Annotated in this window: 59 protein-coding genes and 2 pseudogenes (2 of these 61 cut by a window edge); 26 read left to right on the forward strand and 35 right to left on the reverse strand. The window is 55.5% G+C overall.

Features of this window, described 5'->3' with window-relative positions; translation table 11 throughout:
• The 4 genes in view from K3169_RS24625 to K3169_RS24640 are tightly spaced (at most 49 nt apart) and all read right to left on the reverse strand, a layout consistent with a single transcriptional unit that may run on beyond the window.
• Nucleotides 1-723, reverse strand: partial view of an ABC transporter ATP-binding protein gene (locus tag K3169_RS24625; RefSeq protein WP_263268442.1) — the beginning only. The gene continues 1044 nt to the left of window position 1, outside the view; the window shows 723 of its 1767 coding nt (coding positions 1-723); it begins with the start codon at nt 721-723; the stop codon falls past the left edge of the window.
• Nucleotides 713-1828 (reverse strand): beta-glucosidase, encoded by a 1116-nt coding sequence (locus tag K3169_RS24630; protein ID WP_263268444.1) that lies wholly within the window; start codon nt 1826-1828, stop codon nt 713-715. Before K3169_RS24630 ends, K3169_RS24625 begins: the two co-directional genes overlap by 11 nt.
• Nucleotides 1829-1877: 49 nt before the next feature.
• The gene (gene glf / locus K3169_RS24635) at nt 1878-3068 is read right to left on the reverse strand and encodes a UDP-galactopyranose mutase (RefSeq protein ID WP_263268446.1); all 1191 of its coding nucleotides are present in this window, start codon (nt 3066-3068) and stop codon (nt 1878-1880) included.
• Nucleotides 3056-4246, reverse strand: a complete 1191-nt coding sequence (locus K3169_RS24640) for a glycosyltransferase family 1 protein (protein WP_263268448.1) — start codon at nt 4244-4246, stop codon at nt 3056-3058. Before K3169_RS24640 ends, glf begins: the two co-directional genes overlap by 13 nt.
• A 333-nt stretch (nt 4247-4579) precedes the next feature.
• Between K3169_RS24640 and galE the strand changes: the two genes are divergently transcribed.
• Both galE and yghU read left to right on the forward strand, forming a co-directional pair.
• The gene (gene galE / locus K3169_RS24645) at nt 4580-5605 is read left to right on the forward strand and encodes a UDP-glucose 4-epimerase GalE (RefSeq protein WP_263268450.1); all 1026 of its coding nucleotides are present in this window, start codon (nt 4580-4582) and stop codon (nt 5603-5605) included.
• A 149-nt stretch (nt 5606-5754) separates the two neighbouring features.
• Nucleotides 5755-6591 (forward strand): glutathione-dependent disulfide-bond oxidoreductase, encoded by an 837-nt coding sequence (gene yghU, locus K3169_RS24650; protein WP_263268452.1) that lies wholly within the window; start codon nt 5755-5757, stop codon nt 6589-6591.
• A 1455-nt stretch (nt 6592-8046) separates the two neighbouring features.
• Here the strand turns inward: yghU and K3169_RS24655 are convergent.
• Both K3169_RS24655 and K3169_RS24660 read right to left on the reverse strand, forming a co-directional pair.
• Nucleotides 8047-8427, reverse strand: a complete 381-nt coding sequence (locus K3169_RS24655; RefSeq protein ID WP_087274197.1) for a RidA family protein — start codon at nt 8425-8427, stop codon at nt 8047-8049.
• Between the two features lie 315 nt (nt 8428-8742).
• The gene (locus K3169_RS24660; RefSeq protein ID WP_263268454.1) at nt 8743-9669 is read right to left on the reverse strand and encodes a LysR family transcriptional regulator; all 927 of its coding nucleotides are present in this window, start codon (nt 9667-9669) and stop codon (nt 8743-8745) included.
• Between the two features lie 430 nt (nt 9670-10099).
• On the opposite strand from K3169_RS24660, the gene K3169_RS24665 reads away from it, so the two are divergent.
• The gene (locus tag K3169_RS24665; RefSeq protein ID WP_263268455.1) at nt 10100-11227 is read left to right on the forward strand and encodes an alkene reductase; all 1128 of its coding nucleotides are present in this window, start codon (nt 10100-10102) and stop codon (nt 11225-11227) included.
• Nucleotides 11228-11457: 230 nt separating this feature from the next.
• Here the strand turns inward: K3169_RS24665 and K3169_RS24670 are convergent, their stop codons facing one another.
• Complete coding sequence (locus tag K3169_RS24670; protein WP_263268456.1) at nt 11458-11871, reverse strand: winged helix-turn-helix transcriptional regulator; 414 nt, start codon at nt 11869-11871, stop codon at nt 11458-11460.
• A 98-nt stretch (nt 11872-11969) separates the two neighbouring features.
• On the opposite strand from K3169_RS24670, the gene K3169_RS24675 reads away from it, so the two are divergent.
• Complete coding sequence (locus K3169_RS24675) at nt 11970-12926, forward strand: aromatic alcohol reductase (protein WP_263268458.1); 957 nt, start codon at nt 11970-11972, stop codon at nt 12924-12926.
• Here the strand turns inward: K3169_RS24675 and K3169_RS24680 are convergent.
• The gene (locus K3169_RS24680) at nt 12897-13826 is read right to left on the reverse strand and encodes a DMT family transporter (RefSeq protein ID WP_231675284.1); all 930 of its coding nucleotides are present in this window, start codon (nt 13824-13826) and stop codon (nt 12897-12899) included. The genes K3169_RS24675 and K3169_RS24680 overlap by 30 nt on opposite strands.
• A gap of 207 nt (nt 13827-14033) precedes the next feature.
• Nucleotides 14034-14501: a DUF1203 domain-containing protein gene (locus tag K3169_RS24685; RefSeq protein WP_027899666.1), complete on the reverse strand. Its 468-nt coding sequence runs from the start codon at nt 14499-14501 to the stop codon at nt 14034-14036.
• A 178-nt stretch (nt 14502-14679) separates the two neighbouring features.
• Between K3169_RS24685 and K3169_RS24690 the strand changes: the two genes are divergently transcribed.
• From K3169_RS24690 to K3169_RS24710, 5 genes are all read left to right on the forward strand, one after another.
• Nucleotides 14680-16401 carry a PAS domain-containing hybrid sensor histidine kinase/response regulator gene (locus tag K3169_RS24690; RefSeq protein WP_263268460.1) on the forward strand — a complete coding sequence of 574 codons (1722 nt, stop codon included), beginning with the start codon at nt 14680-14682 and terminating at the stop codon, nt 16399-16401.
• A gap of 113 nt (nt 16402-16514) precedes the next feature.
• Nucleotides 16515-16865 (forward strand): hypothetical protein, encoded by a 351-nt coding sequence (locus tag K3169_RS24695; protein ID WP_231670424.1) that lies wholly within the window; start codon nt 16515-16517, stop codon nt 16863-16865.
• Nucleotides 16866-17104: 239 nt separating this feature from the next.
• The gene (locus tag K3169_RS24700) at nt 17105-17635 is read left to right on the forward strand and encodes a VOC family protein (RefSeq protein WP_263268461.1); all 531 of its coding nucleotides are present in this window, start codon (nt 17105-17107) and stop codon (nt 17633-17635) included.
• A gap of 275 nt (nt 17636-17910) precedes the next feature.
• Nucleotides 17911-19269, forward strand: coding sequence for an iron-containing redox enzyme family protein (locus K3169_RS24705; protein WP_263268462.1), 1359 nt, complete (start codon nt 17911-17913; stop codon nt 19267-19269).
• Entirely contained in the window at nt 19269-20255 is a 987-nt protein-coding gene (locus K3169_RS24710) for a class I SAM-dependent methyltransferase (RefSeq protein ID WP_263268463.1), read from the forward strand. Before K3169_RS24705 ends, K3169_RS24710 begins: the two co-directional genes overlap by 1 nt.
• A gap of 298 nt (nt 20256-20553) precedes the next feature.
• Here K3169_RS24710 and K3169_RS24715 read toward each other — a convergent pair whose 3' ends face one another.
• Nucleotides 20554-21423 carry an NmrA/HSCARG family protein gene (locus tag K3169_RS24715; RefSeq protein WP_263268465.1) on the reverse strand — a complete coding sequence of 290 codons (870 nt, stop codon included), beginning with the start codon at nt 21421-21423 and terminating at the stop codon, nt 20554-20556.
• Nucleotides 21424-21557: 134 nt separating this feature from the next.
• Here K3169_RS24715 and K3169_RS24720 point away from each other — a divergent pair, with 134 nt between their 5' ends.
• Nucleotides 21558-22433 carry a LysR family transcriptional regulator gene (locus tag K3169_RS24720; protein ID WP_099270547.1) on the forward strand — a complete coding sequence of 292 codons (876 nt, stop codon included), beginning with the start codon at nt 21558-21560 and terminating at the stop codon, nt 22431-22433.
• A 349-nt stretch (nt 22434-22782) separates the two neighbouring features.
• On the opposite strand, the gene K3169_RS24725 is transcribed toward K3169_RS24720, so the two are convergent.
• Nucleotides 22783-23850, reverse strand: coding sequence for a LacI family DNA-binding transcriptional regulator (locus K3169_RS24725; protein WP_231675278.1), 1068 nt, complete (start codon nt 23848-23850; stop codon nt 22783-22785).
• Between the two features lie 210 nt (nt 23851-24060).
• Between K3169_RS24725 and K3169_RS24730 the strand changes: the two genes are divergently transcribed.
• Together K3169_RS24730 and K3169_RS24735 are read left to right on the forward strand one after the other, a co-directional pair.
• Complete coding sequence (locus K3169_RS24730; RefSeq protein ID WP_099270549.1) at nt 24061-25392, forward strand: MFS transporter; 1332 nt, start codon at nt 24061-24063, stop codon at nt 25390-25392.
• The gene (locus K3169_RS24735) at nt 25389-27773 is read left to right on the forward strand and encodes a glycoside hydrolase family 31 protein (RefSeq protein ID WP_263268470.1); all 2385 of its coding nucleotides are present in this window, start codon (nt 25389-25391) and stop codon (nt 27771-27773) included. The genes K3169_RS24730 and K3169_RS24735 overlap by 4 nt, the downstream gene beginning before the upstream one ends.
• A gap of 315 nt (nt 27774-28088) precedes the next feature.
• Here the strand turns inward: K3169_RS24735 and K3169_RS24740 are convergent, their stop codons facing one another.
• The 7 genes and pseudogenes from K3169_RS24740 to K3169_RS24770 all read right to left on the reverse strand — a co-directional run bounded on the left by K3169_RS24740 (nt 28089) and on the right by K3169_RS24770 (nt 35146).
• The gene (locus tag K3169_RS24740; RefSeq protein ID WP_263272357.1) at nt 28089-31508 is read right to left on the reverse strand and encodes a GAF domain-containing protein; all 3420 of its coding nucleotides are present in this window, start codon (nt 31506-31508) and stop codon (nt 28089-28091) included.
• A 218-nt stretch (nt 31509-31726) separates the two neighbouring features.
• A complete protein-coding gene (locus K3169_RS24745) occupies nt 31727-32290 on the reverse strand; it encodes a type 1 glutamine amidotransferase domain-containing protein (RefSeq protein WP_263268472.1) in 564 nt (187 codons plus the stop codon).
• A 450-nt stretch (nt 32291-32740) separates the two neighbouring features.
• Entirely contained in the window at nt 32741-32896 is a 156-nt protein-coding gene (locus K3169_RS24750; RefSeq protein WP_080238097.1) for a hypothetical protein, read from the reverse strand.
• A 209-nt stretch (nt 32897-33105) separates the two neighbouring features.
• Nucleotides 33106-33465: a hypothetical protein gene (locus tag K3169_RS24755; protein WP_263268474.1), complete on the reverse strand. Its 360-nt coding sequence runs from the start codon at nt 33463-33465 to the stop codon at nt 33106-33108.
• 148 nt (nt 33466-33613) lie between these two features.
• Nucleotides 33614-33913, reverse strand: coding sequence for a hypothetical protein (locus tag K3169_RS24760; RefSeq protein WP_263268475.1), 300 nt, complete (start codon nt 33911-33913; stop codon nt 33614-33616).
• Nucleotides 33914-34091: 178 nt separating this feature from the next.
• Nucleotides 34092-34178: pseudogene (locus K3169_RS24765) on the reverse strand (transposase); the annotation flags it as partial.
• 173 nt (nt 34179-34351) lie between these two features.
• On the reverse strand, nt 34352-35146 hold the full coding sequence (locus K3169_RS24770; protein WP_231675274.1) for a tetratricopeptide repeat protein: 795 nt from the start codon (nt 35144-35146) through the stop codon (nt 34352-34354).
• 457 nt (nt 35147-35603) lie between these two features.
• Here K3169_RS24770 and K3169_RS24775 point away from each other — a divergent pair, with 457 nt between their 5' ends.
• A complete protein-coding gene (locus tag K3169_RS24775) occupies nt 35604-36053 on the forward strand; it encodes a hypothetical protein (RefSeq protein WP_263268477.1) in 450 nt (149 codons plus the stop codon).
• Nucleotides 36054-36171: 118 nt separating this feature from the next.
• On the opposite strand, the gene K3169_RS24780 is transcribed toward K3169_RS24775, so the two are convergent.
• The 4 genes from K3169_RS24780 to K3169_RS24795 form a co-directional block, all read right to left on the reverse strand.
• Nucleotides 36172-36585, reverse strand: coding sequence for a hypothetical protein (locus tag K3169_RS24780; protein ID WP_263268479.1), 414 nt, complete (start codon nt 36583-36585; stop codon nt 36172-36174).
• Nucleotides 36586-36694: 109 nt separating this feature from the next.
• A complete protein-coding gene (locus K3169_RS24785) occupies nt 36695-37120 on the reverse strand; it encodes a hypothetical protein (protein WP_263268481.1) in 426 nt (141 codons plus the stop codon).
• A gap of 244 nt (nt 37121-37364) precedes the next feature.
• A complete protein-coding gene (locus K3169_RS24790; protein WP_263268483.1) occupies nt 37365-37724 on the reverse strand; it encodes an ASCH domain-containing protein in 360 nt (119 codons plus the stop codon).
• 50 nt (nt 37725-37774) lie between these two features.
• The gene (locus tag K3169_RS24795; protein WP_263268484.1) at nt 37775-38068 is read right to left on the reverse strand and encodes a hypothetical protein; all 294 of its coding nucleotides are present in this window, start codon (nt 38066-38068) and stop codon (nt 37775-37777) included.
• 394 nt (nt 38069-38462) lie between these two features.
• Between K3169_RS24795 and K3169_RS24800 the strand changes: the two genes are divergently transcribed.
• Both K3169_RS24800 and K3169_RS24805 read left to right on the forward strand, forming a co-directional pair.
• On the forward strand, nt 38463-39047 hold the full coding sequence (locus tag K3169_RS24800) for an imm11 family protein (RefSeq protein ID WP_263268485.1): 585 nt from the start codon (nt 38463-38465) through the stop codon (nt 39045-39047).
• Nucleotides 39048-39457: 410 nt separating this feature from the next.
• On the forward strand, nt 39458-39802 hold the full coding sequence (locus K3169_RS24805; protein WP_231675269.1) for a hypothetical protein: 345 nt from the start codon (nt 39458-39460) through the stop codon (nt 39800-39802).
• A 186-nt stretch (nt 39803-39988) separates the two neighbouring features.
• Here K3169_RS24805 and K3169_RS29890 read toward each other — a convergent pair whose 3' ends face one another.
• The gene (locus K3169_RS29890; RefSeq protein WP_263268486.1) at nt 39989-40258 is read right to left on the reverse strand and encodes an alpha/beta hydrolase fold domain-containing protein; all 270 of its coding nucleotides are present in this window, start codon (nt 40256-40258) and stop codon (nt 39989-39991) included.
• 54 nt (nt 40259-40312) lie between these two features.
• Nucleotides 40313-40906, reverse strand: coding sequence for a TetR/AcrR family transcriptional regulator (locus K3169_RS24815; protein ID WP_263268487.1), 594 nt, complete (start codon nt 40904-40906; stop codon nt 40313-40315).
• A 99-nt stretch (nt 40907-41005) separates the two neighbouring features.
• Between K3169_RS24815 and K3169_RS24820 the strand changes: the two genes are divergently transcribed.
• The 4 genes from K3169_RS24820 to K3169_RS24835 all read left to right on the forward strand — a co-directional run bounded on the left by K3169_RS24820 (nt 41006) and on the right by K3169_RS24835 (nt 44003).
• Nucleotides 41006-41764 (forward strand): SDR family oxidoreductase, encoded by a 759-nt coding sequence (locus tag K3169_RS24820; protein ID WP_263268488.1) that lies wholly within the window; start codon nt 41006-41008, stop codon nt 41762-41764.
• Nucleotides 41765-41956: 192 nt separating this feature from the next.
• Nucleotides 41957-42388 carry a MarR family winged helix-turn-helix transcriptional regulator gene (locus tag K3169_RS24825; protein ID WP_263268490.1) on the forward strand — a complete coding sequence of 144 codons (432 nt, stop codon included), beginning with the start codon at nt 41957-41959 and terminating at the stop codon, nt 42386-42388.
• Nucleotides 42389-42416: 28 nt separating this feature from the next.
• On the forward strand, nt 42417-43133 hold the full coding sequence (locus tag K3169_RS24830; protein ID WP_263268492.1) for a nitroreductase: 717 nt from the start codon (nt 42417-42419) through the stop codon (nt 43131-43133).
• A gap of 135 nt (nt 43134-43268) precedes the next feature.
• The gene (locus K3169_RS24835; RefSeq protein ID WP_411567013.1) at nt 43269-44003 is read left to right on the forward strand and encodes an NADPH-dependent F420 reductase; all 735 of its coding nucleotides are present in this window, start codon (nt 43269-43271) and stop codon (nt 44001-44003) included.
• 436 nt (nt 44004-44439) lie between these two features.
• Here K3169_RS24835 and K3169_RS24840 read toward each other — a convergent pair whose 3' ends face one another.
• On the reverse strand, nt 44440-44880 hold the full coding sequence (locus K3169_RS24840; protein ID WP_263268493.1) for a hypothetical protein: 441 nt from the start codon (nt 44878-44880) through the stop codon (nt 44440-44442).
• 144 nt (nt 44881-45024) lie between these two features.
• Here K3169_RS24840 and K3169_RS24845 point away from each other — a divergent pair, with 144 nt between their 5' ends.
• Nucleotides 45025-45795 (forward strand): SDR family NAD(P)-dependent oxidoreductase, encoded by a 771-nt coding sequence (locus K3169_RS24845; protein ID WP_231675266.1) that lies wholly within the window; start codon nt 45025-45027, stop codon nt 45793-45795.
• 43 nt (nt 45796-45838) lie between these two features.
• Nucleotides 45839-46567 (forward strand): SMI1/KNR4 family protein, encoded by a 729-nt coding sequence (locus K3169_RS24850; protein WP_231675265.1) that lies wholly within the window; start codon nt 45839-45841, stop codon nt 46565-46567.
• Nucleotides 46568-46937: 370 nt separating this feature from the next.
• On the opposite strand, the gene K3169_RS24855 is transcribed toward K3169_RS24850, so the two are convergent.
• From K3169_RS24855 to K3169_RS24875, 5 genes are all read right to left on the reverse strand, one after another.
• Nucleotides 46938-47759 (reverse strand): hypothetical protein, encoded by an 822-nt coding sequence (locus tag K3169_RS24855; RefSeq protein ID WP_263268494.1) that lies wholly within the window; start codon nt 47757-47759, stop codon nt 46938-46940.
• A 213-nt stretch (nt 47760-47972) separates the two neighbouring features.
• Complete coding sequence (locus K3169_RS24860; RefSeq protein ID WP_263268495.1) at nt 47973-48293, reverse strand: hypothetical protein; 321 nt, start codon at nt 48291-48293, stop codon at nt 47973-47975.
• Nucleotides 48294-48299: 6 nt separating this feature from the next.
• Nucleotides 48300-48875 carry a DUF1444 family protein gene (locus tag K3169_RS24865; RefSeq protein ID WP_317633746.1) on the reverse strand — a complete coding sequence of 192 codons (576 nt, stop codon included), beginning with the start codon at nt 48873-48875 and terminating at the stop codon, nt 48300-48302.
• Nucleotides 48829-49191, reverse strand: coding sequence for a hypothetical protein (locus K3169_RS24870; RefSeq protein WP_263268498.1), 363 nt, complete (start codon nt 49189-49191; stop codon nt 48829-48831). The genes K3169_RS24865 and K3169_RS24870 overlap by 47 nt, the downstream gene beginning before the upstream one ends.
• A gap of 246 nt (nt 49192-49437) precedes the next feature.
• Complete coding sequence (locus tag K3169_RS24875) at nt 49438-49749, reverse strand: hypothetical protein (protein WP_099270565.1); 312 nt, start codon at nt 49747-49749, stop codon at nt 49438-49440.
• Between the two features lie 281 nt (nt 49750-50030).
• Between K3169_RS24875 and K3169_RS24880 the strand changes: the two genes are divergently transcribed.
• The 3 genes from K3169_RS24880 (at nt 50031) to K3169_RS24890 (ending at nt 51163) form a co-directional block, all read left to right on the forward strand.
• Nucleotides 50031-50435, forward strand: coding sequence for a hypothetical protein (locus K3169_RS24880; RefSeq protein WP_263268500.1), 405 nt, complete (start codon nt 50031-50033; stop codon nt 50433-50435).
• A gap of 96 nt (nt 50436-50531) precedes the next feature.
• Nucleotides 50532-50774: a hypothetical protein gene (locus K3169_RS24885; protein ID WP_263268502.1), complete on the forward strand. Its 243-nt coding sequence runs from the start codon at nt 50532-50534 to the stop codon at nt 50772-50774.
• Nucleotides 50775-50848: 74 nt separating this feature from the next.
• Complete coding sequence (locus K3169_RS24890; RefSeq protein ID WP_263268503.1) at nt 50849-51163, forward strand: hypothetical protein; 315 nt, start codon at nt 50849-50851, stop codon at nt 51161-51163.
• 44 nt (nt 51164-51207) lie between these two features.
• On the opposite strand, the gene K3169_RS24895 is transcribed toward K3169_RS24890, so the two are convergent.
• From K3169_RS24895 to K3169_RS24905, 3 genes are all read right to left on the reverse strand, one after another.
• Nucleotides 51208-51573 carry an SMI1/KNR4 family protein gene (locus K3169_RS24895; protein WP_263268505.1) on the reverse strand — a complete coding sequence of 122 codons (366 nt, stop codon included), beginning with the start codon at nt 51571-51573 and terminating at the stop codon, nt 51208-51210.
• A 435-nt stretch (nt 51574-52008) separates the two neighbouring features.
• Complete coding sequence (locus K3169_RS24900) at nt 52009-53037, reverse strand: hypothetical protein (protein WP_263268507.1); 1029 nt, start codon at nt 53035-53037, stop codon at nt 52009-52011.
• 51 nt (nt 53038-53088) lie between these two features.
• Nucleotides 53089-53310: a VOC family protein gene (locus tag K3169_RS24905; RefSeq protein ID WP_406643759.1), complete on the reverse strand. Its 222-nt coding sequence runs from the start codon at nt 53308-53310 to the stop codon at nt 53089-53091.
• 328 nt (nt 53311-53638) lie between these two features.
• Here K3169_RS24905 and K3169_RS24910 point away from each other — a divergent pair.
• Nucleotides 53639-54811 (forward strand): annotated as a pseudogene (locus K3169_RS24910) (FAD-dependent monooxygenase); the annotation flags it as partial.
• Nucleotides 54812-54813: 2 nt separating this feature from the next.
• Nucleotides 54814-55305, forward strand: coding sequence for a hypothetical protein (locus K3169_RS24915; RefSeq protein ID WP_263268510.1), 492 nt, complete (start codon nt 54814-54816; stop codon nt 55303-55305).
• A 133-nt stretch (nt 55306-55438) separates the two neighbouring features.
• Here K3169_RS24915 and K3169_RS24920 read toward each other — a convergent pair whose 3' ends face one another.
• Nucleotides 55439-56191, reverse strand: coding sequence for a substrate-binding periplasmic protein (locus K3169_RS24920; protein ID WP_263268512.1), 753 nt, complete (start codon nt 56189-56191; stop codon nt 55439-55441).
• Between the two features lie 177 nt (nt 56192-56368).
• On the reverse strand, nt 56369-57061 hold the end of the coding sequence (locus K3169_RS24925; RefSeq protein WP_263268514.1) for an ATP-binding protein. It continues 852 nt past the right edge of the window; the window shows 693 of its 1545 coding nt (coding positions 853-1545); the start codon falls outside the window, past its right edge; its stop codon occupies nt 56369-56371.

The following is a 57061-nucleotide window of genomic DNA, read 5'->3' on the forward strand; positions in this document are numbered from 1 at the left end:
TTCGACACCTATGGCTTTTTCCAGCCTTAAACGCTCCCGCTCACGGGCAGAAAAAGCTTTGATGCTCCACACGTTGGACACGAGGTCGACGATCTCGCCACCCACCCGCGCTGACTGCGAAGCAAAGGCAATGTGCTTGGCCCGGCCGTTTATACCAATCAACGTGATCAAGGCGGCGACCGCGATTACGCAAGCGATCAAAACCAGCGCCATGGACAGTCGCACCGTACACAGCACGATGACCGCGCCGAGAAAATCGACACACGGAGGGATGATTTTCCACGCCAGCCCGCCGTAGATGGAACCGGCTGCCGCGCCCGCCGATGAAATCCGGTTAGCCAGCGCCCCCGCAAAGTGCTGGGAAAAGTAGCGCATCGGATGCCCCGTCAAATGGCTGAACAAGTCGATGCGCAAATCCGCGCAACTGCCAACCACGGTTCGACATCCGAGCCAGCCACCTGCCCGCCAGAACAGGTTCTCCAGCACGATGAGCGCAATAAACAACACAAACGGGAACCACACATGACCTGCCGCGCGATCCTCTATGGCCATGGCGTCCACCAGCAGTTTCATGCCGTATTGCACGGCAACCGCACAACTCGCTGCCCCCACAACCAGAACCAGCATGGTGCCGAAGTGCCAGGGCCGTACCCGGACGTAACGCCAGAGAAAAGGCACTGGAGTATCAGGCAGCGGGCGTTCCCGTATTCGGCTATTGATCATGGCGAGTCGAAAGCGCCTGGATCTGCACGCACAAAGGATGATGCGGTGCCCGATTGCCCTCGCCGTCCGCATAACCAAACAGGCCTGCCGGGCAGTATCGACCGTCGTCCCAGCCGGGATAGTCCAGAAACGGATACCAGCACAGCGCCTCCACTTCCACGCCTCGCTGCCGGGCCAAAGCGATTTGCGTGCTGATGTAGTCGAGCCAAGGCACACGCTCCTCGTCTTCGGCACCGGTCTCCGAAATTAATAACGGTCGCTGGTAACGCTGCTGCACCTCCTTGAGCATGCCCGCGAATGGACGATAGGCAGGCTCACCGCGCAGGATTTTCCCGCCGTTGAGTACCCACTGGTTTTGCGGGTAGAAATTGACCCCGACGATGTCCAGGTATTCTTCTCGCCCACCCAGGCCTGGCCACTGACGACCCGTCAACAAATCCCAGCCTTCAAACTGCGCCAATCGATACTGTTCGGCCTGATTGATCTCGTCGCTTCGACTTGATCCCGCCACCACATTGATCAATGGATCACACTGCACAAAACGCGCGTCCGGCGTGCGCTGACGAATCGACTCAATCGCCGCGATACTGGCGCGTACCAATTGATGTTTGAGCTCCTGCCCTCGCCCGTGGGTGCAAGGGTTGAAATAACCCACGTCACCGCCCGCCCAGCTCCAGAAAGAGAGTTCGTTGATGGGCGAGAAAAACGGTACGTCCATGCCTTCGTCTTTCATCAGTTGGGCAACCGCTCCTGAAAACCGGGCGAAGCGCTCCACGAATTCAGGCCTCCAGATATCAAGCCCGTCGGGATAGCCGTAATGACACAGATCCCACACCACTTGCACGTTGTAATCGCGCGCAGCGCGCAGCATCGGCAGAAAACTGCTCCAGTCGTAGTAGCCCGGTCGGGGCTCGATCAGATGCCAGCGCAGTCCGTCGCGGGCGCAGGCAATTCCCAGTGCCGCCAGTTGCGCGTAATCCTTTTCAACACTTCGGGCGTGGCCGGTTTCGGCGAGCATGTCCAGCCGCCGCCCATCCCGGCGACGGTGTGAGGAACACTCATAACCGGCCATGACAAACGAGTTGAACAGCCGGGCGGAGGTCATCACAGCCACCCGCGAAAACAACTCAATGGCAGCGCTTGCCGGCCGCACATCAGAGTGACCCGACTGCGTGGCTAAGCGCCGCGTTAGACTCCTTTTCGATACGTTGATAGAGCGCCAGCGCCTGCCCCACCACCTGATCCATGTTGTAGTACTTGTAAGTACCCAGCCGCCCCAGAAAAGTGACGCCCTCGGTTTCATCCGCCAGCGCGCTGTAGCGCTTGTACAACTCTGCGTTTTCCGGGCGCGGGATCGGGTAGTACGGGTCGCCTTCAGCACACGGAAACTCGTAGCTGATGCTGCTCAACGGATGCGTCTGGCCGGTCAACTGTTTGTACTCGGTGATTCGTGTGTAGGGCACGCTCTGATCGGGATAGTTGACGACGGCCACCGGCTGGAACTGTTCGACAGACAGCGTCTCGTGTTTGAACTCAAGGCAGCGATACGGCAACCGGCCAAAGCAGAAGTCGAAATACTCATCGACCGGCCCGCAGTAAATGATCTCCCGATAGCTGACCTGATCCCGGGCTGCGGTGAAGTCAGTATTGAGCAACACGTCAATGCGCGGATCATCGAGCATGTTTTCGAACATGCGGGTATAGCCATGCAGCGGCATCATCTGGAACGCGTCAGTGAAATACCGATCATCATTATTGGTACGCGTGGGCACGCGAGAAGTGACGGACTTGTCCAGTTCTGAAGGATCCAGGCCCCACTGCTTGCGGGTGTAGCCCTGAAAAAACTTCTCGTATAATTCACGCCCGATCTGGTTGATCACGACGTCTTCAGAGGTGCGAATATCCGCCACAGGCTCTGCGCGCTCCGCCAGAAAAACCTCGGCTTCGTGCTCGTCCATGGCGCGGCCATACAGCGTATTCAACGTGGTCAGATTGATCGGGACCGGCAACAGATGTTCGTCCACCTGTGCCAGGACCCGATGCTCATAAGGACGCCATTCGGTAAACAGCGACAGGTAGTCGACGATGCGCTGCGCATTGGTGTGGAAGATATGCGGCCCATAGCGGTGGACCATGATTCCGGCTTCATCCAGGTGGTCATAGGCGTTACCGGCGATGTGCGAGCGCCGGTCGACTACCAGCACATTCTTGTCGAGGCCCTGCGCCAGACGCTCGGCGATCACCGATCCGGCAAAGCCTGCGCCGACGATCAGATAATCGTAAATGCGCTTCTCACCTGCCTGCGACGGGCCTTTTTTTGCGTTCTCCATCGTTATCGTAGGCATTCGATCTGCTCCTTCATGAGGGCGCAGGTTTTATCCCACGACATGCCATCCAGCACTGCGTCAGCGCGTTGGTTGAATGAGACGTCAGCCCTGGATTTCAGCGCAGCCTCAATTCCCGCAATGAATGCGTGCGGCGAATCGGCGATGGTGACTACACCTGAATTGCCATAGCCGCTGATCACGTCGCGAATGGGCGTGGACACTACCGGGCAGCCGCCCGCCAGGTATTCCGGCGTTTTGGTCGGGCTGATAAATCGCGTCGATTCGTTGATCGCGAATGGCATCAGCGCCACGTCCCATCCCGACAGATACAGCGGTAGCTCGGCATAACTCTTGGGCCCCAAATAGTGAATATTGGGCTGGCGCGGCAGTGAGTCAGGGTCGATTTTTACCACCGGACCAATCAGCACGACCTGCCAGTCAGGTCGTTGGCTAGCCAGTTCGCTGACCAGTTCGATGTCGAATCGCTCATCGATGACGCCGAAGAATCCCAGTCGGGGATAACCAATGCCAGCCTGGTCCGAGGGTTCTGGAAGCCTGTCACGGGCCGCTGCGAAGTGTGCAATATCGACGCTGCTGGGCACGGGATGGGCGTTGCCATGCTGAAGTTTTTTCGCCTCCCACAAGCTGTAGCCGCCGGTGAACACCACATCGGCCCTGGCCATCAACTGACGTTCTTTTTCCAGCAAATCAGACGGTGCGCCCTTGAAGGCCGACAGCTCGTCCATGCAGTCAAAAATCGTCACGCGAGCTTTCAAGTGGTCGGTGAATGACAGGCTCATGGGTGTGAGATACCACAGCAGTAGCTCTTTGGCCGAGAGTAGGTCTTTGCCCGAATGTTCGGCCAGATACCCGTCAAGCAATTCGCGTTGCCATTCCACTGCTTGCGCAGCGCTGGTGCAATGGGCAAAAAGGGGCACGATGACGGTAATGCCCGTTGCAGGTTGCGAGATATCGAGTGCCGGCTGAGGTGTGTCCGTGAAGATTGGCTCTTCAAAGAACAACACATCGTAATCCTTGGCCAAACGCGACATGACGTGTTGCGGTCGCTGATAAACGAACCCCCAGCGCAAATGAGACAGGCACAGCAAAGTAGGTCTGGCCAGACTGATTGCACGTGATGGGGTGTCGATTTTCACCAGCGAAAGGGCGTCGTCAGGCTGCTCTGGAAAATTCATGTCGGATTCCTTTTGAAATATGGATCCGAGACTGAAGCCAGCTTGATCGCGGCCTCGAAGACACTCGTCTGTTGAATAAAACGCTACTCGGTGGTTGAGGATCACGTTCTGCGCGCTTCATAACTTGGAGGCCTGCCGTTCCCGCAGCGTTCAACACGCCCCCACGTAAAGCCGATGAACAGCAGGTACCGGTGAGTAAACGCCTTTGAACTCCCGCGGCACCTGGGGCCCATAACTTCATACACCTCATCGTCACGCCTGTGACAGTGAGCCGAAATACAGGCTCGGCAGGTAAGTAGTCGCCGTTCACACAGTGAATAAATGAGGCGAACTATGATCCTGGTGACTGGCGGTGCGGGCTATATCGGTGCTCACGTAGTGCTGGAACTGATGGAGCAAGGCGAAGACGTCGTGATTCTCGATAACCTCTGCAATAGCTCACGCTCGGTCGTGGAGCGGATTGCCAAAGTATCGGGACGAAGACCTGTCTTCATCTTTGGAGACGTTCGAAATAAAGGCCAGCTAGATCTGCTGTTCAACGAATACACCATCAATGCCGTGATCCATTGCGCCGGTTTGAAAGCGGTCGCTGAAAGCGTGCGGGAACCGCTCCGGTATTACGACACGAATGTGGGCGGCAGCGTGACGCTGTGTCAGGCCATGGCAGACGCCGAAGTGTTTACGCTGGTATTCAGCTCATCCGCAACGGTCTATGGCGACTGTGCAGTGATGCCTATTGATGAAAGCTGCGCCACAGGTCAGCCCTCGAACCCATACGGCCAATCGAAACTGATGGCGGAAAACGTCATGAACAGCATGGCCGCATCCGATCCCCGCTGGTCGGTTGGGCTGCTGCGTTATTTCAATCCGATCGGTGCCCATGGTTCAGGGGAACTTGGCGAAGCACCGACCAACACACCGAATAATCTGTTGCCTTATCTTCTTCAAGTCGCCAGCGGTGAACGCGCAGCACTGGGCGTCTATGGCAATGATTACGCAACGCCGGATGGCACCGGCGTCCGCGATTATGTGCATGTGATGGACCTTGCCGAGGGGCATCTGAAGGCATTGCAGGCGTTACGACAGCTGCATGGCGTGCGGGTCTGGAATTTCGGCACGGGTCAGGGTTATTCCGTTCTGGAAGTGGTCAAGGCGTTCGAACGTGTCAGCGGTGTCGCCGTGCCGCTGACGTACGAGCCTCGCCGTGCCGGTGATATTGCGCGTTGCTGGGCGGATCCGGGCAAAGCCGCTGATGAGCTGGACTGGCGAGCCGGTCGCTCACTGGACTGCATGCTGGCCGATGCCTGGCGCTGGCAGTGCAGCATTCAGCCGGAGCGAATTGACACGCTGGTGGGCTAGGCTTTCGTCGTGAGTCATTGGGTTTGTTCGAATTCAAATGGCAGGCAGCATTGATTCCGCGTCACGGCGCTGGCAGGGTAGTCCACCTGAACTGACGTGGCGGCTGCCTGCGCCTCGTTTTCGAATCGAATAGATCGGGAGATTCGCACATGAGCAACGCACCTTACGTTCCGCCCAAGGTATGGAAAAACGAAGCAGTGGGTGGCCAGTTCGCAAGCATCAACCGGCCCGTCGCCGGGCCGACCCACGACAAGACACTGCCCAAGGGCAAGCACCCTTTGCAGCTCTATTCACTGGCGACGCCCAATGGCATCAAAGTGACTATCTTGCTCGAAGAGCTGCTCGCGCTGGGGCATACCGAAGCGGAATACGATGCCTGGCTGATCCGCATCAATGAAGGTGATCAGTTCTCCAGCGGTTTTGTCGATATCAACCCCAATTCGAAGATTCCAGCATTGGTGGACTACAGCGCCGAGCCGCCTATTCGCGTGTTCGAGTCGGGTTCGATCCTGCTGTATCTCGCCGAAAAGTTCGGGCGCTTTCTGCCTACCGATCCAGCAGGCCGCACTGAAACCCTGAACTGGCTGTTCTGGCAAATGGGTGCAGCGCCGTACCTTGGCGGTGGGTTCGGACATTTTTACGTCTACGCGCCGGAGAAAATGGAATACCCGATCAACCGCTTCACCATGGAGGCCAAGCGCCAACTGGATGTGCTGGATCGCCGCCTGAGTGAAAGTAAGTATCTGGCGGGCGATGAGTACACCATTGCCGATATCGCAGTCTGGTCGTGGTATGGCCAGGTGATTCTGGGCGGTCTGTACTCGGCGGCAGAATTTCTGGCGGTGCACGAATACACCCACGTGCAGCGCTGGGCGCATGAAATCGCCAAACGTCCTGCGGTTGTTCGGGGCACCCGAGTCAACCGCACCTGGGGCGATGAGGCGACCCAAGTGCCGGAGCGGCATGACGCTACGGATCTGGATTGAGGGAGAGGTAACAATTAAATCCTGTGGGACCGAATTCATTCGGGAAGGCGGCATTCCTGATGACACAGATACATCGAATGTACCGGCCTCTTCGCGAATGAATTCGCTCCCACGGGTTTGCGCACGGTCTCGGGTTCACGACGAGCCTGTGGGACCGAATTCATTCGGGAAGGCGGCATTCCTGATGACACAGATACATCGAATGCACCGGCCTCTTCGCGAATGAATTCGCTCCCACGGGTTTTCGCACGGTCTCGGGTTCACGACGAGCCTGTGGGACCGAATTCATTCGGGAAGGCGGCATTCCTGATGACACAGATACATCGAATGTACCGGCCTCTTCGCGAATGAATTCGCTCCCACGGGTTTGCGCACGGTCTCGGGTTCACGACGAGCCTGTGGGACCGAATTCATTCGGGAAGGCGGCAATCCTGATGACACAGATACATCGAATGTACCGGCCTCTTCGCGAATGAATTCGCTCCCACGGGTTTTCGCACGGTCTCGGGTTCACGATGAGCCTGCGGGACCGAATTCATTCGGGAAGGCGGCATTCCTGATGACACAGATACATCGAATGTACCGGCCTCTACGCGAATGAATTCGCTCCCACGGGTTTTCGCGCGGTCTCGGGTTCACGACGAGCCTGTGGGACCGAATTCATTCGGGAAGGCGGCATTCCTGATGACACAGATACATCGAATGTACCGGCCTCTTCGCGAATGAATTCGCTCCCACGGGTTTTCGCACGGTCTCGGGTTCACGATGAGCCTGTGGGACCGAATTCATTCGGGAAGGCGGCATTCCTGATGACACAGATACATCGAATGTACCGGCCTCTTCGCGAATGAATTCGCTCCCACGGGTTTTCGCACGGTCTCGGGTTCACGACGAGCCTGTGTGGGACCGAATTCATTCGGGAAGGCGGCATTCCTGATGACACAGATACATCGAATGTACCGGCCTCTTCGCGAATGAATTCGCTCCCACGGGTTTTCGCACGGTCTCGGGTTCACGACGAGCCTGTGGGACCGAATTCATTCGGGAAGGCGGCATTCCTGATGACACAGATACATCGAATGTACCGGCCTCTACGCGAATGAATTCGCGGGTTTTCGCGCGGTCTCGGGTTCACGACGAGCCTGTGGGACCGAATTCATTCGGGAAGGCGGCATTCCTGATGACACAGATACATCGAATGTACAGGCCTCTTCGCGAATGAATTCGCTCCCACGGGTTTTCGCACGGTCTCGGGTTCACGATGAGCCTGCGGGACCGAATTCATTCGGGAAGGCGGCATTCCTGATGACACAGATACATCGAATGTACAGGCCTCTTCGCGAATGAATTCGCTCCCACGGGTTTGCGCGCGGTCTCGGGTTCACGACGAGCCTGCAGGGCCGAATTCATTCGGGACGGAGGTAGTTCGGGCGACTCGAATCGCTGCGCCTTACTTCACCCCTTAGCCGCCATTGCCGTCACTTCCACACGCATGCCTTCAACTGCCAACGCAGCCACGCCAACGGCGGCGCGCACCGGCCAGGGCTTGGCAAAAAAGCGTTTGTACACTTCGTTGAATGCGGCGCGGTCGGCCATGTCGGTGAGGTAAATGGTCAGGTGCAATACCCGATCCATGGAGCTGCCAGCCTTTTCCAGCGCTACTTTCAGCGCTTGCAACGTACATTCGCTTTGCAGCGTGATATCGCCCAGCTCCAGGCTGCCGTCGGCATGGGTCGGAATCTGCGTGGATACCAGCAAGCCGCCAAAACCGGCGACGTCGGAAGAAATGGAGTCCGAATCAGGGTCCGGGACGAAAGTGATGTCTTGGTTTGCCATGAAGGTCTCGTGTCTGGAAAGTAAAAAGGTCACTTACTCAATTGCGTGAACAGTTTACAGCCCGACAAGCATAAAACGCAGGCATGAAAAAACCCGCCGAAGCGGGTTACTTTTCATCAATACCATTCCAACATCCTGTCAGTAGCCATCCGGGCCATGGTGGTCATCCTTTACCTCCGAAGCGCTTCCTGCGTTTCGGTTGATGGGTTTAGATTGCGCTTATAGGACACAGGGGTAAATGGACGATCAGCAGCACGCGATGTAAGCCTTTCGCCATTAGTGGCGCTGTTTTCTCCTACATGATGGCACCACCGGTTACTCCACTCTGTCCCAATAAGGTGGTGTACCGATCGCATTCAAAAAATAGTCCCAGACAACCCGCACTTTCTGCGAGCGAAGGCGATTCTCAGGCGATAGCAGATGGATCTGGCTCGACAAAGGCTCGACAGCCCCCTCCCACTCGGGCAATAGCTGGATCAGCTCCTTGCTTCGCAAGTGCGCCTGATTGAACAGCCATGAAGGAAACAACACGATCCCCCTGCCCGCCAGCGCAGCCTCCATCAACACTTGGCCGTTATTGCTTCGTAACGGCCCGTCGACGTCAATGACCTCTTCGGCATCATGCCCGGGATGGCGAAAATGCCAGCGCTGTATGCCGCTCACGCCTTTGTAAACGAGGCAGGCATGGTTGCGAAGATCCTGCGGCGAGGTCGGTTGCCCGTGCTTTTCCAGGTATTCGCTGCTCGCACACAACAAATAGCGCTGATCGCAAATTTTGCGGCCTATCAAGCCCGAATCCGGCAGTTGCCCGACCCGGAAGATGATGTCGGTGCCCTCCAGAACGGGATCAATGAACGCATCGGTGACGTTCAACTCGACACTCAGCTCGGGGTACTTTTCATAAAGGCCATTCAGTAGTTTTACGATGTGCAAATGACCAAAGGCGACCGGCGCATTGATCCGCACCAGGCCGCGAATGTCACCGACCTTGCCGTTGACCTCCTCGTCAGCCGCGTCCAGCAACTCCAGAACTTCACGGATCTGCACGTAGTAACGCTCACCTGCGTCGGTGAGTTTCACTGCGCGGGTATTGCGATAGAGCAGTTGCTGCCCCACGTCCCGCTCCAATGCCGCAATGAAGCGGGATACCGAAGAAGCAGGCACCTGAAAGTGCCGCGCCGTCGCGGAAAAACTACCGGTGACGGCGACCATGGCGAAGAGTCTGTGGGCTTTTAGGTGCATGGGGAAAACTCAGGCAGTGACTATAAAAAAACTACAACTATCTGATTTTTAATACTTTTCTTCGGGAATGACTGGGGTAGCGATCCATATTGCCCGCGATTCGGTTTCTCAGCCGATAAATATATCGACTGCGCTGATGCTATCGCGGGCAAGCGCGCTCCTACAGGTCCCGTGTTTGCCTCGCGACAGAGTGGTTTAAGGGACACCGAGGCAGCTCCTACAGACCAATGCGAGTCCAGCAAATCGTTTCGCGGCACGTCCATCCAGTAAAACCACCAATTGCTAATACAGCAATAGTCTTTTGCTTTTTCGCTCAATTGTGGCTGCTTTAGCAACAAACTACCATGGGGGTCACTTTCATCTGCCGAGAATGCTCTGTAACCGCGGGCTTCTCGCTGGCACCAGATTCTGTCCATGGAGACTTCGTTTAATGACTGACCTTTTTGCCTCCTATGACCTCAGCGGCCTGACGCTGAATAACCGTTTCGTCATGGCGCCGATGACTCGCTCCCGTGCGCCTGAAGACATCGCTACCGAACAGATTGCGCTGCATTACACCCAACGCGGCACCGCGGGCCTTATTGTTTCAGAAGGCACGCCGATTTCTCGTGAGGGCCAGGGTTATCTGTTCAACCCCGGCATCTTCAGCGATGAGCAAATAAAGGGCTGGAAACTGGTAACGGACTCCGTCCACAGCGTAGGCGGCAAGATGTTCGCCCAGCTCTGGCATGTCGGCCGGGTTTCTCACACCTCTATTCAGGTCGATGGCAAAGCCCCGGTCAGTTCCACGACCAAGCCAGCCCAAGGTGGCAAGGCATTCGGTTACACCGAGGACGGCGAGCCGGGCTTCGTTGACACGTCCATCCCGCGAGCGCTGACCACTGAAGAAGTTGGCCGAGTCGTTGGAGACTTCGCTCAAGCGGCTGTAAACGCTATCGATGCAGGTTTTGACGGCGTGGAAATTCACGGTGCGAATGGCTATCTGCTTGAGCAGTTCCTGAACCCGCAGGTCAACGATCGCACTGATCGCTACGGCGCAAAAAACCTCGATGATCGTTTGCGTTTCGTGTTCGAAGTGGTTGATGCCGTCAGCGCCAGAATCGGTAAAGACAAAGTTGGCATTCGTATCTCGCCGTACGGCCAGTTGTTCGATATGCCGATCTATCCTGAAATCGATGAAACCTACGCGGCGCTCTGCGCAGGCATGAATGAGCGCGGCATTGCCTACGTCCACGTCATGGACCAGACCCACTTCTTCATGGCCGGTGAAAGCTCCGCTGCACAGGAAGAAGCGCTGCGCGAATTGCTCAAGGAATGCAAAGCCAAACTGGGCAACACCGCACTGATTCTCGCGGGCGACATGACGCTGGAGCGCGCTCAGGACCTGGTGGATGCCGGCTTGATTGACCTTGCCGCCTTCGGCCAACCCTTCATCGCCAACCCGGACCTCGTCGCCCGCCTGAAAAACGGCTGGCCACTGACCACTCCGGATCGCGACACCTACTACGGTGGCGATGCCAAAGGCTATGTGGATTACTCACCGTACGAACCGGCCTGACGTAGCAAACGAAGGACCTCTGAGGAGCCAACTTGTTGGCTCCTACAGGTTCACCGCGAAGCCAGTACACACCGCTCCCCCTGTAGGAGCTGCCGAAGGCTGCGAAAGCGCTAAGCCTGACACACCGCAATCGCAGCCTTCGGCAGCTCCTACAGATCTCCCGCTTACGGCACGACAGCGTCCTGGTCGAACCAGATGGCGCGTTTGATCCATTTTCGCGATTTGTACACTCACTCCAACTTCGCCAGACCCGCCGCATCGTACCGCTCACGAGCCTCGCGAAAACCCTCTGCGTTGCCCGCCACCCACATCCAGAGCGGAATCATCTGCACCAGCAGTCCGCGACCAAGCTCAGACAGTTCGTAGTCGACGCGTGGCGGAACTTCGTTGTGATCCCGACGCAAAACCAGACCATCCCTTTCAAGCTGACGCAGGCTGCGGGTCAACATCCGCTGCGTCACGCCGCTCATGCGCCTGGCGATTTCCGCATGCCTCAGCCGCCCTTCCACACCCAGCGTGTGAACGATGCCCAGTGACCAGCGATTACCCGCATGGGTCAGCACTTCTCGCTTCAAACCGTCGTCTTGCGCACTCAGCGCTTCGCAGGCCGCTTGCGATTGCCTGATGATTTCTTCGTTGTCCATTCGCCCCCCAGGATCACTCGTGTGCCTACTTATGGCCGCGTCTCAATGGTGACAGGATAACAACCGCTCGCCATTGAGCGGCTATCCGGAGGACATTCATGCAACCGACCACACCTGTGAAAACCGATAATATTCTCGTATTGGGAGCCGGAGAGCTGGGCACTCAAGTCCTGCGCGAACTGGCTGCAATGAGTGCTGACAGCACAAACGCTCGCATCACCGTGCTGCTGCGCCCCTCCGCTGTCGCCACTCAAAACAGTTCGAAAAAACGTGCCCTTGAAGAGCTCCGAACGCTGGGCATCCATATCTTGCAGGCCGATGTGATCAACGATTCCATCGAGGCACTCGCCGAACATTTTCGGCAATTCGGTACAGTTATCAGCTGCGTTGGCTTCGTTGCTGGCGCGGGCACCCAACTCAAGCTCACTCAGGCGGCACTCAAGGCAGGCGTGAAGCGCTATGTGCCGTGGCAGTTCGGCGTGGACTATGACGTAATCGGTAAAGGCAGCCCGCAGGACCTGTTTGATGAGCAGCTCGAAGTCCGCGAGCTTTTACGGGCCCAGCGCACAACCGAATGGTTGATCATTTCCACCGGCATGTTTACCAGCTTCCTTTTCGAGCCCGCGTTTGGGGTGGTCGAGCTGGCTAAAAATACGGTTCACGCCTTGGGCACCTGGGACACGCAGGTCACCGTCACCACGCCAGAGGACATCGGCAAGCTGACGGCGCAGATAATCTTTGCCGAACCCCGCCTGATCAACCAGGTGGTGTTCGTCGCGGGGGACACGCTGAGCTATAGACAACTGGCGGACATCCTCGACGAAAAGCTTGGTCGCACGCTGTCTCGCGTGGAATGGACAGTCACGCAGTTGAACGCCGCTCTTGCCGCAGCGCCGGAGGATTCACTGTGCAAATACCGGGCGGTGTTTGCCCAGGGTAAAGGCGTCGCCTGGGATAAAAACCGCACATTCAACGCCACCCACGGTATTGAAATGACCACAGCCGCTGACTGGATCGAGCAGAACCTACTGCCTGCCAAGGGCGCGCTTGTGTAACACCTGCCTTAACAGATCGTGCCCGCTCACCAGCAGAATGCCGGCGAGAACCAGTGCCGAGCCGATCACAAAGGAGGATTCCAGCGTCTCATCCAGCAGCCACACACCAAACACCACGCCGAACAAGGGCGTCATGAACGACAGCACACCCAGGCGCGAACCGAGATAGCGGCCCAGCAGCCAGAACCAGACGAGGAAACTCAGGAACGAGACGCCGATGGTCTGGTAAGCCAGGCTGCTGACCGCAACGGTGGTCAGGTTGATGCCCGTTTGACCGGTGGCCAGAGCCATCAACGCAAGGATCACAAAGGCCCCGGCCAACTGATAGAACAGTGTCAGCGGTGCGGGCGCGTCGGACAGTCTGGAGCCGCGAATGGTGAGGGTCGTACCGGCCCACAGAATAGCCGCCAGCAAACCCAACCCGTCACCAATCCGCTGATGCAGCACTGATACGCCGGGGGCTGCGGGGGCATAGAACGCCAGCACGACACCTGAGAAAGCGATGAGGATCCCGATCCATTGCAGCAACGTCAGCCGTTCACTGCGGAACCGAAAATGCAGACCGATGGCGACAAATATCGGTGCAGTGTAAAGGAAGATCACCATGTGCGCGGCCGAGGTATAGCGCAGCCCTTCGCCCACCGCGAGGTACTCCAGCGCAAACAGCACACCGACCATGATCCCGGCTTGCCAGGTGCCGCTGCGTTTCATCTGGTGCCAGCGCAGCATCAGCAACACGCCGACCATCAATGCCGCAAAGCCTGAGCGCAGGGCGATCTGGAAAATCGGCGCAATGTCCGGTGCAGCGGCCTTGATCGCGACTTGCTGCAGACCCCATACGGTACACAGCACGGTCATCATGACCGCAGCCTGACCGTCGATGGGTTTACGAATATTCACAGAGCTCGATCTCAGACATTATCAACCGCGGCATTATGGCGTTTGGCCGAAACAAAATGTTGAACATCTGAGACTGTGTGCCGGGATGTTGTTGGAGCGAGGCTTGCCCGCGAAGCAGTTATTAAGGTGGATCAGATACACCGAGCCATCCTTGTTCGCGGGCAAGCCTCGCTCCAACAGATATTGCGTAACCCGTCGTAGCCGCGCCTATCCCCGATCAACCCGCCCCGCATAACACCCTCTGCGCGCGTTATGAACATGGATGTAACTGACCTCTGGATTGGCAAATATCTGCTCGATCACCGGCTCTATCGCCACGCCCTCCACGACGTCAGCTTCGATCATCATCCCTTCCGCGTCATAGCCCCTCAGCGACAGCAGGCGGATGCGCATTGACTCAGGCACCTGATCGATAGCGTCGTAAGTCTGGCTAGCCCCTTCGCGGATGAAAATCGCATGAGTCGCGCGATAAGGGGTCATGGCCGGCTGGCAGACGTGATTCAGTAAAAGCACCGTCTCGCCAATTTCCGCGTCCAGCAATTCGATGCGGTCAGGGAAGCCTGGTTTTTTATCGACGTGGTAACGCTTTACGCCGAGCGCTTTCAAGGCGTCGTCGGATAAACCAAAAAGTGTCTGGAAAGGCTCCGGGGAGAGGCCTGTGATCCGAAAAGTCATGCTGAGCTCCTGCTGGATTGGAGCGTGTAGCAAACCCGCTATCCAACCTGATCACACCCTGCTTCTTGCTGTCCAACCCGAACCGCAATCAAAGTGACATCTCACCATTCACGGCTTTTTGCCTCGCTTGTGTGATAATCGCCGATTCGCTCACTTTCCTCCGTACAGAGAACTGCGCATGTCCTACCGGGCACCTCAGGACTTGGCCCTCGACCTAGCACTCTCCGCACTGCTTGAAGCCCAGGTGCGCGACGGGCATTACGCAAGTGTTGAAGACGCGCGCCAGGCGACTCTGCGGCTCATGCAAGTTCCCGAGGCCGGAGCGCGAGATGTGACGGCCGAGGAGACCGGTGAGACGGCGCTGTATGACTCCATGGATTTCGCCCGCCTTGCCCTTTCGGCGGTCAGCGGGGTTGGAGTCTGGACCTATGAAGTGTCCAGCGACTGTTTCTACTGCGACGCTGGCATCAGCGAGTTGTATGGCATTGGCCCGGTGCAGGCCGCCAGTGGCATCAAGCGCAAGGATTTTCTCGCCAACGTTCACCCAGATGACCTGGCCGCGCTGCGCAAGACCATGGCAGGCGGGTTGGTCAACAGCGGCGACCTCGAACTCGAATACCGCATCGTTCATCCCGACGGGTCAGTCCGCTGGGTGCTTTCTCGCGGCCACACGTATTTCAGTAATACCGGCGAGCCGGTTCGGCGTACAGGCGTCGGCATCGAGATGACGGCTCAGCGTCTGCTCGAACAGCAACTGCGGCAGAGTCAGAAAATGGAAGCCGTCGGCCAACTGACGGGCGGTCTGGCTCATGATTTCAACAACCTGCTGACCGGAATCACCGGCAGCCTGGAGATGATCAAGCGGCGGATCGCACAGAATCGCGTCGGTGAAATAGACCGCTACCTCGACGCGGCACAAGGCGCCTCGCGTCGGGCAGCGGCACTGACCCATCGATTACTCGCCTTCTCGCGCCGCCAAACCCTGGAACCTATCGCAACCGACGTCAATCGCTTGGTCGCGAGCATGCTTGAGCTGATTCGCAGCACGATCGGCCCCGCCGTGAATGTGCAAGTCAAGAACGACGCTAATCTGTGGCTGACGCAGGTCGATCCAAATCAACTGGAAAACGCCCTGCTCAACCTGTGCATCAATGCCCGCGACGCCATGCCCGAGGGCGGCACCCTGACCATCCGCACCGGCAATTGCACTCTGCAGGCCAGGGCCGCCGCCGAACGGGATTTGCCTGTAGGCGAGTATCTGACCCTGAGTGTCTGCGACACCGGCAGTGGCATGAGCAGCGACGTTATTGCCCATGCATTTGACCCGTTCTTCACCACTAAACCCATGGGCGAAGGCACCGGCCTTGGACTGTCGATGATCTACGGCTTCGTGCGGCAGTCGGGCGGTAGCGTGCACATCCATTCGATCATGAATGTGGGCACCAACATGACTTTGTACCTGCCACGGTCACGGAGCGAGACTGCGCCTTCCGAAACGCCATTGGCCCTGACGCCACCGCCGCTGGCCGAACGTGGCGAAACGGTATTGGTGATTGATGACGAACACACCGTGCGCATGCTGATCCGCGAGGTGCTGGAAGATCTGGGCTATACCGCCATCGAAGCAGAGGACGGCGCCAGCGGGCTGCAAGTACTCCAATCCAGTCGGCACATCGACCTTCTGGTCACTGATGTCGGTCTGCCCGGTGGTATCAATGGCCGCCAGGTAGCAGACGCCGGACGCAGTCTGCGCCCTGACCTGAAAATACTGTTCATCACCGGCTATGCCCATAACGCGCTGGGCTGGGAAGAACAGCTGGAGCCCGGCATGCATTTGCTGACCAAGCCGTTCTCCATGGATGAGCTGACCAGTCGCATCAAAAGCGTCATTACCGACTGACGTTCTTTGCAGGCGATTTACCAAACCTTTACCGAATCCAGACCTCCGCTTACATGAAACGGGTGTTTCATACGTCCATGGCGAACCCACTTATTTTCGCCAAAGGAGACACCATGTTTTCGAAGATGACCCAAGTCCTGATTCTGTCCGGTAGCCTGCTCGTCGCCGGGGCCGCTACCGCCAATGAACGCGACGTGATCGTCCCCGTTATCGCCGGTGCAGCCGTGGGTGCGGTATTGGCTACTGTGATCAGCCACTCGAGCAGGGACAATGACCGCCCGCGCTATCAGGAATACCGGCCACAACCGCGTTATCAGCCACGTTATCAACCACAGTATCAAGCGGTGCGCTACGTCCCGGTGCGTGCGGTTGAATACCGCCGCTACGACCCGCCCCGTGGCGGCTATTACGACCACAGGCCCCGCCGGGATTACGATCATGGCCGAGGCCGTGATCGCTGGTAATAGATCTTCTAGACCAAGGCCTGATCTGCAAGCGCCGCTGTCATCTGGCAGCGGCTTTTTTCATTCCCTGCATTCCGTCCCCGGTGTCGCCTGTGTATGATCGCAGCGGGCCAATGCTGCCTGCCGCTCGCTCCCGATGGGAAAGGTGAAAGCATGTTTTCTTCCGAATCCTGTCGCATCTCTTGATAGTCAAGGTTTGGCAATGCGAGCACCAGAAAGCCTCGACTCCAGGAGCCTTCATGTTTTCGATCGAACACGCCAAGCAAATGGCCAAGCGGCTGCGCGCCGACCTCGCAAAGTCTAATCAGGAAATTTCCCACTCCGCCGCCCTTGAACTGGTCGCCCATCAACTGGGCCATAAAGACTGGAACACTGCGTCAGCGCTGCTCACCCACGAAGTTGCCCCGGCGGGCATCACCTTCGACAAATCAATTCCTATTCTGCGATCGTTCGACGAAACCAAGGCACGCGAGTTTTACCTCGATTTCCTCGGCTTCAGCGTTGAATTCGAGCACCGGTTCGAAGCGGATCTGCCGCTGTATCTGGGGATAAACCGCAACGGCCTGCAACTGCACCTCTCCGAACACCACGGCGATGCCAGCCCCGGCTCGACGGTATTCATCCCGATGCAAAATATCGAACTGCTTCGCGATGAACTACAGGCCAAGCGCTACGGCTACGGCCGACCGGACATCGTCGAGCAAGGCTGGGGCAAAGTGCTGGAGGTTTACGACCCGTTTGGCAATCGGTTGAGGTTTTGTGAGGGGTGAAACAGGCAGCGCCCTAAAACAGACATATAAACCCTCTTACTGAAATATCCTTCTGTAGGAGCCAACTTGTTGGCGAGGCGTCGTGTCAGTCATTACGTCTCGCGAACAAGTTCGCTCCTACCAAGGACGGGGTATGCCAGATTTATAGCTGATCAACAGTCCTCCCCCTCAACTCAAAAAAACGCACCACCCGTCCAGCCCTTTACACATTCTTGGAATTTATCCGGAAGCCCCCGCCTCAGACCTACATACCAAGAACATTTGTAGGCTGCCTTATGAACTCTCTGCGCAATTTTGATGATCGCCTGAACTCGGCAATGCATTCAGATGCAGATGCCAGAACCCTCTACCACCAGCTGTTGAGCGATCCCCGACAGGTGGATGCCCGTACGCTTCGCCACTTTCTCGACGTCCATCTTCATGAAGCGCGGCAATGTTCCGTGGATCTTCCTGAAGACCTCAGCGAGATGCCCGCGTGGATGGAGGGAAAGGCAAGTGTTGTCGCCAGTGCGTACAAAGAGTATCTCGAAGGACGGCATGCAGGCGCAGGTAGGCAATTCTTCGGAAACAAGGCTCACGCCCTTTATTTTCTAAGACAGGTAGCACCGACCAAACTGGTGGATGGGGCCTGGCTGTACGCTGCAGTAAAACACACCGACGACTGGCGCTATCACGGTCTGATCCGTACCTATCTGGAAGAGCTCGGAGACGGCGATCCCGCGCTGAATCATGTGGTGCTGTACCGCAAGCTTTTGGCTGATCACGACTGCGCGCCCACCGAACAACTGGAAGACGTGTTGTACGTCCAAGGCGCGATTCAGCTCGCACTCGCGCAACTGGGTGACGAGTACCTGCCAGAGTTGCTCGGGTACAACTTGGGCTATGAGCAGCTTCCGTTGCACTTGTTGATTACGTCGTTCGAGCTCAACGAGCTGAGCATTGATCCGTACTATTTCACGCTGCACGTCACCATCGACAATGCCAGTAACGGCCACGCCCACAAAGCCGTGCAAACCGTTCTCGACCTGTTGCCGACAGATGACACCCGGGATGAATTCATTGAACGGCTGCGCGCTGGCTATGCCCTGAACGAGCTGGGCACGGGCACTAAAGAGGTCATCGCCAGCTTTGATCTGGAGAACGAAGTCGTGGCCATGCTGGAGCGCAAGCGTTCCTTTGGTCAGTACATGCATTCGGACTATTGTCGTCTGGACGGGTTGACCATCAACCAGTGGCTGGGCGAGCCCGGACGCAGCCGCGCGTTCCTGACCGCTCTTGAAAACAAAGGCTGGATCAAACGCAATCAGGACCCGACCCAAAGTCGCTTCTGGCAACTGATCGACGGCCCGGGAGCGGTGATGTTTGGCGTGTTCAGCGGTTACGAAATGCAGCTGTTGAGGGACTGGATTGCAGGGGATTGGGTTGACGAAAGTGCTTCGGCCAACAGCAACCCGTTTCGTGCCCGGTTCCGGCGTCGGGCGACACCCGCCTCTGTATCGCCAAAGCAACCTAAAGCCAACGGCTCGACTGAGCGATTGATCAGTCTGCTGTCCCCTTCCCAACACTCGACGCCTGAGGGCCTGATCGCCACTCGGGCCTATTCCAGCCAACTTGCTCAAGGATCGTTAGCGTGATGGACCACACCACTGCATCGTCATCGTTTACTAATGCACCCAACACTGAAGAACAGACCCATGACCTGGCACTCGTTCAGTTGGGTCGTCGACTACAGGCCGATGAATACAAGTTCGTCACGGTGACGCCCCTGACCCATCAGCGCAATAACGAGCGCGAGCAAAACCGCAAGGCTCGTAACCTGCGCGATATCTTTGGCTGGAACCGGCCGTTTGAAACAAACCTGCTGCCAGAGGCGGAAATAAACGCCCTGCTGGCCAGCGGAATCATCCGCGCCCATGCCGGGTTGTTACTCAGTGAAGTACGCTGGTCGAGCCTGCAGGACCTGCTTTTCGTGCATTCCGGCTTCCCGACCATTTCAAACGATGCAGTCTTTTTCGGCCCCGACACCTACCGATTCGCCCAGGCCATTGAAGAGCATCTGAGAACCTCAATGCATCCGGTGCGCACTGCGGCGGATATCGGTTGTGGCAGCGGCATGGGAGCCATCCTCATCGCAAAATCCAGACCCAACGCGCAGGTGTTGGCACTGGATATCAATCCGACAGCGCTGAGGTTTACTGCGGTGAACTCTGCACTGGCGGAGATCGAAAACGTGCACGCCTGGCACAGCGATCTGCTGGAAAGTACTTCCGGCGAATTCGACCTCATCGTCGCCAACCCGCCTTATATGCAGGACAGCCAGAAACGCGCCTATCGTCATGGCGGCGGACGCCTGGGTTCAGAGCTTTCCGTACGCATCGTCGAGCAAGCGATGGGCCGCCTGGCACTGGGCGGTAGCCTGTTGCTGTACACCGGCACGCCATGGGTCGACGGAGTGGATCTGTTCCTTGAACACGCCCTGCTGTTGATTGATCGCCCAGGTTTCGCGTGGTCCTATCGCGAGATGGACCCGGATGTATTCGGCGAGGAACTGGAAACCGAAAACTACGCTCAGGCAGAAAGAATCGCTGCGGTGGTGTTAACGGTTACCCGGACGGCGTGAGCGGTTGTCGGCGTTCTTGACGATGCAAATACTGTGGCTGTACCGGCCCCTTCGCGAATGAATTCGCTCCCACCGGATTTGCGCAAGCCTGAAGCTCAACGCAAACTGGTAGGACCGAATTTATTCGGGAAGACAGCATTCCCAACGACGCAGATGCTGTGGCTGTACCGGCCCTTCGCGAATGAATTCCCACCGGATCTGCGCTAGCCTGAAGCTCAACACAACCTGGTAGGACCGAATTTATTCGGGAAAACGGTATCCCTGACGACACAGAGGCTGTGGCTGTATCGCGGGTTGCTTAAGCATCAGTAAGAGCCTCGCGCACGAAGTCTTCATAAGTGCGTAATGGGTGCCCAATGATGGTCTGAAGCTGCTCAATGGTTCCTTCTTTTGCCTGCATGCCAAACTTCTGAATCCCCGCCATCATCAGGCGCATGTCATACGCCAGCCAATTGGGACCGTATGAAGCGAGCTGCCCTTCGAAAGCCGCAACGTCATCACCGCCGTAGGCGATCTCGCGACCCAGCGCGGTACTCCAGACTTTCGCCACAGACGAACCGGTGAGCGGCTGCGGTCCGATCAACTCCAGCGTTACACAATCCAGCGCCGAGGCTGCTCTGTCACGACGCAGCAATTCCGCAACGGCGACATCAGCGATATCGCGCGCATCAATCATGGAAACACCTGCCGAACCGATTGGCATTGGATAAACCGAGTAATCCTGAATGGTCTGTTGGACCATGCGATCGTTTTGCATGAAATAAGCCGGACGCAAAATAGTCACGGGCATGTCGAGGGTCTCGATCATGCGCTCAACCGTATGCTTGCCGGTGAAGTGCGGGACATTGGTGAACTTGTCCGCATGGATCACCGACAGGTAAACAATGCGCTCAATACCCACCTCGCGAGCAAGGTTCAGCGTAATGAGGGCTTGGGTGACCTCATCAGGCGTTACCGCATTGAGGAGGAACAGCGTACGCACCGACGACAGTGCCTCGCGCATCGACGCTACATCGGTTAGGTCTGCGACCACCTCAGTGACGCCCGTCGGGAAGGTCCGCTTACCCGGTTGGCGTACGAGAGCTTTGACGTCAGCGCCCGCGTCAGCAAGGCCTTGGGTGATCAGTGAACCAATAGTGCCGGTGGCACCAGTAACCAGAATGCTCATATTGAAACTCCTGCTGAGGATTTGAAGTTGATCTGCGAGTGAAATCCGCAACGACCTTGACGAGAAAGTAATCCGTTGCACTTATAAAACGAAGACCCCAAAATCCAGACACCTCGTTGCAAATATGGAACACCATGAACCTGAACGCGCTGATCGATTTCATGCTCGTCGCCACCCATTCAGGGCTGGGAAAGGCAAGCCGTGCGAGCGGTGTTTCCAAAGCCACGTTGTCGCGCCGAATCGCCGACCTTGAAGAGCAACTGGGCGTAAGGTTGATTGAGCGCAGCGCCCGCGGCCTGAAACTCACCGAAGCGGGCAAGGCGCTGATGTCTCGAACTGAAGCCCCGCTGAGTGAAGTAACTGAAGCAATGACGGCTGCAAGTGAAGGCGTTTCAACGCCTCGCGGGCGCTTGCGGGTCGCGGCACCGATTTTGTTCTCTCAGCTCGCGATGGGCCGTATCGGCGCCGAGTTCTGTGCGGCCTATCCGGAAGTCTTGATTGAGGTGGTTGCTGAAGATCGCATGGTCGATCTGGTGGAGGAGCAATACGACGTCGCCATCCGGATCAATCCAGGCCCGGACAGCAGCCTGGTCGGCAGGTGCTTCGCCAAAGACCGGCTGATAGTCGTGGCGGCGCCTGAAATACCCAAGCCGATGCCCGGCGCAATCAGACCCGTTCCGGGCATCGTGACTTCAACGTTCCAGCCCACCCACTGGAGTCTCGATGGCGGGCAGTTGGTCCTGGAGCCGATCCCGAAAATGAGCTTCTCTTCATTGCTGATGGTCCGCGATGCAGCTATCGCCGGGGGCGGTGCGGCCCTCATTCCACAGTCCATCGCCTGGAGTCAGCTTGCCCGAGGTGAGTTGGTTCAATGGGGGACTGTGTCGGGTGTCGAGCCGTCGCTGTGGGTTTTGCATACATCCAGGCGGCTTGCGGCTCCCAAAGTACGGGCATTTGTCGACTTCATGTGTGCCAGGTATCCGGACATGTCTCTGGTGCTTGATGGGTAGAAAATCGCTCACACAAGGGAATGCATTTCTGATCGCACAGATGCTGTGATGGTATAGGCCCCTTCGCGAATGAATTCGCTCCTACCGGATTTGTGCAAGGCTGATGCTCAACGCAAACTGGTAGGACCGAATTTATTCGGGAAGACGGTATCCCTGACGACGCAAATGCTGTGGCTGTGCCGGCCCCTTCGCGAATGAATTCGCTCCCACAGGGTCTGCACCTTCCTCACGTTCACCCCGATCCTGTGGGACCGGATTCATCCGGGAAGGCGGCATTCCCGACGATGCAGATGCTCTGGATGTACCGGCCCCTTCGCGAATGAATATGCTCCTACCGGATTTGCGCCGATCAATCATAAATAATCTTCTGATACACCGGGGTCTGCTGCGCGCTGTGTTTGATACGCCGCACCGAGCTGCCGGTGATCAATTGCCCGCCCAGTAGAAGATTGCCGCATGGTGATCGCGGTTCGAAGAGACGTTGCCTTAATACCCTGATCGCCTCCGCCCCCAACTCATCGCGAGGGACGTGAAGCGTGGTGAGCGGTATGTCGTTGATGTCAGCCAGATTGAAGCCATCCATGCTCATCACCGAAACGTCCTGAGGCACCCTCAAACCAGCGCTCTGTAGCGCTTTCACGGCACCGGCTGCTATGAAATCGCCCCCGGCAAGAATCGCGGTAGGTCGGTCATCAGGTGCGCAATCTGCAATAAAAGCCGCCACCCGCGCTTCCGCCTCGGCACTGCCGAAGCCTTCGGTAATGATCTGATGGTTCGCGTCGACAAACTCGAGATTCTGCTCCTTCCAGGCGTCGCGAATCCCACGCATGCGCAGATCCATCGTGTAGCGCCTGAGGCACTGCAACGTGAGCACGTTTCGATGACCCATCTGAAACAGGTAATTGATCGCAAAATGACCGATCAAAAAGTGGTCGGGCGATATGGAAGGCAGGCGCATGCTGCGATCAATGCAGTTGATAAGCACAGCAGGCTTGCTGAAATCCGCTGCCAGCTGGTGAATGTGCGGATCATCAATGCCGATCAGAATCGCTGCATCGGTTTCTTTCTGATTCATCTTTTCAAGAAACAACAATGCGTCGCTGTCGACCTCCTCAAGTTCGCAGTAACGAACTCGAACATCATGCTGCGCAACCGCCTGGGTGATGCCCTGGATAACCTTGTAGTAGAAGATATCCGAGCGGACGTTGAAGGCACGCGAGGGTGCAAAGATGGTCAGCCCGTTTAGCAGAAACCGGCCATTGGCGAGGTCTTCCATCACCCCATGCTGGCGCGCCACCGCCAACACTTTCTGCCTCGTTGCCGCGCTAGTATTTGATTTACCGGCAAGCACTCGGGAAACCGTCGCAATCGACAGACCTGTTTGTGCAGCGATCTCAGTAATGCGTAGCTTGCCCACAGCGACTGATCCATTGAGACAATTTATGTAAAAGCTTTCATATCAGAAAAAGACCACAAGGCCTAGCGTGGTCTGGATTCCACCAATCGATTCACTAAGAAAATGTAAATTTATACATCGTTAGTTCTGTACGGGGCATAAGCCGTTGCCCTAGCGTTGAGCCTCAAATAAAAACAAAACGCCGGAAAATCCGGCACAGGCGAAGAATTGATGACTATCGATATCGACCGCAATGCTCGACTTTCGGCCAAGCGAAAATTCATCCCGCACCTGCGCTGGTGGATGCTCTCCCTGTTTCTGCTTGGCGTCACCGTCAACTACATCACCCGAAACTCATTGGGCATATTGGCCCCGGAACTGAAATCCACGTTCAGCATGTCGACTGAACAATACTCGTGGGTAGTCGCCGCTTTTCAACTGGCTTACACCATCTTCCAGCCCATCTGCGGATGGCTGATCGATGCTGTCGGGTTGAAACTCGGCTTCGTGATATGTGCCGTCATATGGTCGGTGATGTGTCTGCTGCATGCGGGCGCAGCGAGCTGGGTACACCTGGCGATCCTGCGCTTTTTCATGGGTGCTTCGGAGGCTGCCGCCACCCCCGCGAATGCCAAAGCCATCGGCGACTGGTTCCCGAAAAAGGAACGGCCTGTCGCGGCAGGCTGGGCTGGCGTCGGCTTCTCGTTGGGCGCGATGTTAGCGCCGCCCATCATCTATCTGGCTCACGTTTCGCTGGGCTGGCAGGGCGCATTTTTGATTTCCGGTGGCATCGGACTGGTGTGGGCTGGCCTCTGGGCCTGGCTTTACCACGCGCCCGCCATTCACCCTCGCCTCTCTCCCGCTGAGCGGGAACACATTCAACAAGATGGCGAAATAACCGGCCAGCAAATGCCGTTTTTCAAAGCGCTGAAAAAGATCGGTCGGGACAAAAGGTTTTACGGTATCGCCCTTCCCGCTTTCATGGCTGAGCCCGCCTGGGCGGTCATGAGTTTCTGGGTGCCCTTGTACCTGGCCAATGAGCGAGGCATGGACCTCAAGCAAATCGTGCTGTTTGCCTGGGTGCCTTTTCTGGCAGCAGACCTGGGCAGTATCGCCAGCGGCTACCTATCCCGCGCCTACCACCGAATCTTCAAATGCACGCGGGTCAACTCAATCGTTGCGAGTTCGATCACGGGCGCGTTTCTGATGTTTTCGTTAGCCGTCATGACCCAGGTGAAAGATCCCTATGTCGCGATCGCGCTCATTTCAGTCGGCGGTTTTGGCCACCAGATTATCTCCTGCATGTTGAGTGCATTGGTGGTCGAGACCTTTGATCGGGATGAACTGGCGACGGTTAACGGCATGCGTGGTTCCTGCGCCTGGATTGCCAGCTTTATCTTCTCGCTGATCATCGGTGTCAGCGTCGACAAAATAGGCTTTAACCCACTGTTCATCGCCATGGGGCTCTTTGATTTTATAGGGGCAATTTTCATGATCATGTTTATCGCGGACCGTACCCAGTCCAAATCCAGGCCCAAATCTGAAGTGGTGCACCCACAATGAAATCACTCAAAAACTGGAAGTTCCACGCACGCAAAGAAGGCTATATCGAGCTGCTGGTCGAGGACCGGCATGTATTCCGCATCCATATGCTCGAAGATGGTTTGGCTCGTGTCCTGCTGATGCGCGCAGGCACATTGGAACTGGATCGAACCTGGAGCATTGCGCCCAAGGAAGATGTCCCTTGGGAGGGTCGGTCTCGTGAGTCCGTCGCCGGTTTTTCCTTGCCCGCATTTCAGCTCGAAGAGCTCCAGGACCGACTGATACTGACCACCCAAAAACTGCGCGTAACGGTGCATCGGCCACTGTGGTTGCAATGGGAATTCCACGACGGCCTGGTCTGGAAGCCGCTGGTCTCGGATCGTCCCACCGGCGCCTACTCACTCAACGCCCATGGTGATGGCGTCGAGCATTATCAGTTGCGCGCCCCTGAACATCGCTACTACGGCCTTGGGGAAAAAACCGGTGATTTAAACCGCACCGGCAGACGTTTTGAAATGCGTAATCTCGACGCCATGGGCTACAACGCGGCGAGCACTGACCCGCTTTACAAGCACATTCCGTTCGTCATTACCCAGCAGCAAGACGCAAGTTTCGGGATGTTCTACGACAACCTGAACACCAGCGTCTTTGATCTGGGCAACGAGCTGGATAATTACCATCGCCCGTATCGTCGCTACAAAGCGGACGCGGGGGATCTCGACTATTGGGTTATTGCAGGGCCGCGCGTACTCGATGTGACCAAGGCCTTCGTCCGCCTGACCGGGCGCACCTTGTTCCTGCCTAAATGGAGCCTGGGCTACAGCGGCTCAACCATGCACTACACCGATGCTGACAATGCGCAGGAACAGTTGCTCGGTTTCCTTGATCTCTGTCGGCAACACGAGATCCCTTGTGACTCGTTTCAGCTGTCATCCGGGTATACGTCGATTGGCGACAAACGCTATGTGTTCAACTGGAATTACGACAAAGTCCCGGATCCAGAGGCGCTGGCGCAAGCGTACCGTGATGCTGGAGTCAGACTGATTGCCAACATAAAACCGTGTCTGCTGCAGGACCATCCACGCTACCCCGAAGTGGCCGAGAAGAGGCTGTTCGTGATCGACTCGGAATACGACCAGCCAGAAAGGTCGGTTTTCTGGGACGACGAGGGCTCGCACCTGGACTTCACCAATCCGGCGGCCATCCGCTGGTGGCAATCAAACGTCACCTCGCAGCTTCTGGAAATGGGCATTGATTGCACGTGGAACGACAACAACGAATATGAAGTATGGGACGGCGAGGCACGCTGCCAGGGCTTTGGTCGCGAGATAGCGATCAAACATATCCGGCCCGTCATGGCGCTGCTAATGATGAGAGCCTCGCTGGAGGCGCAGCAGCGATTCGCACCTTCAGAACGCCCTTACCTCATCTCCCGCTCGGGTTGCGCCGGGATGCAGCGCTATGTTCAGACCTGGAGCGGCGATAACCGGACCAACTGGGACACACTCCGCTACAACACCCGGATGGGCCTGGGCATGAGTCTGTCAGGGTTGTACAACGTGGGGCACGATGTCGGCGGGTTCTCGGGTAACAAGCCGGATCCTGAGCTTTTTTTACGCTGGGTCCAGAACGGCGTGATGCACCCGCGTTTCACTATTCATTCCTGGAACGACGACGGCACCGTCAACGAGCCATGGATGCACCCCTCCGTTACCGACGCGATCCGCGACGCCATCCGCCTCAGATACCGGTTGATGCCTTATTTCTATACCTTGCTGTGGCAAGCGAGTCATGAAGACGAACCCATTTTGCGGCCGACTTTTCTGGACCACGAGCACGATCCGCAGACCTTCGAAGAGAACGACGAATTCCTGCTAGGCCGGGACATGCTGGTCGCCAGCGTTGTAGAGCAAGGCGCACGCGAGCGCGAAGTCTGGCTACCGGTTAACGAGACGGGTTGGTGCGACTGGCATACTGGTGACTGGTACGAAGGCGGCCAATACGTGTCCCTCGCTGCACCGCTGGAACGCTTGCCATTGCTGGTACGGGGAGGCGCTGCAATTGCCACCGGTGAATGCCACAAGCTCAATGACTCATCCCTTGATCGACATCGTGAGCTGGTGATTTTCCCTGCACCCTCAGGCTCCGCAAACGGGGTGCTGTTCGAAGATGATGGCATCAGCCACGGGTGGAAAAGCGGCAGCAGCCTGCTGATTAACTGGACCCTCGAATATGACCCGGACTTCATTGATTTGAAGATCGTCAAAACAGGAAGTTTTCGTCCCGCGTGGGAGCAGCTTGAGGTGTCGCTGAAGGTACAGGATGCGCGACCGTTGAGGATCAATGGCAATAGCCGAACGACTTTAGGATTGGCCGAGATTCCGGATCACGAACATGATTGATCAATGACTGATTTGGAATGCTTTTCTGTAGGAGCTCACGAGCACCGCGAGGCAGCGATGGCGGTCTGTCTGATATACCGCTATCGCGGCCTCGCGGTGCTCGTGCGCTCTAATAAAACAACATGCAATTACTGGATTGAAATGCATTTTCTGTAGGAGCTGCCGAAGGCTGCGAAACATTTCTCCTGATACACCGCGATCGCAGCCTTCGGCAGCTCCTACAGGTCCTGTGTTTGCCGCTAGACAGCGCGGTGATATGGAAACAGGGCCAGCTTGGCTGCCAGGTCTGTGGAATGCCCAAGCTCCATAACCACCTCAGGATTCGTCGCCGAGCCGGGACAGGCTTGCCGCGAGCTCATCCTTTCGAAACGGTTTGGCAAGCCGTGGAATATCCGCATCAAGTCCCTCACGTTCGGCATAGCCGGAGACCAGGAGGATTGCAGTCCCGGGCCGGGAAGTACGGACTACTCTGGCCAGATCGGTACCACTGATACCAGGCATCAGGTGGTCCGTGACGAGCAGGTTGAAGGGCTGCCCGGCGTCCAGCAGTTGTAAAGCCTCCTCGCCCGATGCCGCCTCGATTACTCGGTAGCCTAGGTCCGCCAGCATGTACGAAGTACTTGCTCGTACCAGCTCTTCATCGTCGACCAACAGCGCGACGCCGCGCACCGATTGTCGCTCCGGAGCCTCGACCACGCGCAAGGCTGCTGCCGGTACCGTCATGCTGCGCGGAAGCCACAGCTCCACGTTCGTTCCCAGACCGGGCAAGCTTTGAATCGTAAGCGCACCGTTCAACTGGGATGCCAGGCCATGCACCATCGAGAGGCCAAGGCCCGTTCCCTTCCCGACGCCCTTGGTCGAAAAGAACGGCTCCACCGCCCGGGCGAGCGTCGCCGCGTCCATACCTGTGCCGGTGTCAGCGACAGACAGACACAGGTATTCGCCGGTCGGAAGCCTCGAGCGGTGACCGCTACTGACCAACTCAGTGCTCGCGGATATGCGCATCGTCCCTCCTTCAAGCATCGCGTCGCGCGCGTTCACGGAGAGATTCAGAAGTGCCATTTCGAGTTGGTTCGGATCCGCCATCGCCGCAGGCAAGTTTTCCGGGGAATCGACAACGACCTTGATTTGCGGACCGGTGGTGCTGGCGACGAGATCGCCCATGTCGCTGACCAGCTTAGCCACGTCGACCGGAACCGCCTGAAGCGGTTGGCGACGCGCGAAGGCAAGCAACCTTTGCACGAGGGTTTTTGCACGATCCGCTGATTGCAGCGCACCGGATATCAGCCGCTGCTCTCGCTCGCCGCCCACGCCTCTGCGCTGGAGCATGTCCAACGTGCCAACGATCGGGGTAAGCAGGTTGTTAAAGTCATGAGCCACGCCGCCGGTAAGCTGACCCATTGCTTCCATCTTCTGACTCTGACGCAACGCCTGCTGGACTTCTTCCCGCTCGGCGATGGCCTGGGAAATCCTCGCTTCGAGCGTGGCATTGAGTTCGCGCAGTTCCTCCTCGGCGGCCTTGCGGGCGGTAACATCAACCACGGTGCCGGTAAAACGCAGACAGCGATTGGACGAATCGAATACAGCCCGGCCCTTGGCCGCTATCCAGCGGACAATGCCATCCTCGCGGCCAATCGTGCGGTAGTCCACTTCGTAAAGGGCGCGCTGCTCAGGATCGACGGCCGCTGCGAAGGCCGCAGTCGTTGCTTCTCGATCTTCTGGATGCAAGCCGTCATAGAAGTGTTGCAACGTGACCGGCACATCAGCCGAAATGCCGAACATGGCCTTGGTCTGTGGCGGCCAGATGAGCGTTTGATGAACGATATCCACGTCCCAGAAGCCAATGTCGGCGTTTTCCACGGCAAGGCGCAGTCGCTCCTCGCTCTCGCGCAGACGCATCTCGGCACCTACCCGCTCAACATGTGCCCAGCAGCGCTCGACGACTTCCCTGACCAGGGATATTTCGGACGGTTGCCAGTCCCGGGGCTGATCCTGATGAACCGCCATCATTGCCGTCAGCCGGCCGTCCTTCACGAGCGGGCAACAAATGATCGCGTCCACACCAATGGATAGAAAGGTCTCAAGGCCCGCGCCACGGTTCAGTTCTGCGACAACATCACGTATGACCAACGTGCGGCCTGCGCGCATATCCTGCGCAGCACGAGGTCCAAAAAGGTCGAGGCTATAGGCTCCAACCGAGCTCTGGATGCCGGGCGCATTGTAATCACTGCGAATCCAGAACCGGTCGTGGTCGATATCCACATCCGCGTAGGCGCAGCGCGAAATGTTCAGCCTCCGACCGAGCAGCTCGGTCGCGGCAAGCAGCGCGTCTTCGGCATGCTGGATGTTGAAGAGCCGGTTGTCGAGTTCATCAAAAAAACGCAGTCGCGAAGCACTGTCTTGCAGTGCCGCTTCAGCCTGATGCTCGGCCGTGCGGTCGCGGAAGATTTTCACAAAACCGCCATGATCCATGGCGAGCGGCATCATCAATCCCGAACCCCAGAAGCGTGTACCGTTTTTGCGGACGTGCCAGCGCTCGTTGACGGCTCGCCCCTGCTCACCAGCGACTTTTAGCTCGTTGTGGAACACTCGCTCAGCCTGGTCCATGTCCGTATAGAAAAAGTCGCCCTTGCGACCGACTACTTCCTCTGCACCATAGCCAACAACGCGCTGGGCACCGATATTCCAGCTCGTTACCATGCCTTGCGCATCGTAGGTGATAATCGCAAAGTCCTCTGCGCCCTCAACGATCTGGCAGTATCGCGCCTCACTGAGCCGGATAGCAGCCTTCGCCCGAGCTCGATGCACAACGAGACCCACCGTCTGGACAACGAAGTCGACGATCTGGGTATCAGCTGACAGGGGCTTGCGCGGTTCATGGTGGTACATGACAAAAGCGCCGAGCACGTCGCCCTGCGCCGAACGGATCGGGAATGACCAGCAGGCGTGCAGGCCGTGTTCAATGGCTTTCTCCCGGAAACCGGCCCACAGCGGGTCGTTCGCAATGTCGGACATGGGCACTGGCTCGCGCCGAAAAGCCGCAGAACTGCCGTAGCTCGAGCTCTGGCCGACAATGACGCCCTCCATGTCGGCATTGAACGCACCGGGAAGACTCGGGCCTGCGCAATGCTGCAGCTGCTGACCGTCTTCATCCAGCAGCAGAATACTTCCCAGGAAACGGGACGTGGAAAGCGCTTCCACCTCGCGCACGATCGCATCAAGTGCGACGTTGAGAGGCGTTTCTTCGACGGCCAGTTTCAGGATACGGTTCTGTGCATCGCCCAGCGCGGCCGCGCGATTGCGTGCCTCAGTGAGGCGCGCATTCTCGATGGCAATAGTCGCCAGACGTGCCAGACTTTCCAGCCGTTTGATCGTATCCAGGTCGTGGGTGCGGACCTCCGACCAGTAAGCGCCCAGCGCCGCGACCGAAACAGGTCGCCCGATCGGTACCATCACCATGCTACGGACAAAAGTCGGCGAGTAGGCGTCTTGAGGAATGCGCGGGTCGAGCCGGACATCGGGAATGGCGACCGTCTCGCCATGGTGCATGACCCAGCCCGAAATACAGTGGTCAGCCGGGAAAGTCAGGCCTTCCCACAACGGAGAAACTGCGTCCTCCGCCACATAAGAACAACGCCCGTCATGCTCAATAACGACCGCTACGCCCTCCGCTCCGACAGCCGCACGCGCCGTGTCCCGAAGCACGGCAACGACCTCTTCCACCGATGCCGCCATAACCAGTCGCTCACTGGCATCCAGCACATGGGACAAGCGTTTATCAACGCTTGGAGCTATCGGAACAGATGGCAAACGGATCTCCCACCGACGGCCACAGAATCGCTATTCCACGGACGGGTTCAAAATGAATGATGCCAAAAAGACATTATATATAGCATCCCGTCTCGATATGCAGAAATGCGACCATCGAGCATCACGTTAAAGAACTTCCAGCCTTAAGCCGCCTCAAGCGCCGCTACAATAGCTTCGTTGAAAGCAGGGATATCATCTGGAGTACGCGAAGTAATCAGGGTCCATCCATTGGCCGGGCATTGCTTGACCTCGGCATCGACCCAACCGGCAGCACCGGCATTTTCCAGATCAAGCTTGACGCTCGGGTACGAGGTGAGGGTCTTGCCAGTGATCACACCGGCGTTGATCAACAACCACGGCCCGTGACAAATCGCAGCGATGACCTTGCCTGCATCAGCGAACTCCTTGACCAGACGCTGAGCGTTTTCATCCAGTCGCAGCGTATCGGCATTGACCGTACCGCCTGGAATCACCAACGCATCAAAATCCGACGCTTTAAGCCCGGCCAGCGCAGTCTGGGATTCAACCGTGCGATCTTTCTCAGTGTCCTGAACGAAAGTCTGAGCCGTCCCGCCGTCACTCGAACCATGGGTGACCGAAGCCCCTTGGGCCTTGAGCGCTTCCAGCGGTTTAATCAGCTCGTCCCGCTCGATCCCTGTATTGGAGGTGATGAACAGTACTTTTTTGCCTTCCAGTTGATTACTCATGGTGGTTACTCCGTCCTCTTATCAAGGTGATCAATTCATGCGTGCGAATGGTGATTTATTCGACGCGTTGAAGATGGGAGGTCGGAGCGGTTTTGAAAGTTCAGCTGGATTTTGTGTTGGTGCCGGGTGAGTAGGCGGTACTGACACGACGCTATCGTGCAGTGAACACAAAACCCTTTGTGGGAGCCGGGCTTGCCCGCGATGCATGAGACACAGCCAGAAGGCAGACCGCGTCATCGTTTATCGCGGGCAAGCCCAGCTCCCACAGGATTTTGGAATGAGCATTACATCTCGAGCGTCTTTAAAAAAATCATGAATCAACCGCGGCTTCACAGTCGCAAAAGTTGGCTCATGAACAGCGCTACCACGCAGCGCAGAATACTTCGATAGCGACAGCTAACTTCAGCCAGCGCCATCAATTACAGCTACCACATCAGATGAGTGTCAGGATCAAGCCTGCTCATCTTGCTCGTCTTCATCATGCTTGAGCGCAGGCTTCATACCTGGCTGAGGTGCGTGCTCTGCATTCGGCGCGATCTCTTCGCCGTGATTCTTTTTCTCTTGCTGAACTTTTTTGTCGTGGGCGACGTTGCGTGGGTCGGTCATGGGATTTCCTTGATTGGGCAGTGATTCAAATACCCATCGACGCGAAAGCTGAATCTGAGCGCCCGGGCAAGATTTGGAGTTCGCTGGGGATAGAGCGTTCAGTGCAATTCAAACCTGTAACGGCCGAGCAATGCGAGGAGAGTAAAAGCGTCTAAGAACGAAGCCATCAGGATCCGAAGCGAATACATCAGCAACGCTGACGCAGGAAATTAGTAGTACCCAAGGGTTTGTAACGTTCTGGCAAGACTCAGGACAGGTTGTAATTTCTCATCGAGCAACGTCCACCACTCGTGCTCAACCCACTCACCTGTCGCTGTCTGGTGCATGGGAGGTATCCATTCTTTATGTCGATTGAAAACATCCGGGATGGCTCGCCCAAGGGCCGATAGTTGATTTTGGGTAAAACCCTCTTTTTGAAGCTCAACAACCTTCGCGAGCGCCAGACGATAATCCTCAACGTAAGTCATCGCCGGAGTAGAACCAGCGACCCGTATCAATTCGGGCAGTACTGACTCCAGTTCCTTGAGCTGACTCAACCTGTCCGCGTTCGTATAACGGTATTCGGCCATTGTGATTCCCTGCTATCTGTTGGGTAGCGGCACCAAGAGGCTCTCTTGAAGCCGCGCGACCAGCGGCTTCCCGAGAGCCTCAACCACTATGTCAGCGATACCAATCCGGTGCGCTTGGTCGATGAACTCGTCAGGCTTTTTAACCCACTCAAAGTAGCTCGTCCTTCAGCAGCTGCTTGATCAGTCGTTCCGTCTCATACATTTCGGCAAGAAATTCCTGATCATGATGACTGGTGGTTTCCAGGTAGCCCCGCGTGCAGTTCAAGAGCCCCTTCAAGCTCGCCTCCAGTTTTTGTTTTGAGCCGATCCCGATTAGCGCCAGACTTGCCTCGTACCGCTTCAAGTAATCAGCTACGACGACTTCATCAGACGCACTGCACTTGTCTCGAAGTGCAACAATCGTTTTTTCGATTTGCTGGTTCACACTCCGCAAGCTGTCTGAAATCACCTTTTACTCCCGTTAATAGTCACCGAGCGGCGCCTGGATTTTATAGAGACAGATGAACGACAGGTTATGGCCGGGAGCGCTCTTCATTCGCCAGGCGGTTTGTGGCCGATTTCTGTCTCTCACGAAGGTTTGCAATCGGCTCGAAGCAGTCACTCAGATCTCAGCAAGCTTTCCAGGCTAAACGCAACGCCACATCAGCAACATCAAAATCGCGTTCGGTGAGTTGCTTGACTGCTTCAATCTTGAATTTTTCGGGGTAACGCCGATTTCTGTAGGCACCTCCTGATGGGCATGATTATGAGGCCTATCTACAAACCCAGCGGAGACTCACAACATCAACCCAAAGACAAAACAGGGCGGATTGGTTTAAGCGACAGCCGAATTAACAACTGAAATAAATCCGCCCCCTTTTCGGTCTCGGCAAATGGTTCTAGCGCTTCAATTCAAACCGACTTTGACAGAACGCTCGGACGACCAGGATTTCTGGCCTGACGGCAATATCGGCTCGGCAGGAATTCGATATTGCCCGAACTCCTTGACTACGGCCTGGTCGACGTCAGCGTTGCCCGAACTTTCGATCAATACGATTTGTGGCACATTCGAACCAGATTTTCCTTGTACTTGCAGAGTCACCGGTTTACTGACGCTGCCGTGTTGGACTTGCTGATTTAAGGCAAACTCGGTGTACATTGTCAGGCGATTGAGACTCTTGCGACTGGTATCAGTCCAGACCTCGCTATAGCGCTGGATCTGTTCAGCCGTTAGCACCAGTCCTTTGGCGCGGATACGCTGAATGCCCTTCCAAGAGACATCACCGGCATTCTGGCTGGCCTCCACGTAATACATCATTGCCCCGAACAAGTCCTGCGAGCCACCGCGACCCTCCTCCATCAATCTGGCCAATGCGAGTTTACTTTTATCGCTGTCGCTGTTGGTCAGTGCCAACTGATAAAGCCGTCGCGCTTCGACATCGTCAGGCGCCTGCCCGTGGCCGTTCTCGGCCATGAGTGCCAGTTTCTCGTTACCGACGCCATCCACGGCGGCGACGGACTCATAGAGCGATCTAGCCTTGCCAAAATCTTGCGGCAGGCCGCCACGACCGAACTCATACAAACTACCGAGAGTGGTCTTACAGCGCACGTTGCCGTTATCACTGGCGTTACGAATGTATTGGACCTCGTCCGCGGTGGGGTCCTTAGCGCCCTCAAACAGCATACATTGGACGTTGGCCATACTATTTTCCATGAGGCTTGGTGGCCTTGAGGTTTGACACCCTGCGATGAGCCCCGTGATTGCCAGTACAACAACCGCCTTTTTCATGTGATGCATCCGTGAAATCCTGAGGGTTTAAGTATGATCATTATCAAGGCACGCAGCGTTGCTGATAGATCGAATGAGATTGACGTCGCATGGTTTGCCAGATCATCTCCTGCATGAACGCATTCACGATCAATTGCGACCTCCAATATGACCACTCATTTCTACCGCTGTACTGTCACTGGATCGACCACAGTAGAGACATCAGCGACTACCTGTCCACAGTCTGCTGCTCGCAACCACAAGCGGAAATTTGTTGGATAAGTTAACGCTCTCCACAGCGGTTGAGGCCGCAGCAAGACTTGTGGCGTCCTACCGTTTCTTTAGATTTTAGCTCACGATATAGGGCCAAGCGCTGATCGATGGAGCCAATATGCGTATTACCCAAGATTTCCGCTCAGACGAAATTCTCAGGCTTGAGCATCTCTTGGAGGGCTTCAACTATTCCGTTTGGGTTAACACCTACGGGCCTTTTGATCTAAGCAGAACGCTTCAGGAGCAACTGTCCCATTGCACTGGTAACGAAGTAATCATTGGTGGCCAGTCCTGCGTAACTGCAAGCCAAGCCCGCCGCGAGATTACTGAGAACCTGCTGCACCTGGGGGATGGCGGTTATGGTCCAGTAGATCTAACAGCAAAGCGCTCAGAAATAATGATCCTCCTTGAGGCCCTACTCACGTATGTGCACCTCGACCAAGCCAGCGCCATAACTTCATTCTGTCTAACCGAAGGCCATCCGGCGTACCCGGTATTCTGGGACTTCTCTTTCGATATTCAGGGGTATGGGAAAAGATGGATTCTGATGGGCAGCAGCAGCGACTAGGCTAAGAAGGTCTGACCTTAAAACTCCCTTTTGGCAGGGCAAGCTCTTAATGATCGCTATGGGTCGAAAGCCGTCGGTCGCGACAGGCCATTCGAAGTGGAGGTGGAAGGTAGGCCGTTCAAAAAATTATTTCACACCGTGCCTCGACGGCCTGCACTCTTAGTGTCAGACCCGACTCGAACCGCATGACAAGGTGATGATCTGGCTGGATGTTGTCCGTGAGGTAAAAGGCTTGTGTATCGGCTTCCGGATCCACCGTTCCAATTGACTGAATAACACTGCTGTCGTCGTCAATTGGATTTGCATTACCCCCACTCGCTGAAAAGTACTCGACGTCATGGAATCTGAAAGTAATTTTGCGTGCTTCTTCGATCGGCACCCACGCGTCAGTCCGTCGAATAAAGCTGAGTACAACCGATCGATCCAATACATCGTAATTAATGGCGCTGGCTTGGTAGAAGTTATGCAGATCGTAAGCGCGACCGTTAGTCTCAACCTCGATATGACCGAATACGAAACCTTGGAATAGCATGAGTTGACTCTAATAATTATCAGTAAGCGTGCATCGTACTGCGTAGATGCAATGATCGCTATCCGAGTGCATTCGGCCCCAAAGGCGGTCGCTAATTGCCAAGTGAAGGCTAAAGAATCTGATCACCTATCACTACGATGGATGCTCCGAAGGTTACGTCAGATAGCCGGGTAACCTCAGCCAATGCCCGTAAAGGGGCAGGCAAATCGAAAAGTGTCCGTGGATTCAGTGGCCGGTATTGCAACTCATACCCCCTCAAGGCCTGTCCGGAATCGCGATGAACGTCCGACCAGTCGTATGCAAAGAATCCACGTTTGGCAAATTCAACGAAGGCGTTTGCGCCAGCTTGGGCACTGGCCCGATATACATCGGACACCTTCGGCAATGAAAGGACAAATTCTTCGGAGTTTTCGACGGAGGGCAGAGCGGAATCAGGAACCGGCCCGGGGCCGCCCGTAGTGAAGAGCGCAACCTGCCCGAGGGCGTCGGTGGCGACCCATCCAACATCACAATCCTGAAGAACGAAGGTAGTCACTATTTGCACCTACTTTAGAAAAGAGTCGAGGTCATTTCCCACCTCTACTTGCCAGCCCTGAATGTGTAAAAGCGCGTCAGCAAATTCTCAAAGCGTGAAGAAACTCGATGGGTGTATTTCCGAGTTTTGACCAATTGCTACCAGCCACGACAGGCAGGAATCGGCCAATTGCAGCTATCGGGATCTAGTGATTGAGGTGAGTGAAACGGTCATGCTCAGATGAACATAAACGCTCCAATACACCTCAGCTCCCTAATACACATAGCTGGCCAAGCTGGCCAAGGTTCTTGGTCTGCTCAGGTGTGTAATGCTCAACGACCTGAACCGTGTCGGACAATTGAATACTAGGGTAGTGTTCCCGCATCCCCTCGAGCATAACCATTGGCGGCCACATGGCCTCCATGCCACAGAACGCGGCCGCCTCGTTCAAAGGCATGTACGTGCAACGGGTGACCCACACGACAGTCGTTTGACCAGGCTTTCCTTCGCACACATAACGCAAATAGCCAGGAACTATGTGCGATTCGCCGAAGCGGATCGTTGACCTCTTGTTTCCATTTAGCAAATCAGGGAAAAGTCGAGAGACCACCATTAATGTTTGCATGCTTGACTCCTTCATAAGCACATCAAGCGGTGCCGGGCACGGAGGCAGATTTAAAAAAGCTTCTCTACCAAAACTGTAGTCGCGTGGATCGCCATATCTCCAAAATCACCCTCAAGGAATAAAACATTCTCAACAATGTTTATCCCTTCAAGCTCTCCAAGTCCCCTTGAATCCTTAACATCAAGAGCGCCAAGCCTGATGGTGAGCTCAGTACCGTCGGCGTTCCATGCCATCAGCTTGTACTTGCTCTCGTCGTCCGCACTAACAACCATCTCAAAATATCGATGGGCCTGATCCACTGTGATCGACAAGACGTTGCTTTGCTCGAGCGCTTGAACATCCATGGCGAGGCTACTTTTGCTTAAAGCCGCATCCTACTACGACAGATGCTTGCCTTGGAATATTCTCGCCCCGGTCTTCGGCTCGAATGAATGCGGTTGAGATAGCAGTAGATATTGTGCCTAGACTTAGGTGTTCACCTTGGATAAAGCGCCTCATGGGCAATCCCCACGATAAAAGCCTCATAAATCACAGCAAGGGATCACGGAGTCGGTTCTACATACGCAGGTGGCTGAACAGAAATCGGTAATCTATCTGCTGTGCCTGACAGCCATAACCTTGAGACAATTACGGCGGTGGAGCGCAGCATGAAAATGATCTAGGGGCTGATCAAGTTGAATTGGCAAAATACGGATCCGAGACCTAAAGGTACCCGATCTACTCGTTAGGAGATGTGCCATGCAATATTATGTTCTTCGACATGAAGGGACAGCCGACAGCCTCGTCGATGCGGATGTTGAGTTCGTCCCTAGGCTTCCAGAGTACTATCAGGTGGGCAAGAAGTTTTTTTTGGCCGAAACCAGGGTTAACCTGAAGCTAGATAAGCGTGTGAAAAAGCTAAAGGCGGATTTCTTTCTTGCAACTTGCGGTGCTTTTTTCGTGTCGGAGTCATTGAAAGAAATACTGAGCAGCCATAAGGTTGCCCTGGATTTTCTCATGGTAAATTCCAGCTATTTCAATGGAAGCGCAACGGAAAATAGATATTTCCTGGCTCATGCTGAAAACAAGTTGATCTGTTTTGATTATCTCAATTCCGAGTACTCAGGAAAACCCATGATTTTAGACAGGATTGCAAACGGCGATCTGTCTACGGATTATCAGGTCAGGGGTATAAAAAAATTATGCATCAATGAACAAGAAGTCAAAGGGTTGGACTTTTTCTTTGTTGATAAAATTATATGGATTGATCCTCTCATCTCCGAAACGGTTGTAAATGCTGCAAGGGACAGTGGAATTCGACTGAATGTGGAGAAGATTTGTTAGAGCGATATTCTGCTGTGAAATCTTTATCACTCCGGTTCTTGTGATAAATGATTGGTGCCGTGGCTGCCAGCATTGAGTCAGCAACTTGTCGTCAGCCTATATCTGGCGCGATCAGGAGTAAAGCTATGACCCCGGGGGGCAATTTGATCGAAAAGCACATCACGTTTTCTGCCTCAAACGGCTGGTAGAGAACCGCCAAAAGCGCCCTGTCGCGATCAGAAACGTTTGACGACAACACGTCCCTCTCGCACTCTGCTTTACCCCTTTCGTTCACCAGGCTTCCCATGACACTCCCGACCGTAGTGCTGCTCGACTTCTGGCCACAGCCCAGTACGTCGCCCGAACCCGTGGTGTTCGCCACGGACACACAGCTATGTTTGCGGTACTGCGCCGATGGGGAGGAAATAGTTTTGATCCATTTTCCCCTGGTAAAAAAAATCCAGTTCGGCTGGCCAAACGATGAGGCTTTGGGCGGCCATCCATTGATTGGACTTGGCCTCAAGCAATACCAGATTCATCGGGTGGATAATTCGCCCTGGCTGGCAGAGCTTGAGCAGAGAAACGCCATTCATCCGCGACACGATAAGCGACTGTTTGTAGAAGATGCCATCCACTATGTCTTTACGTTTCAGGACTCAACTTTGGAATGCATCGTATCTGAGGGGCCGTTCTGGTATCCAAAAGTACAAGTCTTTACTTCGGAGCAGGAGGCAAGGGATGGCTGGCGCAAACTGATAAATGAAGTGGACACATGAACTCAATTGCCAGGAGCGGATGACAGCTCTGGGTCGGAAGTGGCCTTCCGTAACAGGCAGGAATCGGCCATACGCTGTCGCTGAACAGATAGCTGATATTCACCTGCTTACCTGAAAGCCCTTGGAGGAAGGACTCAGTGAGGCTGGCTATTTCGTATCGCCTGATCCAAGAACACGGTCACATTTTTAACTGCTTGAATCCCTTCCGGCAAAATGGCTGCAACATATGCCAGACGTGAAGCATCCTTGGCCACACATCCAGGGAAACACGTACCCGGTTCTCCCCAGATGGCTGGCGAAGCGCATCGCGTCACCGAGCATCACTTCGTTTTCCCCGATCCACACAAGGATGGGAGGTAACCCTCGGACATCGGCAAATACGGGCGATGCACCGGGATCAGGGGACAGCCGATTGGAAGGGGCAAATTCGTACTTTTTTTGCAGAGTGGCTTTCACCAAATTGTTAGTTGCACTCCGTGTTCCAGGCCGTTTGATGCTGTACTTGGCATTTTACCTGGACGTTTTTTCCGTCAGGCTTTCGGGGCTGCCCGAGGAAAGACCATCCATCACTAGCTCCATCAGTCTGGCGAGGCGGGGGCGCCATTCGCTCTGGGAATCCATCTGCCATATCCCGGCAATAGCTAAAAAGAAATCGTCGTTGGTCACTCCGCTACGAATCGTTCCGGCTTTTTCATTTGCCCTCAAAAGTAACTCGGCGGCACCCTGGACTGGAGCGTATCCCGACTTCCCTGGGAATTCATAGATAGACGCCGCTTGTTGTATCGCCGCAGCGAGTCCTGCCTTTGTCATCGCATATTCAGCAAGGCAGTCCATCCACTCTCGCAGGGCATCCTTGGGTGGTTTTGTCGCGAGGAGCTGCTCCGCCAACGATGCCACCTGTTGCATTTCAAACTGGTAGACCTCGAATACCAGCTTCTCTCTAGTGGCGAAGTGGCGATAGAACGTGCCCTGCCCTACACCCGCTTTCTTGGCAATCGTACTCAACGGAACCGCGGGATCGACAGTAAGCTCAACTACTGCGATTTCCAGTATCCGTTCACGGTTTTTTTTGGCGTCAGCTCGCATCACCAATTTGTCAGTCATGAGAAAGGTTTTCCATCACCGCATTGCCAATCGGACAATTGTCCGCTATTTTCCGCAAGTGGACATCTGTCCACTTGCGCATTGCATCTGGAGTTTACTATGAACACCACTGGCAACACGATTCTGGTTACTGGCGGCACCTCAGGCATAGGCCTTGGCTTGGCGCTCAGGCTTCACCAAGCAGGCAACAAAGTCATCATTGCGGGCCGTCGCAAGGGTTTGCTCGACAAAATTGCCTCTGATCATCCGGGTATCAAATCAGTACTGCTGGACGTTTCCGATCCACACTCCATCCAGCGAACCATCGAAGCACTAGCAGTCAGCCATCCAGATCTGAACGTCCTTATAAACAACGCTGGAATCATGCATTGGGAGGACCTGACTGATCAGCAATACCTGAGCACAGCCGAAGACATTGTGACCACCAACCTGCTTGGCACGATCCGGATGGTGTATGCATTTACTCCCCATCTTATGAAACAGCCCAGTGCAACGATTGTTAACGTCAGCTCGGCTTTGGCATTCGTACCCCTCCCTGCCACTCCGACCTATAGCGCAACTAAAGCGGCAGTTCATTCGTTCACTCAAAGTCTTCGCGTTCAACTCGAAACCTCATCAGTCGAAGTTATCGAGCTTGCGCCGCCAGGTGTACGTACCACTCTGCTTGGGCAGGAAAATGATGAGCATGCGATGCCCTTGGAAGAGTTTTTAGACGAAATTTTTGAACTGCTCAAGGTTTCTCCGACCCCACCGGAACTCGTCGTTGAGCGTGCCAAACCATTAAGGTTTGCTGAAGCGAGTGGTTCACATGACCAAGTCTTGAAAATGCTTGCGGGATACAAACCACCGTCAGAGTGAAACGATTGCTATGGATAGCGCTCTGTGACTCAGGTAGCCAGATCGAGTCTGTCTACCCACCCGGCACACGCCTAAGACCCAGGGCTGCAAGCCCTATTCGATTCGACAATTCGTCGAAGGCAATCAGCGGCCATTGACAGTGGAGAGACGCTTCCTGAATATATAGCGCACTATACAATAGCGAGCTATTCAATGACCTCCAATCGGAAACACGTCGGTATGCAGCTCTCTTTTGCGCTTTATGCGGCGGCAAATCGGATGGTGCGATTGCACAAACCTTACCTGGAGCCGTTAGGCCTTACCTTCCCGCAATACCTTGTGGTCCTGGAGCTTCTAAACGGCTCGCCACTTTCTGTAGGTGCTCTTGGAACCCGCTTGGCGATGGACGCTGGAACCATAACCCCGTTGCTCAAGAGGCTTGAGGCTGCGGGTCTCCTCACTCGCACGCGGGATCCCGCTGACGAACGTCGCGTGATGATCGATCTGACACCTGAAAGCCGCATGTTAGAGGCTGACATTCAGGGGATCACTAGCAAAATCAAGTCGGCTTGCCAGCTTGATGAGCGGGGTATCGATGAGCTTCGGCGCACATTAGATGCGCTCGGCCATCCGGCGACTGATTGAACATTTTTCACACTTGTACGAGGGCGTCATGACCAATTCAATCGCTAGATTCAACGCCAATACGGCGCTGGATGACACCCTGAAATTCCAGAAGACGGCCCGCACACGGCGGTCTTTTCGTGGTTTTTTAGATACCACTGTACCCGACCACATCATTGAGGAAGTGTTGAAGGATTCACAGTGTGCGCCCTCCAACTGCAATACACAGCCGTGGGATGTACACATCGTTAGAGGGCAAAAACTGAAAGAGCTTTCGCATATTCTTCATGCAAAAAACGATGCTGCCGAATTCACACCAGACTTTTCGTTCGATATGGATGCCTTTTACGGCGTTTATGGGGATCGCAAGAATGCACAGAGCAAAGCCTACTACGAGGCGATGAACGTTATGCGTGAGGACAAGGAAGGGCGCCGTCGTGCCGCAGCCTTAAATGTGTCCTTTTTTAATGCTCCCCAGGCCGTTTTTTTATTCATGCCAGTATTTGGTGACAATGTTCGAACTGCTGGTGACATTGGCATGTATGGGCAGACCTTTCTACTGTCTCTTGCTGCCCGAGGTTTAGGTGGCATTCCACAAACCTCGCTTGGTTTCTATGCCGCTACGATCCGAGAGGCGCTAGGTATCTCTGAAGAAATGAAAATGCTGTTTGGGATCTCATTCGGCTACCCAGACGACAGCGCTCCCGGTAACCGCATGCATATGGACCGTGTGCCGATAACCGAAAGCGTTACCTTTCATTCTTGATAAACCTTATTCAAAAGAGCGAGGCGACAGGCATGCCTCCGCTAGATCGCAGAGGCTGCACGGTACAATTGAGTCACTCGCACACTCAACCATGAAGCTCATCAAAATACTGCTGCAGGTGAAGAGGTAACTAAAGTGAAAATCGGAATTATCGGCGCAGGTAACATTGGAGCGACCCTTGCCCGCAAGCTCGCTGCATGTGGCCATGAAGTCAAACTGGCAAACTCAAAAGGTCCTGAGAGCATTCAACACCTTGCCAAGGAAATCGGCGCAAAAGCGGTGACCAAGGAAGAGGCCGTGTCCCAGGTAGACGTTGTCATCCTCTCGATCCCGTTCGCAAAATACCCGGATCTCAAAAAGACCTTGAGTCAACTTGCTCAGAACACTGTCGTCATCGACACCTCCAATTACTACCCAGGGCGCGACGGGGCAATCAAAGAAGTTGACGACGGCAAGCCAGAGAGTGTGTGGGTAAGTGAGCAGATTGGCCGCCCGGTCGTCAAGGCATGGAACGCAGCCCTCGCAGCGACCCTTGCTGACAAAGGTCAACCCGATGGGTCTTTGACGCGTATAGCCCTACCGGTAGCTGGGGGAGACAGTCTCGCAGAGGCAATCGCACAGGATCTTGTCGAAGATACGGGATTTACTGCCCTTGACTCTGGCAGCCTTGAAGATTCGTGGTGTCAGCAACCAGGCACTCCGGCTTACTGCACTGAACTGACCTTGCCAGAGCTGAAATTGGCGCTTAACGCGGCAGAAAAGGCACGGTCGCCTCAAAACCGCGACACGCTGATCGCCAGGTTTATGACTCCCGGCAGCCAGTTCACCCATGAGCAAATTGTTGCGACAAATCGCGCCATGACAGCTTGATTACCCTCTGAAGCGGCATTCCGATAGAGTTTGCCGCTCAGCGATCAGCCTGCTTTGCGTCGATAGCGGTCAGTTGCCCTTCAACCTTCCCGTCATGCAAGCCCCAGGATTCGACCAATGGCCATTGAGGCCCTTAGATATGTTTCGGGGTACACAACCAAGTTGTATCCGCACTTACCGACGATACTCCGGACTTGTCAGGCTAAGGGCGGGGCCACGGTCAATAAGGTGCGAAGAGTGCTCGTCCACGTATCAGTGAATAAGGCCCGGCTGGTGGGGACCGCATCTGAGTTCAACAATATCTCAAGGCCGATACGCAAGCGCAGAGTCGGAGCCTTGATGCTCTTGCCGAGTAAGATGCGGCGATGTGACTAAAGCGCATTCGAAATCAGATGCACGACTGGAGCTGCGGCTGTGTGGTCTCCAGAGTGAGCAGTCAGTAAAAGCCTGTGGCGCTATCAGGATCGAATACCGGGACCTGGTGCACGCTGACCATGTTGTAGTTGAGCATGAAGCCGACGCCGCCCTCGGACTCCATCACTTCTGCCACCCAGCCAATAGGGTTGATGAACAGTGAGTTGTCGTGGTTCAGCACGCCGACCGCCGCAGTGGTCTCATCATAATCCCAAACGACATCGCCCCAGTGCCAGCCCTGCCCTTCTACGTACTGTTGGCCGAGCAACGCGCCAAGCGCGAATATTTCGCCTTCGGGCAGCGTTGTGCCACTCGCTTTGCACTCACGCACCCGCGCCGTAATTGCCTCAACCACGTCAGCCGGAGCATGATCCTGAGTAAGGCTCAGTAAGCCGAGCCCTTGATGGATCAAACCTTTGAGCTCCTCTGCCAAATGGGCAGGCACCTTGCTGATTTCAGCCATTTCTATTCCTTCATTTAAAAAACTGCATCCAGGTTGAATAATATAGTGGCACAACGTATTGGGTTTTGACTTGTCAGCTTCATTAGCTCATTAACGGAAACTGAGTCATAAACAATACTTCAGCCATGCCCCTCAAGGTGCCTTATGAGTTTGATACCCGAACTGAACAGCGAAGCTCACGTGCTGGTTTGCGGAGCCAGCCGAGGTATCGGCCTGGCACTCTGCGCGGCTTTGCTGGCTCGCGATGATGTGGCTCAAGTCTGGGCCGTAGCACGAAAGGCAAGTACCTCCACAGAACTGGGAAAGCTTGCAGAGCAATATGGCGACCGTCTGAAACGAGCCGACTGCGACGCGCGCGATGAGCAATCCCTCGAAACACTCGTGAGCGAGACGCTTGAAGGATGCGATCATCTGCACCTCGTCATCAGTGCGCTGGGCATTCTTCATCAGGACGGCGCAAAACCAGAAAAGGGTCTGGCACAACTGACCCTTGCGAGCATGCAAGCGAGCTTTGCGACCAACACCTTTGCTCCAATCCTGCTGCTTAAACACCTGCTCCCGTTATTGCGCAAGCAACCCTCGACCTTCGCGGCACTCTCCGCGAGGGTTGGCTCTATTGGCGATAACCGATTGGGTGGCTGGTACAGCTACAGAGCCAGCAAGGCTGCACTCAACCAGTTACTACACACGGCCAGTATCGAATTAAAACGCCTAAACCCTGCGTCTACTGTTCTGGCAATACACCCAGGCACGACTGACACGGATCTGTCCAAGCCATTCCAGGCGAACGTGCCTGAAGGCCAACTGTTCGAACCGGCTTTCTCGGCGGACCGCATTATTGAGTTGGTAGGAGCGCATGGACCGTCCGACAGCGGGACCTTTTGGGCGTGGAACGACGAACCCATTGTCTGGTGAATTATTTCACTGACAACTCAAGACTATGGAGATCTATCGACGTATGAATCTGGCCCACGAAGACATCCGAGAATTTCTTACCAATGGCGTCGTTGTGGGTGATCTTCTTTTACCCACGCACTATGCCAAACCGGATCGTCTTGATGATTTTCAGGCTGGCTTCCGGACCCACGGGAATACCGGCGAAAGCCTGGTATCCGACATTGAAGGCGAATGGAATCCCGACTGGTATGTCCTCGCAATGACCGGGCTGGATGACCCGGTTTTTATTGCCGCGACCGAAGCTTCAAGCGGCTATCCCGTCTATACCGCACCCCACGGAGCAGGTCGGTGGGACGCCATACAGATAGCGCCGAGCATTATGGCTTTTCGCCGTTTGCTGGAAGCATTGGCAGAAGTGAATGATGACGCCGTCGAATTCAATCGCTTGATCATGGCGGAGATCGGCTCTGCGAATCAGTACTGGCGTGAAGTCATCGATGCGCGTCAGGAAGCAGAGCTTCTGGAGCAATCGACACCTGAAATCAGTGTCTATGATCCGGCTGATTTTGAAAGCGGCGACTTGATCGTTACTGCCTTTGGTCTCCATAAGCTCAAGGTCGTTCAGCTAGTCAGCAAAGGGAGCAAAGGGAGCAAATTGTCATTGAAAGAAGCACTGGCACTTGCCGACGCGCCTGAATTCAAGGCAGGAAGTGGCACCAGACTTCAACTGCGCCAGTTGCGTGACCGGCTGGAGGCTTTGGGCGCAACGGTCGAGTTCCGGCCTGATTGATAGCTGAGCGCGTAATGCCTCGCTTGTTTGGACGACTGCTCACTCAAACCGAACATTTCATTGCGTTCGAGATTGACACCGATATCACACACCGAGAACTTCAAGCCGTTGACCGCTGGGAGGATATCTCTGCTCAGCAGGACTACTCGGTATCGAAGAAAGGTATTGGGAAAGGCTATGGCGCTATAGCGCTGGAGGTCAGGCGACAACTTCTGTCCACGCCGCAATACTCGGCCATCAGAGCCGCCACTGAGGGTTTGTCGGGGAGTTGCCCAGAGTGTCCATAAGGTTCGCTTTCGGCCAGAAACGACCGATAGAATTAGACTACCCAGAAGTCCTGTCAGAGATTATTTGCATGCTGATTGAGTGCCTAAGGTGCGGCCTGAACACCAACTCCCTTCACCACCCCCAACGCAATAATTCTGCCCTCCCGCTCCAGCAAAAAGCGTGAGCCGGTAGCCGCCGAAACCGGCGCGCCAAGTTGCAGCGACATGTCGCCGCTGTCGCCAGGGTTGAGGGTATGGGTCGACGACACCCGCCCCTGGCTAACGCGGCCGTTTATCCAGACGGTGACGGGACTGTCTTTTTGCAGTGCCAACGTCCACTTCGACTCTAGCGGCGTTAGCAGATAGATAAACGTCGCCAGTTGCTGACCGTTGATAAAAGCGAGAGATTCCTCCGGCCGATCAGGGGTATTTTTGAGTGCAGCAAGAGCGTCGCTTAACTCATCGCCACCGCGCCACAAGGTCTTGACCGTGAACAGCGCAGCCTGATCGCCGTGCAGGTCATAGGTGCTCAGCACTGCCCGGGCCTCTTGCTCTTCCATCTTCAGCAATTCACTGTCTTTCACTCGGCCGGTGTTGACGAACAACAAAGACAGGCTGGGCACTCCCGCCTGCCGGGCGATCAGGATATGTTCACGAATAATTTGCAGCGGGCCTCGTGTTGCGTCGACCACAATCACCGCATGCTTTGCGCGCTGGGCCAGGGAGGCGATGCTTGAGGCGGAACTGCCCAGTGGCGCAGTCGCTACGCTGTTCGCGCCGGAACGGCATGGCTGCGTGCATTGTTTCAGCAATAACACGCGGGCGTCGTCACCAAGCACCACGATATCGGGGAGCGTGTTGCTCCATGTGGGCAGGGAAAACATGAGTAGCATGTAGGCGATTGCCTTACAGATTGTCGACTTCATTGAGTTCCTCTTAAGGTCGGTTCTAGCGATCACCTGCGCTCTCCTGCCACTCGCAATATTATCCTGGTGCCTGGATGATGCCAGGAGCGGTCATCCCGGTTGAGCTATCCGGAATGGCTTTGGCCTCGACGTTAAACCTGCTCAACAAGGCGGCACCGTCAGTGACACCAAGGATCTGATCAATTGCATTCGCTGGATAATTGGGAGTGTCATTCACAAGGCAGTCAAGCGATCAAGCTGCTCTGCTGAAGGGAATCCTAGTGTCCGATAGCGAGGTGGATAGCCAGCTTCTGTAGTCAGCAGATCGCCAAGCTGGGATTCAAGTTCGCTCCATAGAACGGTTTTGACTGTCGGCTCCCCACCCTCAAAGGGGTCAACCAACACGATGCGATCACTCTTGGGCAATAGGGTAGGCACATCTTTTGTCCAAGTGCTGATCGATACGGTTTTGCCGTTCTGGTCAGTCAGCTCGTAGAGAAGGTACGAGGCAACAAACACATCGACGCTCGTTTCAAGATTGACCTTATCGAGCAACTCTTTCTAATTACTGTAGCTACCCTGGAGCAGCAGATGTTCCAGCGTGGCCAGACGGTTATTGACCGCATCATCATCAGGGTGAAATGGGACGATATCGCGCCCGTCATAGGTATAAATGTCGGTGGAGACTGCCCTGCCCCTCTCAAGCGCTTTGAAACCAAGCTCGACCATCTGACGGATGCCTTGCTCGTCCTTGTCGCCCGTGACCATCAAGACGTCACGACTGGGGATCATGAACACCGGTCGACCTTTAACGGGTGCGCGCTGTAGAACATCTGGCAACAAGACTCTGCTGCTGTCGTATCCGTCCGCCCACTCCGCGGAGTAAAGCCCAGGGATAATTTCACCAAAGGCATCGTGCGTAGCATCGCGCAAGTTCTCAATGGAGATCGCCACTGCCTCATCCATTGTGACACCCCACTGCGCTTCAGGGCCGCTGGTAAGGGTGGCGGTGGACTCGGGAGAGTCAACGGCAAGCATAATCACACAGTCGCGGCCCAAGGGCTGATAAACGACATCGTGCCGCTTGTCGCTATGATTTTCTGGCGTGCTCCAGTCGAATTTCCTCAAGCATGGCAAGATTTCGAATCACCGGACGTAATTGCGATTTCACGTTTTCAAAGACCGTCCCGGTTCTCTGGCCAGACACCAACAGAGTCGATACGTACCCATTCAGAATTGCGACCTTCTGGGTCTTGTCTCCATTTTGATAGTCGTGAAAGGCGTTATGAAGATTGAAGTACGAGCCATTGTTATGACGGATGCGAAACTCGCTAGCCTGAAAGTCCATGGCCTCGCTGTAGCCAGCCTTGCGGGCTGAATCGATAAATTTTTTGGCAAATTCTTCCTGAGTCAGAGGACGACTGAAGATTTTGTCGAGCAGGGATTTGAGCATGCACAGGATCCTTCGTGTCAGCAGGCATTTGTAAACAGGGTGGGTTGGGCGAGGCTAAACTTGTTCACAGCTTGAACGGCTGCTTTCTATATCGACGGGTCTCAGATGAAAAACAGGGTCGTACACCTGGAGCTAATTTTATGAATCCTACAACCCGGACGGGCGTTATTTTATTGCAAATGCCCGCCTTTCACGATAGGCAGACATCAGCCAGAAGCTGCCCCCCAGAAAGCTAACGCCGAACGGTCAATCGTCAAACAAGGTCCAGCCATGGCAAATGCCGACAAAGTCTTTTGCAGTAAAAAACAATGTCAGCTCCTCTGGGTCAAATTCTTTGTAGAGCCAGTGCCCAGGTAGCGGGCCTCTCGTTATCACGTATTCCAGGTGGTATTTCTGGACGGTTCCAAAACTGCAGGAGCGTGAGTTCAACTCAAATCTGTCACCGCTGTTGAGCGCCCATAGATTTTCAACAAGGCATTCATCAAGCACCACCTCTCCCGCTATCTCAATGAGATGCTGCGAATGAAGTTTCTTCTGAAGCCTAACGCTTCTGGCCATATATCAACCTACGTATGAACTGTCCGGGCATCGGCATAATAATACTGGTACATGGCGATGACCGATCTGGTTGGAAAAAGCGGGCATTTCGAGTGTCGCTTGATTTAGGGGGGATGTCACTGCGTGGGCGGTTCTCGGTATCGTGGGAAATTTGGCGGTTCTCGTTATCACGGTCCAGTAAAACTCCTCGCGGTGATGGGCAATATGATATGTACTGACAGGCGGCTTGCAGCCATGAGCCGTTGATAGCGAAACGAATCCTGGAAGTGAGTAAATATTTTATGAACGAAGGTTGGCAAAACGACGATTACCTCATCGTACTCACACAGGATGAAAGCTTCGCTGCGATGAAAGCCTACCGGTTTGACCATTACCTGCGGGGCTACACGCTACTGGGCCTGAAGAGTTGGGATGACTTTGTAGTCATCAACTCTTGCGGAGTAATGTTTACGGTTCCAACGCTGCCACTTGATGTGTCCTGTATTGCACCGTATGAGCTGCCCCAGCAGATTTCGCTGGAGCCTGACGAGCAGTTCACAGGGAAGATCAAGTGGTATGTGAAGCCGTTAGCCTGCGGGGGCGACCCAACAGACCAAACGAATGTGGCGTGGGTCACTCATGAACAACATGCTGAACTTGTCGTCTGGTGGAACGAGCAGTACAAGCGCGCAGCTGTCGCGAAGTAAAGCTCTAGACTCAATACAGCCTTTAGGTGTTGGCATCGCCTGGAAGCCGCCTGATTTACACGGGATCCAGTGCACTCTCATCATTAGGTATCAGGAATGATCAAGCGCGTTGCGATTACGACACTGGCCTTTCTCATTGCACTCCCATCATTCGAATGGTTATTTAGTGAAGCGGCAGTGATGTTCGAATTGGCAAACACGGGAGCCACATCAAGAGCTGAGCTGGCAGACGACTTTGGTCTTGGCATCATTGGAATCATGGTTGTCTTGCCAGCAACCATAATCGGTGCAGTCATCACAGCATCAGTTGTCTGGTGGAAAATGAGCCCCCGAGAGTGAGGCTAAATGCCTGGCAGAACATCCAGAGCGGCTGAAAGAAGCGCTTCACGAGGCGATCCTCCTGTAAAACCCAAATGTTGGTTCCTGCCGTGAAGATAGTGAAATCTGTCCGTTTTGACGATGTCGACCTTGATCTGGAGTATGAGTACCGTGGCTACCATTACAGCGTGGAGCACGAAGGGAATATGTTCCTGATCAGAACTTACGATGACGAGCCTGGGCGGGCGATAGTCATAAGGCCGGCTACGATGCATACCAACGATAATCTTGGGCCGCTTGTCTCTTTCTTGCAGGCGGAGTTAGGAGTCTCCAGGATCAGGCTCTGCAAGGGAGACTTGGGAAGTTACGCCGAGATCGACCCTGAGACGTTAGCGTTCCTTCCCATTTGAATCAGGCTGCGACAGCAAGATTTTTTGGGGAGACGCACTCCAGGTCACTCAAGAGCTACGCAGACCTGTTCGAACCACGCAGCAAAGGTTGGCCAGCTTTCGTCTGTACTTCCGTTGTGTGACCAGTATCTAACAGCCCCCGCCTGCGATATGCAGAAGTAGTCGCTGTTATCCTCAATGAAAGGCAACCAATCCCGCGACAAGCCCTGAGCCCAGGCGGTTTCAGCAATTTCAAAGATATCCAGATGGCCGCATCCGCTCAAAATCAACGCGGGTTCAAACACGGCGTTCGCGACATCGCTGCCACCTTTCAGGAACTGGATATATTGATCGGGAAAGCGAAAATTGAGCCTGCTCTCCGCGTCAGCAATTTCAGCATCTGTTGGGATACGAAAAGGATCGTCTGTCATTCGTTCAAGTCCGAGTGTTGATCAGTATCGTGCGGTGAGCTTATTCAATCAGAAAGTGCAGGAGTCCGCTTTGGGTCGATAGCGGCGGCTGCACACTACGCCGTCAGTCATGGCATCAACGCTAACGTGATTCGAAAGTGGATGCCGCTGTACCGAGATCAGCCACCAGCGATGCTATCAGCTTTTATTCCAGTGAAATCTACGCCAAAACGGTCGACTGAAACGTCGGCGGTTATCGATCTGTCGTTTGGCGATCAATCGACCACAGTGAACTGGCCAACTTCTGATCATGAAGCTGGTGGTTCTATCACGCGACTTTAAAAGGCTGTAATTCGCGCCGAAAGGCGGCAATTCAGCTATCAGCAAGGTGTATCTGCCAGACGCTCACATTAAGCGAGCACAATAGGCTGAAGTCCGGTAAACCAACATCTCTCATTATTCAAAAATCCCTTTCACCAACGCGAGCCCTAGCGTCTCGCGCCTCGCATCAATCTCCTGATCAACCCCCCGCTTACCACTCACCAGCCGCATAGCTTTCAACTCTGGCAACGGCTGATCAAGCAAAGCCAGCAAATCCAACTCCGGCGTTTTATAAATCGACAACTTGCCAATCGGCGCTTCGCTCAACCCGTCAATTCGCCCAAGCGACTTGAGATTAGCCAAACGCAACGCCCGCAACCTGCTACCCGCCCCGAAAACCAGCTCACCCAAGTGCGGCTGATCCTCAATCTCCAACACCTCAAGCCTGGGAAAGCGTCCAGGCTCCAGCGCTTGCAACCCGCGGACCCGGAGCAGGCTCAAGTGCGTAACGCTGTCACTGAACAACTCCGGCATCGCCTCACGGCTGCCAAATCCGATTGAAAGAGTCTCCAAACCGGGTAACTTCGAGATCACCTCAAACGTGGTAGTGGCCGGCTGTCGGTACAGGCTGAGTTCGGTCAGTCCAGTAAGCGCTTCCAGCGGCTTCAGCCCCTGGGTTTTTGCATTCAGGTGCAGCACCCGCAGGTGGGGCAGGCGGCTGACCGAAGCGAGGTCCAGCTTTGGCCCCACTTCCTGGAAAACCCGCAGCATGGTCAGGTTTTGCAAGTTGCTAAAGGCCAATATCGGGTTCAGGTCAAGCTTGTCCACGCCAAGCGCCAGACTGCGCAGGTGCTCAAGGCTTGCCAGCGTCTCAAGCCGTTCGGCGTGATAGAGGCAATCGAGGGTCAAGGTCTGCACATTAGGCAGGGCTTCGAGTGTGCGACCGTCGAAGGGCTGGTCGGCGGCGTAGTGCCCGTAGAAGCGCACGTCGAGGCGATGGCCGTGTTGTGCGCACAAGGCATCCAACGCTGTCAATATCGGTGCCGGGTATTGCTCGGGCGCCGAGAACTGCACCACGACGTGTTCGTCACTGTTGCCGAGCAGTTCGGCCACGGTGGTTTGCAGGTCGTGCAACGAAGGTGATTGGATACGTTGGGGCAACATGGCACAGCCTTTTTAGCAGAGAGTAAGGGTCGATGTCAGGAGTGACGGCATTCACAACGTCGGTTTCGGCCGCTCTGGAGCGACTCGAATCCGCTTGCGATCCTCTTCCAATGAAGGCACATAGGGAAGTCCGCACCAGAGATCACCCAGGCTAAGATACGCCCCAGTCTTCCAGCGTGCAGACAACTTGAAGCCTAGCGTTTCCTCATAAAAGGCAATGCTGCTTAGCAAGCTGCATACGGCGAGGATGAGATGATTGAATCCGGTCAGCATGAGATCGCCTGAAACAGATGGACGGCTAGAATGTAGATCAGACAGGATGAAATGTCAGCTTTGGCTGCAATGAAGCTCAGCCCCCGGTGCCACATATCAGAATCATCCACCCAAGAGATCGTAAAGGCGGGATGCCCGGACGGTGACTTCTTATAAATTCAGCAATCGGCATTTGCGGTCAGGCTATATCGGGAACACGGTCGCCCCTGGACGTGATCACAAGCGCTCACCCGTTCAGTATTGCCTGTGCCAATAGCGACTAATGGCCCGTCGAGCTAACCCGGAATACGGCCCTATAAAACTTCACGGAGAAAGCCAGATGTCACGCCGCATTCTCATCACAGGAGCCAGCATCGCAGGCTGCGCCACCGCTTGGTGGCTGGCTCAGCAGAACTGCGATGTCACGGTCGTCGAGCAGGCGCCAGCCTTTCGGGACGGTGGGCAGAATGTTGATGTCCGGGGCCCGGCCCGGGAGGTGCTGCGGCTTATGGGGCTTGAGCAAGCGGTTAGAGATCACAATACTGGCGAGCGTGGAATAGCGTGGGTCGACAACCAAAACACGACCGTGGCTCGTATTGACCTGGCTGATCTGGAAGGCGACGGCCCTACCGCCGAGCTGGAGATATTGCGCGGCGATTTGGCTCGTCTCATCTACGAAGCATCATTGCCTCACACCGAGTATCGCTTCGGGGAGCGGGTCACTGCCGTTGTACAGGATGAAAAGGGAGCGATTGTCCGGTTCGAGAGCGGCACCGAGGAGCGCTTTGATCTGGTGATCGTAGCCGAAGGCGTTGGCTCGTACACTCGCGACATGGTGTTTCCCGAAGAGAACACACCTCGCTGGATGGATCTGGCGACTGCATTCTTCACCGTGCCACGCGCTTCGACGGACAGTGAGACCGCACGTTGGTATAACGCTCCCGGCGGTCGAAGCGCAGGCGTGCGCCCGGACAATAGTGGTACCACCCGCGCCTTCTTCAACATTCAGGGGCAGCGAAACGTGGCAACCGTCAGGACTATCGCCCAGCAGAAGGCTTTTCTGAAAACGCATTTCGAAGGTGCAGGATGGGAAGTACCACGCCTGCTCTCGGGCATGGAGGCAGCCGACGACTTCTGGTTCGACGATCTGCGGCAGGTGAAGATCAAGCGGTGGTCGGCGGGTCATGTGGTTCTCACCGGCGACGCCGCCTGGTGCGTCACCCCACTGGGAGGGGTTGGAGCTTCACTGGCCCTTGTAGGCGCATACGTGCTGGCTGGCGAACTCTCGAAATCCCATGATCTTTCTGCTGCGTTTGCAGCTTATGAGAGCGTCCTGCGACCCGTTGTCGAAAAGTCGCAGAACATCCCGAAGATCGTCCCCCGCCTGACCCACCCTCACAGCCGCGTGGGGATCACCTTGCTCCGTACCGTGCAGCGGATTGTTGCAAGTCCTGTTATTAGCAAGCGTGCAGCGAAATCGATTACTCCAGCTCTACAATCGTTCAAACTCCCGAGCTATTAACCGTGCTTAACGACGCGTTTCTCTGTCTCCTCGCCACACTCGATTTTCCAGACAAATATTGGGCGTTGTGCGACCGCTTCCCTTTAGTTCCTGGTTCATCATTTGCTGCGTCGAAAAAAGAGATACTTGCCGCCTTCGAAGCGGCTGGGGCCTCCATCCGCTACGACAGTCGCGATCGATCATTTGAGATCGAGTCGGAAAAGATTGGCGCGATTGAATGGAAGGCGTTGCTCGTAAAGCAGCGCGGAGGCCTCGAGTTCATGATTTCGGGGCTCGGCCCTGAAGGATATATCGGGTCTAACTTTGCTGTGCTTGCCTATGAGGGAAAGCGCAAGGAAGACCCAGGCTTTGTCCGCAGTCCGTTCTCAGGCCCCCCGCCATACCCAAGACCTTCAGCCTCAAATCCTGTTCAGCTCGCAGCTCTAGTGCAAGAGTTCGTTGGACTGGTGAGGGAAATCAAGGCAGCACTTCGCAAATGCGCAGAGGCTGTGTAACGGATCGCTCAGCGGGATCGAGGGACGACAAAGGTCACGCCCATTCTTAAAAATCGAAATGCTGATCAAACACCATCTGTCGTCCGTGATTGATCAGCACATTTTCCCAGCCCGTCAGATCAGGTATAAAGCATCACAAGTCACCTAATCTCTCATACCGCCCCTGAATCCGCCCCAGCTCCCCCGACTTTCGTAGTTTATCCAACGCCCTCCTCCACCCCGTCACCACCTCATCATCACAATCCAGACTGAACGCGATGTACAACGAAGACCGGTAAACCTCCACCGGTATCCGCCTCAGCGTGCCCGGCGGGATTTTCAGTTGGCGGGTGTAGTAAGCGACGCCTGCGTCGGTGTCGCCGACGATGATGTCGGTGCGCCCGGCAAGGAGCATGCGGTAAAGCTGAGGGCTTTGGGTGGCGGTTTTGTCGAGGTTGGTGAAGTTGAGGGCTTGCAAGGTGTCGGGCACCAGACCGGCGTGTCGGGTGGTCACCATTGGCGCCTGGCGGAGTTGTTCCAGAGTGTTTAACGGCGGAGCATCGGCCATTTGGTAAGGATGTATCGATTCCTCGACAATGGGACCGACCCATTTGTATAACGGCTCGCGCTCGGTATTACGGAACATGGAGTACATGATGGTTTTGGGACGCGAATTCAGTGCGTAGCTGGCGCGCATGCTGGGTAGCGGCACGATGTCGAAGTTGTCCCCGGTGAGTGCCATGATGGCCCGGACAATTTCGGTGGTCATTCCAGTGAGTTGGTTGTTTTCCACATAGTTGTAGGGCGCCCACTCTTCGGTCACGACCTGATAGTGATCGGCCCTGACGGGGGCGCTGAGTAACAGGCTGAGGCAGAGCAATGCTGCGTTGGGTATCGAATGTCTCACGTGTTCTGCCTGGTAGGCTGTGCGCGAAGGGTCGACCTTGTCTGCAAGGTCAAACTCAGCATAGACCCTTCCAGACATCTACCCCCTTGAACCACGCTGCAAACGGTGAGGTTTATCACGTTTCTTCAGCGATAAACCTGGGCAGAGCGGGTTTAGCACCGCTCAGGAAGGTGAACTTCAGGTCGGCAGAACCAGCGTGAAAACAGTCCCGGCGCTGTCACTTGTGACGGTGACCTGTCCGCCATGGGCTTGCATGATTGAGCGCACGATAGCCAGACCCAGTCCGCCCGAGTCGCCGGGCTGGTTACGGGAGGGATCGCAGCGATAAAAGCGCTCGAAAAGGTGCGGCAGATGCTCTGCGCCGATAGGCTCGCCAACGTTGTGGACGTAGATTTCCAAACCGCCCGTGCTCAGCGTGCTGCCGATGGTTACGGGGGTGTTCGGTGACGCATAACGCAGGGCGTTCGCGATCAGGTTGGCCAATGCGCGACGCAGTAATTCCGGGTCGGCGTTTAGCGTGCCCTGGCTCTTATCAAACACGGAATAACCATCTGAATAAACCTGGTCTTTCTGTTGGAGCGAAGCTTGCCCGCGAAGAACGATAGCGCGGTTTGCTTGACTTACCGAGTCGACGGCTTCGCGGGCAAGCCTCGCTCCAACAAGCCCATGCTTGCTGCACGACAGCGCGGTGTCAGTGACACTGGGGCGGCTCCTATTGATCAGCTCAATGCCGCGGTCTTCGCCCATGCCTTCGAAGTAATCACACAACTGGGCGACCAAGGCATGCAGGTCGATCTGTTGGCGGTTGATCGAGGCTTTGGGCTGTTCGGTACGCGCCAGGAACAACATGCTGTCGATCATGCGCGCCAG

The organism is Pseudomonas phytophila (genome assembly GCF_025643095.1).
Classification (GTDB): Bacteria; Pseudomonadota; Gammaproteobacteria; order Pseudomonadales; family Pseudomonadaceae; genus Aquipseudomonas; species Aquipseudomonas quasicaspiana.

Coding starts and splice junctions, on each gene's coding strand:
- K3169_RS24690 (WP_263268460.1), top strand. CDS start 14,680: ATGTCCTACCGGGCACCTCAGGACTTGGCCCTCGACCTAGCACTCTCC.
- K3169_RS24735 (WP_263268470.1), top strand. CDS start 25,389: ATGAAATCACTCAAAAACTGGAAGTTCCACGCACGCAAAGAAGGCTAT.
- K3169_RS24745 (WP_263268472.1), bottom strand. CDS start 32,290: ATGAGTAATCAACTGGAAGGCAAAAAAGTACTGTTCATCACCTCCAAT.
- K3169_RS24770 (WP_231675274.1), bottom strand. CDS start 35,146: ATGGCCAACGTCCAATGTATGCTGTTTGAGGGCGCTAAGGACCCCACC.
- K3169_RS24790 (WP_263268483.1), bottom strand. CDS start 37,724: ATGCAAACATTAATGGTGGTCTCTCGACTTTTCCCTGATTTGCTAAAT.
- K3169_RS24665 (WP_263268455.1), top strand. CDS start 10,100: ATGACTGACCTTTTTGCCTCCTATGACCTCAGCGGCCTGACGCTGAAT.
- glf (WP_263268446.1), bottom strand. CDS start 3,068: ATGCCTACGATAACGATGGAGAACGCAAAAAAAGGCCCGTCGCAGGCA.
- K3169_RS24870 (WP_263268498.1), bottom strand. CDS start 49,191: ATGCTCAAATCCCTGCTCGACAAAATCTTCAGTCGTCCTCTGACTCAG.
- K3169_RS24630 (WP_263268444.1), bottom strand. CDS start 1,828: ATGACCTCCGCCCGGCTGTTCAACTCGTTTGTCATGGCCGGTTATGAG.
- K3169_RS24695 (WP_231670424.1), top strand. CDS start 16,515: ATGTTTTCGAAGATGACCCAAGTCCTGATTCTGTCCGGTAGCCTGCTC.
- K3169_RS24715 (WP_263268465.1), bottom strand. CDS start 21,423: ATGAGCATTCTGGTTACTGGTGCCACCGGCACTATTGGTTCACTGATC.
- K3169_RS24795 (WP_263268484.1), bottom strand. CDS start 38,068: ATGGATGTTCAAGCGCTCGAGCAAAGCAACGTCTTGTCGATCACAGTG.
- K3169_RS24880 (WP_263268500.1), top strand. CDS start 50,031: ATGAACGAAGGTTGGCAAAACGACGATTACCTCATCGTACTCACACAG.
- K3169_RS24775 (WP_263268477.1), top strand. CDS start 35,604: ATGCGTATTACCCAAGATTTCCGCTCAGACGAAATTCTCAGGCTTGAG.
- K3169_RS24685 (WP_027899666.1), bottom strand. CDS start 14,501: ATGACTTTTCGGATCACAGGCCTCTCCCCGGAGCCTTTCCAGACACTT.
- K3169_RS24850 (WP_231675265.1), top strand. CDS start 45,839: ATGAATCTGGCCCACGAAGACATCCGAGAATTTCTTACCAATGGCGTC.
- K3169_RS24820 (WP_263268488.1), top strand. CDS start 41,006: ATGAACACCACTGGCAACACGATTCTGGTTACTGGCGGCACCTCAGGC.
- K3169_RS24905 (WP_406643759.1), bottom strand. CDS start 53,310: ATGCTGACCGGATTCAATCATCTCATCCTCGCCGTATGCAGCTTGCTA.
- yghU (WP_263268452.1), top strand. CDS start 5,755: ATGAGCAACGCACCTTACGTTCCGCCCAAGGTATGGAAAAACGAAGCA.
- K3169_RS24895 (WP_263268505.1), bottom strand. CDS start 51,573: ATGACAGACGATCCTTTTCGTATCCCAACAGATGCTGAAATTGCTGAC.
- K3169_RS24815 (WP_263268487.1), bottom strand. CDS start 40,906: ATGACTGACAAATTGGTGATGCGAGCTGACGCCAAAAAAAACCGTGAA.
- K3169_RS24780 (WP_263268479.1), bottom strand. CDS start 36,585: ATGCTATTCCAAGGTTTCGTATTCGGTCATATCGAGGTTGAGACTAAC.
- K3169_RS24830 (WP_263268492.1), top strand. CDS start 42,417: ATGACCAATTCAATCGCTAGATTCAACGCCAATACGGCGCTGGATGAC.
- K3169_RS24755 (WP_263268474.1), bottom strand. CDS start 33,465: ATGGCCGAATACCGTTATACGAACGCGGACAGGTTGAGTCAGCTCAAG.
- K3169_RS24705 (WP_263268462.1), top strand. CDS start 17,911: ATGAACTCTCTGCGCAATTTTGATGATCGCCTGAACTCGGCAATGCAT.
- K3169_RS24890 (WP_263268503.1), top strand. CDS start 50,849: ATGTTGGTTCCTGCCGTGAAGATAGTGAAATCTGTCCGTTTTGACGAT.
- K3169_RS24720 (WP_099270547.1), top strand. CDS start 21,558: ATGAACCTGAACGCGCTGATCGATTTCATGCTCGTCGCCACCCATTCA.
- K3169_RS24855 (WP_263268494.1), bottom strand. CDS start 47,759: ATGAAGTCGACAATCTGTAAGGCAATCGCCTACATGCTACTCATGTTT.
- K3169_RS24800 (WP_263268485.1), top strand. CDS start 38,463: ATGCAATATTATGTTCTTCGACATGAAGGGACAGCCGACAGCCTCGTC.
- K3169_RS24750 (WP_080238097.1), bottom strand. CDS start 32,896: ATGACCGACCCACGCAACGTCGCCCACGACAAAAAAGTTCAGCAAGAG.
- K3169_RS24845 (WP_231675266.1), top strand. CDS start 45,025: ATGAGTTTGATACCCGAACTGAACAGCGAAGCTCACGTGCTGGTTTGC.
- K3169_RS24655 (WP_087274197.1), bottom strand. CDS start 8,427: ATGGCAAACCAAGACATCACTTTCGTCCCGGACCCTGATTCGGACTCC.
- K3169_RS24875 (WP_099270565.1), bottom strand. CDS start 49,749: ATGGCCAGAAGCGTTAGGCTTCAGAAGAAACTTCATTCGCAGCATCTC.
- K3169_RS24700 (WP_263268461.1), top strand. CDS start 17,105: ATGTTTTCGATCGAACACGCCAAGCAAATGGCCAAGCGGCTGCGCGCC.
- K3169_RS24730 (WP_099270549.1), top strand. CDS start 24,061: ATGACTATCGATATCGACCGCAATGCTCGACTTTCGGCCAAGCGAAAA.
- galE (WP_263268450.1), top strand. CDS start 4,580: ATGATCCTGGTGACTGGCGGTGCGGGCTATATCGGTGCTCACGTAGTG.
- K3169_RS24675 (WP_263268458.1), top strand. CDS start 11,970: ATGCAACCGACCACACCTGTGAAAACCGATAATATTCTCGTATTGGGA.
- K3169_RS24885 (WP_263268502.1), top strand. CDS start 50,532: ATGATCAAGCGCGTTGCGATTACGACACTGGCCTTTCTCATTGCACTC.
- K3169_RS24740 (WP_263272357.1), bottom strand. CDS start 31,508: ATGGCGGCATCGGTGGAAGAGGTCGTTGCCGTGCTTCGGGACACGGCG.
- K3169_RS24900 (WP_263268507.1), bottom strand. CDS start 53,037: ATGTTGCCCCAACGTATCCAATCACCTTCGTTGCACGACCTGCAAACC.
- K3169_RS24825 (WP_263268490.1), top strand. CDS start 41,957: ATGACCTCCAATCGGAAACACGTCGGTATGCAGCTCTCTTTTGCGCTT.
- K3169_RS24710 (WP_263268463.1), top strand. CDS start 19,269: ATGGACCACACCACTGCATCGTCATCGTTTACTAATGCACCCAACACT.
- K3169_RS24840 (WP_263268493.1), bottom strand. CDS start 44,880: ATGGCTGAAATCAGCAAGGTGCCTGCCCATTTGGCAGAGGAGCTCAAA.
- K3169_RS24670 (WP_263268456.1), bottom strand. CDS start 11,871: ATGGACAACGAAGAAATCATCAGGCAATCGCAAGCGGCCTGCGAAGCG.
- K3169_RS24640 (WP_263268448.1), bottom strand. CDS start 4,246: ATGAATTTTCCAGAGCAGCCTGACGACGCCCTTTCGCTGGTGAAAATC.
- K3169_RS24660 (WP_263268454.1), bottom strand. CDS start 9,669: ATGCACCTAAAAGCCCACAGACTCTTCGCCATGGTCGCCGTCACCGGT.